The sequence below is a fragment of the Marinobacter sp. genome (assembly GCF_052091845.1).
Lineage (GTDB): Bacteria > Pseudomonadota > Gammaproteobacteria > Pseudomonadales > Oleiphilaceae > Marinobacter.
The window spans coordinates 1-48,115 of the sequence record NZ_JBQDCO010000028.1 but is presented as its reverse complement, the minus strand read 5'-3'; the positions used below and the strand labels follow the sequence as shown (position 1 = coordinate 48,115).

Annotated in this window: 42 protein-coding genes and 1 pseudogene; 22 read left to right on the top strand and 21 right to left on the bottom strand. The window is 54.0% G+C overall.

Annotation, left to right across the window (positions count from 1 at the left end; all coding sequences use genetic code 11):
* The first annotated feature begins 38 nt into the window (after positions 1-38).
* The gene (gene ccmI / locus ACTHYN_RS10510) at positions 39-1,328 is read left to right on the top strand and encodes a c-type cytochrome biogenesis protein CcmI (RefSeq protein WP_441812402.1); all 1,290 of its coding nucleotides are present in this window, start codon (positions 39-41) and stop codon (positions 1,326-1,328) included.
* A 26-nt stretch (positions 1,329-1,354) separates the two neighbouring features.
* Here ccmI and ACTHYN_RS10505 read toward each other — a convergent pair whose 3' ends face one another.
* From ACTHYN_RS10505 to ACTHYN_RS10480, 6 genes are read right to left on the bottom strand one after another with little or no spacing between them, the layout of a single operon-like run.
* Positions 1,355-3,148, bottom strand: coding sequence for a BatD family protein (locus ACTHYN_RS10505; protein WP_441812401.1), 1,794 nt, complete (start codon positions 3,146-3,148; stop codon positions 1,355-1,357).
* On the bottom strand, positions 3,142-4,842 hold the full coding sequence (locus ACTHYN_RS10500; protein ID WP_441812400.1) for a VWA domain-containing protein: 1,701 nt from the start codon (positions 4,840-4,842) through the stop codon (positions 3,142-3,144). Before ACTHYN_RS10500 ends, ACTHYN_RS10505 begins: the two co-directional genes overlap by 7 nt.
* Positions 4,835-5,863 carry a vWA domain-containing protein gene (locus ACTHYN_RS10495; protein WP_441812399.1) on the bottom strand — a complete coding sequence of 343 codons (1,029 nt, stop codon included), beginning with the start codon at positions 5,861-5,863 and terminating at the stop codon, positions 4,835-4,837. The genes ACTHYN_RS10500 and ACTHYN_RS10495 overlap by 8 nt, the downstream gene beginning before the upstream one ends.
* The gene (locus ACTHYN_RS10490) at positions 5,857-6,327 is read right to left on the bottom strand and encodes a DUF4381 domain-containing protein (protein ID WP_441812398.1); all 471 of its coding nucleotides are present in this window, start codon (positions 6,325-6,327) and stop codon (positions 5,857-5,859) included. Before ACTHYN_RS10490 ends, ACTHYN_RS10495 begins: the two co-directional genes overlap by 7 nt.
* The gene (locus tag ACTHYN_RS10485) at positions 6,324-7,256 is read right to left on the bottom strand and encodes a DUF58 domain-containing protein (RefSeq protein ID WP_441812397.1); all 933 of its coding nucleotides are present in this window, start codon (positions 7,254-7,256) and stop codon (positions 6,324-6,326) included. The genes ACTHYN_RS10490 and ACTHYN_RS10485 overlap by 4 nt, the downstream gene beginning before the upstream one ends.
* 8 nt (positions 7,257-7,264) lie before the next feature.
* Complete coding sequence (locus ACTHYN_RS10480) at positions 7,265-8,227, bottom strand: AAA family ATPase (protein WP_441812396.1); 963 nt, start codon at positions 8,225-8,227, stop codon at positions 7,265-7,267.
* Between the two features lie 130 nt (positions 8,228-8,357).
* Here ACTHYN_RS10480 and ACTHYN_RS10475 point away from each other — a divergent pair, with 130 nt between their 5' ends.
* The 4 genes from ACTHYN_RS10475 (at position 8,358) to ACTHYN_RS10460 (ending at position 16,301) form a co-directional block, all read left to right on the top strand.
* Positions 8,358-13,226, top strand: a complete 4,869-nt coding sequence (locus ACTHYN_RS10475; RefSeq protein WP_441812395.1) for an NAD-glutamate dehydrogenase — start codon at positions 8,358-8,360, stop codon at positions 13,224-13,226.
* Positions 13,227-13,342: 116 nt separating this feature from the next.
* On the top strand, positions 13,343-14,023 hold the full coding sequence (gene can, locus ACTHYN_RS10470; RefSeq protein WP_441812394.1) for a carbonate dehydratase: 681 nt from the start codon (positions 13,343-13,345) through the stop codon (positions 14,021-14,023).
* Between the two features lie 29 nt (positions 14,024-14,052).
* Positions 14,053-15,117 carry a methyltransferase gene (locus ACTHYN_RS10465; RefSeq protein ID WP_441812393.1) on the top strand — a complete coding sequence of 355 codons (1,065 nt, stop codon included), beginning with the start codon at positions 14,053-14,055 and terminating at the stop codon, positions 15,115-15,117.
* A gap of 41 nt (positions 15,118-15,158) precedes the next feature.
* Positions 15,159-16,301: a methyltransferase gene (locus tag ACTHYN_RS10460; RefSeq protein ID WP_441812392.1), complete on the top strand. Its 1,143-nt coding sequence runs from the start codon at positions 15,159-15,161 to the stop codon at positions 16,299-16,301.
* Positions 16,302-16,312: 11 nt separating this feature from the next.
* Here the strand turns inward: ACTHYN_RS10460 and ACTHYN_RS10455 are convergent, their stop codons facing one another.
* A complete protein-coding gene (locus ACTHYN_RS10455; RefSeq protein WP_441812391.1) occupies positions 16,313-16,942 on the bottom strand; it encodes a riboflavin synthase subunit alpha in 630 nt (209 codons plus the stop codon).
* 2 nt (positions 16,943-16,944) lie between these two features.
* On the bottom strand, positions 16,945-17,100 hold the full coding sequence (locus tag ACTHYN_RS10450; RefSeq protein ID WP_441812390.1) for a hypothetical protein: 156 nt from the start codon (positions 17,098-17,100) through the stop codon (positions 16,945-16,947).
* Positions 17,101-17,132: 32 nt separating this feature from the next.
* Between ACTHYN_RS10450 and ACTHYN_RS10445 the strand changes: the two genes are divergently transcribed.
* From ACTHYN_RS10445 to ACTHYN_RS10425, 5 genes and pseudogenes are all read left to right on the top strand, one after another.
* On the top strand, positions 17,133-18,023 hold the full coding sequence (locus ACTHYN_RS10445; protein WP_441812389.1) for a hypothetical protein: 891 nt from the start codon (positions 17,133-17,135) through the stop codon (positions 18,021-18,023).
* A gap of 60 nt (positions 18,024-18,083) precedes the next feature.
* Positions 18,084-18,761: a TetR/AcrR family transcriptional regulator gene (locus ACTHYN_RS10440; protein WP_441812388.1), complete on the top strand. Its 678-nt coding sequence runs from the start codon at positions 18,084-18,086 to the stop codon at positions 18,759-18,761.
* Positions 18,762-18,811: 50 nt separating this feature from the next.
* A complete protein-coding gene (locus ACTHYN_RS10435; protein WP_441812404.1) occupies positions 18,812-19,318 on the top strand; it encodes a L,D-transpeptidase family protein in 507 nt (168 codons plus the stop codon).
* A 33-nt stretch (positions 19,319-19,351) separates the two neighbouring features.
* Positions 19,352-20,637 (top strand): annotated as a pseudogene (locus ACTHYN_RS10430) (mechanosensitive ion channel family protein).
* Positions 20,634-21,410, top strand: a complete 777-nt coding sequence (locus ACTHYN_RS10425) for an S-methyl-5'-thioinosine phosphorylase (protein ID WP_441812387.1) — start codon at positions 20,634-20,636, stop codon at positions 21,408-21,410. Before ACTHYN_RS10430 ends, ACTHYN_RS10425 begins: the two are co-directional and overlap by 4 nt.
* On the opposite strand, the gene ACTHYN_RS10420 is transcribed toward ACTHYN_RS10425, so the two are convergent.
* Complete coding sequence (locus ACTHYN_RS10420; protein WP_441812386.1) at positions 21,394-22,128, bottom strand: CsiV family protein; 735 nt, start codon at positions 22,126-22,128, stop codon at positions 21,394-21,396. The two genes, ACTHYN_RS10425 and ACTHYN_RS10420, sit on opposite strands and share 17 nt — an antisense overlap.
* Before the next feature lie 44 nt (positions 22,129-22,172).
* Positions 22,173-25,703, bottom strand: a complete 3,531-nt coding sequence (mfd, locus tag ACTHYN_RS10415; RefSeq protein WP_441812385.1) for a transcription-repair coupling factor — start codon at positions 25,701-25,703, stop codon at positions 22,173-22,175.
* A gap of 204 nt (positions 25,704-25,907) precedes the next feature.
* Here mfd and ACTHYN_RS10410 point away from each other — a divergent pair, with 204 nt between their 5' ends.
* From ACTHYN_RS10410 to sthA, 10 genes are all read left to right on the top strand, one after another.
* Positions 25,908-27,362, top strand: a complete 1,455-nt coding sequence (locus ACTHYN_RS10410) for a glyceraldehyde-3-phosphate dehydrogenase (RefSeq protein ID WP_441812403.1) — start codon at positions 25,908-25,910, stop codon at positions 27,360-27,362.
* Between the two features lie 265 nt (positions 27,363-27,627).
* A complete protein-coding gene (locus ACTHYN_RS10405) occupies positions 27,628-28,974 on the top strand; it encodes a Na(+)-translocating NADH-quinone reductase subunit A (RefSeq protein WP_441812384.1) in 1,347 nt (448 codons plus the stop codon).
* A gap of 4 nt (positions 28,975-28,978) precedes the next feature.
* Positions 28,979-30,187 carry an NADH:ubiquinone reductase (Na(+)-transporting) subunit B gene (locus ACTHYN_RS10400; protein WP_441812383.1) on the top strand — a complete coding sequence of 403 codons (1,209 nt, stop codon included), beginning with the start codon at positions 28,979-28,981 and terminating at the stop codon, positions 30,185-30,187.
* Complete coding sequence (locus ACTHYN_RS10395) at positions 30,180-30,983, top strand: Na(+)-translocating NADH-quinone reductase subunit C (protein WP_441812382.1); 804 nt, start codon at positions 30,180-30,182, stop codon at positions 30,981-30,983. Before ACTHYN_RS10400 ends, ACTHYN_RS10395 begins: the two co-directional genes overlap by 8 nt.
* Positions 30,984-30,985: 2 nt before the next feature.
* Positions 30,986-31,651, top strand: a complete 666-nt coding sequence (locus ACTHYN_RS10390) for an NADH:ubiquinone reductase (Na(+)-transporting) subunit D (RefSeq protein ID WP_441812381.1) — start codon at positions 30,986-30,988, stop codon at positions 31,649-31,651.
* Positions 31,651-32,259 (top strand): NADH:ubiquinone reductase (Na(+)-transporting) subunit E, encoded by a 609-nt coding sequence (gene nqrE / locus ACTHYN_RS10385; protein ID WP_441812380.1) that lies wholly within the window; start codon positions 31,651-31,653, stop codon positions 32,257-32,259. The genes ACTHYN_RS10390 and nqrE overlap by 1 nt, the downstream gene beginning before the upstream one ends.
* Before the next feature lie 38 nt (positions 32,260-32,297).
* The gene (gene nqrF, locus ACTHYN_RS10380) at positions 32,298-33,524 is read left to right on the top strand and encodes an NADH:ubiquinone reductase (Na(+)-transporting) subunit F (protein ID WP_441812379.1); all 1,227 of its coding nucleotides are present in this window, start codon (positions 32,298-32,300) and stop codon (positions 33,522-33,524) included.
* A 9-nt stretch (positions 33,525-33,533) separates the two neighbouring features.
* Positions 33,534-34,586, top strand: a complete 1,053-nt coding sequence (locus tag ACTHYN_RS10375) for an FAD:protein FMN transferase (RefSeq protein WP_441812378.1) — start codon at positions 33,534-33,536, stop codon at positions 34,584-34,586.
* A 12-nt stretch (positions 34,587-34,598) separates the two neighbouring features.
* A complete protein-coding gene (gene nqrM, locus ACTHYN_RS10370; RefSeq protein WP_441812377.1) occupies positions 34,599-34,850 on the top strand; it encodes a (Na+)-NQR maturation NqrM in 252 nt (83 codons plus the stop codon).
* Between the two features lie 67 nt (positions 34,851-34,917).
* The gene (sthA, locus tag ACTHYN_RS10365) at positions 34,918-36,309 is read left to right on the top strand and encodes a Si-specific NAD(P)(+) transhydrogenase (RefSeq protein WP_441812376.1); all 1,392 of its coding nucleotides are present in this window, start codon (positions 34,918-34,920) and stop codon (positions 36,307-36,309) included.
* Between the two features lie 28 nt (positions 36,310-36,337).
* Here the strand turns inward: sthA and ACTHYN_RS10360 are convergent, their stop codons facing one another.
* The 8 genes from ACTHYN_RS10360 to dctP form a co-directional block, all read right to left on the bottom strand.
* Entirely contained in the window at positions 36,338-37,132 is a 795-nt protein-coding gene (locus tag ACTHYN_RS10360) for a glycerophosphodiester phosphodiesterase (RefSeq protein WP_441812375.1), read from the bottom strand.
* Between the two features lie 9 nt (positions 37,133-37,141).
* Entirely contained in the window at positions 37,142-38,257 is a 1,116-nt protein-coding gene (locus ACTHYN_RS10355; RefSeq protein ID WP_441812374.1) for a 3-deoxy-7-phosphoheptulonate synthase, read from the bottom strand.
* A 33-nt stretch (positions 38,258-38,290) separates the two neighbouring features.
* Positions 38,291-38,731, bottom strand: coding sequence for a TerB family tellurite resistance protein (locus ACTHYN_RS10350; RefSeq protein ID WP_441812373.1), 441 nt, complete (start codon positions 38,729-38,731; stop codon positions 38,291-38,293).
* Between the two features lie 43 nt (positions 38,732-38,774).
* Complete coding sequence (tal, locus tag ACTHYN_RS10345) at positions 38,775-39,743, bottom strand: transaldolase (RefSeq protein ID WP_441812372.1); 969 nt, start codon at positions 39,741-39,743, stop codon at positions 38,775-38,777.
* 157 nt (positions 39,744-39,900) lie between these two features.
* Complete coding sequence (gene dusA / locus ACTHYN_RS10340; protein ID WP_441812371.1) at positions 39,901-40,938, bottom strand: tRNA dihydrouridine(20/20a) synthase DusA; 1,038 nt, start codon at positions 40,936-40,938, stop codon at positions 39,901-39,903.
* A 76-nt stretch (positions 40,939-41,014) separates the two neighbouring features.
* Positions 41,015-42,289, bottom strand: a complete 1,275-nt coding sequence (locus ACTHYN_RS10335; protein ID WP_441812370.1) for a TRAP transporter large permease — start codon at positions 42,287-42,289, stop codon at positions 41,015-41,017.
* A complete protein-coding gene (locus tag ACTHYN_RS10330) occupies positions 42,286-42,831 on the bottom strand; it encodes a TRAP transporter small permease (protein ID WP_441812369.1) in 546 nt (181 codons plus the stop codon). The genes ACTHYN_RS10335 and ACTHYN_RS10330 overlap by 4 nt, the downstream gene beginning before the upstream one ends.
* Before the next feature lie 68 nt (positions 42,832-42,899).
* Positions 42,900-43,988, bottom strand: coding sequence for a TRAP transporter substrate-binding protein DctP (gene dctP / locus ACTHYN_RS10325; RefSeq protein WP_441812368.1), 1,089 nt, complete (start codon positions 43,986-43,988; stop codon positions 42,900-42,902).
* Positions 43,989-44,353: 365 nt separating this feature from the next.
* On the opposite strand from dctP, the gene ACTHYN_RS10320 reads away from it, so the two are divergent.
* Both ACTHYN_RS10320 and ACTHYN_RS10315 read left to right on the top strand, forming a co-directional pair.
* Entirely contained in the window at positions 44,354-44,905 is a 552-nt protein-coding gene (locus ACTHYN_RS10320; protein WP_441812367.1) for a hemerythrin domain-containing protein, read from the top strand.
* Between the two features lie 85 nt (positions 44,906-44,990).
* Positions 44,991-45,479, top strand: coding sequence for an acyl-CoA thioesterase (locus ACTHYN_RS10315; RefSeq protein WP_441812366.1), 489 nt, complete (start codon positions 44,991-44,993; stop codon positions 45,477-45,479).
* A gap of 42 nt (positions 45,480-45,521) precedes the next feature.
* Here ACTHYN_RS10315 and ACTHYN_RS10310 read toward each other — a convergent pair whose 3' ends face one another.
* The 3 genes from ACTHYN_RS10310 to ACTHYN_RS10300 all read right to left on the bottom strand — a co-directional run bounded on the left by ACTHYN_RS10310 (position 45,522) and on the right by ACTHYN_RS10300 (position 47,856).
* Complete coding sequence (locus tag ACTHYN_RS10310) at positions 45,522-45,989, bottom strand: hypothetical protein (RefSeq protein WP_441812365.1); 468 nt, start codon at positions 45,987-45,989, stop codon at positions 45,522-45,524.
* Positions 45,990-46,132: 143 nt separating this feature from the next.
* On the bottom strand, positions 46,133-46,900 hold the full coding sequence (gene hdhA / locus ACTHYN_RS10305) for a 7-alpha-hydroxysteroid dehydrogenase (RefSeq protein ID WP_441812364.1): 768 nt from the start codon (positions 46,898-46,900) through the stop codon (positions 46,133-46,135).
* Between the two features lie 92 nt (positions 46,901-46,992).
* Positions 46,993-47,856 (bottom strand): LysR substrate-binding domain-containing protein, encoded by an 864-nt coding sequence (locus tag ACTHYN_RS10300; protein WP_441812363.1) that lies wholly within the window; start codon positions 47,854-47,856, stop codon positions 46,993-46,995.
* Positions 47,857-48,115 lie beyond the last annotated feature (259 nt).

Genomic DNA, 48,115 nt, shown 5'->3' with positions numbered 1-48,115 from the left:
CACCGCTTTATTCATTTTGAATCTGTGACGATATCTCCATGACCGAAACCTTTTGGATTGCCGCAACGGTATTGATCATTCTTGCCTTGGCATTTGTACTCTACCCTGTAATGTTCCAGCGTCGGGATGCCCGACAGCAAGCAGATCTGCGAAACCAGAACCTGATGGCCTACCGCAGCCGCATGGCGGAGCTCGAAAAAGAACACCAGGCGGGCATTATTGACAAAGAAAGCTATCAGCAACTCAGGGATGAACTTGCCGGCGCCATGCTGGACGATGTTCCGGATAACGAAGCTCCGGCCAAAACTGTCCCGGGCCGCAAGGCCGCCATGGCGGTAGCTCTGTTATCAATACTTTTGATTCCTGCGGCCACGGTTCTGCTTTATGACAAGTGGGGCGCGATGGATAGAGTCGAGTCTTTTGTTGCCATGCAGGAGTTGGGGAATTCCGACGAGGCCCGCGCTGCGCAGATGAATGAGCTGGCGTCACAGTTGCGAGCCAGGCTCGAGTCAAGCCCGGACAATCCGGACGGCTGGGCTATGCTGGGGCAAACCTACATGCGGTTGGAACGCCATGAAGACGCTGCCTGGGCATTCCGTAAGTTGGCCGATAACGTTCGCTCTGATGATGCCTCCCGGGCGGTGGCTTTGGGGCTAGCTGCCCAGGCACAGTTTTTCCGCAGCCAGGGTGCCATGAATGAAAAGGTAACGACTGCCATTGAAGAAGCGAGAGCGTTGAACCCGGACGAAGTGAATTCACTTGGCCTGTTGGGTATCTACTCCTTCAGCGAGGGCAACTACCGTAATGCAATCAAGTACTGGGAGCGTATTCAGACCGTGGCGCCGGATCACCCGCAGTTGGCGTCTATTCAGGGCGGTATAAAAGAGGCCTATTCCCGACTTGGCGAACAACCGCCGGAAACCGGGCCTGCGCTTCAATCTTCTGCTGGTAGCCCGAATGCAAGCGGCGAGGGCGTGACCGTTAGGGTGGCTATTGATGAGGCTCTGCAAAACGATATTCCGGAAGACACCACGCTGTTTGTCTTTGCCCGGGCCGCCAATGCGCAGTCGGGACCGCCTCTGGCGGTTGTCAGGTTAACCGCCGGCGCTTTGCCTGCAGACATACGGCTGGATGACAGCCGGGCTATGGCACCGCAAGCAGTGATATCCGGCGTTGACAAGGTGTTGGTAACAGCCCGCCTGACACGCTCGGGCAATATCAGCGCCCAGCCGGGTGACTGGCAGGGCAGTACGGATTCACCCCTTGCGGTCTCGGAAGACCAGGATGAGCCGGTGGAGCTGGTGATCGATCAGCAGTTGATCGACTGAGCCGCTCCGGGTTCATCGCATTTGCTCTAGCCGGGCACCGAAAGGCCGCCAGGGTAGAGGGGTGGCAAGCCCTTTTCCGAAAACCCGCTTTCCAGCTTGCCCCGGGCTTGCCTGAGAGCCTTGGTTAGCGCTGTGCCGTTCCAGGCAGCCTTTGTACCCTGGGCTTCGTCCTCTGCACGCGTATTCCCGGTCACGGGGCTCGGGCTGAACAGATGCGCCTGCAGTTTGCGTAGCTCCACTTCCAGTTCAGGTTGCGGGAATACCCGGAAAACATCTCCTGCTGAGTGAAAGTTGTGGCCGGGCAAGCGCATATCCGCCCAGGTGACAAACAGGCCAGGCGTGGATGCGTGACCGTTGCTTGCAGCGACAAGCAGTTGCTCGAATACAGCCTGTTCGCCCCCGGTGCCTGATGAGTGCGTTTTGACCGGCGGTTGCAGGGCCATGCGGCGGGTTCGCCACCAGGCCAGCATGGTCAGTATCCAGACGCCGGCCAGCGCAAGGCTGACCCATTGCCAGAAGTGTCCATTGCCCGTGCTGTTTAAGGTATTGGCGCTGTTTTCTTTGCTGTCTGTTTCTGGCGGAGTGATCTGGTTATCTGCCGGCCCGGCCGGAGGCTCTGTCGCGTTGTTTTCACCCGCACGGGTGACGTTCAGGGTTTGTGCGGGGATCAAGGCTACTTTTTCACTGTTCGACTCAGTATCCCACCAGGGAATACGAATTGCCGGCAGCGTGAGGTTGCCCTGAGCTACGGGAACCAGCGCCCTGGTTTGGGTAAGGGTTGATGTTATGCCAGCTGGGCCAGCACTGCTGTCCCGCTGAGGGGCTTCAGGATAACTGCGAAGCCCGTCAGGCACAGAGTCTGGCAGGGGAGGCAAAGCCTCTGAAGGCAAACCGGTGGCCTGCAAACTGAGGGTGCGTGTGAGGTTTTCTCCGGTTTTCAGGTTCAGGGTCGGCGGCATGCCAGCCTCAGCCAGTGTAAGGTCGGATGCTGGCAGCCAGGTAGAGCCAGTGAACTCTGCGGGCACATCTTTTACCTGCACCTCAAAAAGCTCTGCGCTGTCCCGCAGAAACTTGAGTGAGCCATCGGCACCCCTTGCCTGGCCTTCAAACCGTATAGCTGGCAAGTTCAGTGTGCCAGGCTGTTGCGGAAATAACGCATAGCGTCTTTCTACCACCCGGTAACGCACGCCATCACGCACGCGCGAAGACTCTTTTTGCTTGCCCAGGGGTTCTATCACCGCATTGGGGTGTTCAGGGTCCGACAGCTCACCACGAATCAGGTTGCCCCGGAAGAACAACCGAACCGTAAGAATAAGTTGCTCCTGAACGTAAACGTCTGCCTTGTCGGCGGTGAGCTCAATAAAACTGTCCCGGTTCTCATTTTCCTGGTCTGGCGGGGCGCCGTCTGACACTTCTATGGTGACCGGGTCAGAGACCGCATCCTGAAAACTCAGTGCAGGGATGGTGAGTTCCCCGGTGGATTTAGGTGCGAGTTGATAGGTCCAGGTTATTTCCCCCACCATGTCGCCATTGATGGTGCGAATGCTGTAGCGCTGATTGCGGGCAAGTATGTCGAAGTCTGGGGATACCTTTTCAATATCCGGCGCAGGCAGGCTGGAGATATCAAAATCGAAAATATTACTCAGGCTAATGTCGATTTTTGTGCTGCCTTTAACGGTAAGCGTCAAAACATCGCCTTCGTACAGCCGCGTTTTGTCTGGCTCAGCGGTGAGCTCGCCGGCAAAGGCTGGTAGCCAGAGAATCATCAACGCCGCCAAAACCGTCAGCCGAATAGAGGAAATAATCAGCCTTTTTACCATGGTGTGTCGCCCTCATCGGGTGGTGTTTGGCGCTCCTGATATTGCTGCAGGAACTTCCGCTGTAAAAGACCGCCAGGGTTATCGGGAATCCGCCGCAGTGATTGTTCCTGGCTCTGCGACAGTGGGGTCTCGGATACTGGCGCTGGTGCCTGAGCTTCTTCTTTGCCAGGTTCTGGGTCCGAGGTATTTGATCTCTCGCTTTGCTGTGCCTTTGCGGGTGACTCTTCGCCCGGCTTTTCTTGAGCTTCACTTTGCCCCTGTTGCTGGGATTGGTCAGATTCATTTTCAGAAGACTCGGAGCTGTCACCCTGCTTTTGGCTAGATTCTTCTTTTTGTTTGTTAAGCAGGTCTTCAACCAATTGCCGGTTTACCCTGGCATCTTCCATATCCGGGTTGCGATCCAGGGCGCTGTTATAGGCCTTAAGAGCTTTTTCGAGCTTACCTGCTTTGGCCAGGGCGTTGCCGCGGTTATAGTCAGCCAAACTCGATTCTGTTGCGGCGAAGGCCTTGGCAGCTTGTTCGTATTGTTCAGCTTTGTAGAGCGCTGAGCCTCGCCAGTCGGGTGATTTAAGCACCTTCGCTGCATTGCTGGCATCCTGTTGAATCAGCTCTGGGGCTCTTTGATCTTCCCGCTGCCAGAGGCTATCCCAGTCCATGGCAGCCGCAGGCTGAGGGATCGCAGGCAATAAAATCAGTGCCATGGCTGTAAAAGCACCACGACGCCAGCCCAGTAACAACAACGGCAGAGCCAGCCATAACAGCCAGTAACCGTCATCTTTCCAGCGGTTTATGGTGAGCCCGCTGTCTGTATCCTGCCATTCATCAGATTCCTCGGGGCTGAGGTTCAGGCTGGCTATGTCGCTGTCATCCAGTGTTAGCTCGTGGCTTGTGCCGCCGGTATCGCGGGCAAGCTCTGCGAGCCTATCCGGGTCTGTTCGAGCGATCACAATGTTGCCGTTATCCCGAATAAAACCACGTTTGGCCAGCGGAATAGGTCCGCCATCCCGGGTGCCGGCAGCTAAAGTGCTCAGGGTGTGGTTGGTTCCCGCAAGTGAATCGAGGATGGGCCCAGTGTAGCGATCTGGCACGTCATCTGTAATCAGCAAAATGCGGCCCTCGCCCGGAGCACCCTGTTCCAGCAAGGTGCTGGCTTTGGCGATAGCCAGATCAGAACGATTGCCTTGAGCGGGCATGATCACCGGGTCAAGCACATTGAGCATGCCTGCCAGCGTGTTGCTGTCGTCGGTTAGGGGCGTCACGACATGGGCATCGCCTGAATACACCACTAACCCGGTTAGACTACCTTCACGCACGGTGAGTATATCGCGAATCTTGCGCTTTGCCCGGGTAAGACGATCTGGCTCCAGATCGGTTGCCAGCATGGAGAGCGACAGGTCGAGCACAATCACCAGGCTATCGCCCGGTTTTTTCAGAGGGGTGGGTGCTTCACGCCAAGCTGGGCCCGCAAGCGCTATAGCCAGGATAACAACCGCGCTGATTGCCGGGAAAAGCCTTGAGCCGGGCTTTTGTGAAACGCCGCCGTAACGCCGGATAACCGGCGATAAAAATGGTTCAGGAATCAGGCCAGACCAGCCGCTATTACCCGTCCCTTTGCTCCTCAGTACAAGGTAGAGCGCGGGTATAACCAAAAGCAGGAGTAACCACAGCGGGCGAAGAAAGTGGAAATCAGCCATGGTTCACGCTCCTGCCCGTGTGTTGGCGAACCCGATTAAGCCTGCTTGTATTGCGCCGGAAAACAAAAAGGCTAAGCCACAGCGCTGCGGCTATGCCTGCAGGCCAGAAAAACAGTTCGGTGACTGGCCGGTAGAATTTGCCATCCAGCTCAATGGGCTCAAGCTGGTTGATGGTTTCGTAAATCATCTCCAACTCTGGCAGGTTGCGGGCGCGAAAGTATTCGCCACCGGTTTGCTGGGCCATACGGGTTAGCAAGTCTTCATCCAGATCTCTGGAAGGGTTTACCCGGCGGGAGCCGAGCAGCCCGCGCTGGATCATGGAATCGGCGCCTATGCCGATGGTGTAAAGGCGAACTCCAGCAGCCGCTGCTATTTCGGTAGCTTTGTCTGGCGTAATTTCACCGGCCGTGTTGGCGCCATCTGTGAGCAGTACTACAACTCTCTGCTGTTGGGGTCTGTCGCGCAAGCGTTTGGTGGCCAGGCCTACGGCGTCGCCAATAGCGGTTGCACGCCCGGCCATGCCAATGCCTGATTCGTGCAACAGGGTTTCAAGAGTTTTGAGATCGAATGTCAGGGGCGCTTGAACGTAGGGTTCTGTGCCGAACAATATAAGGCCAAGCCGATCACCTTTTCGGCGATCAATGAACTCGTTCAATACTCTTTTAACCGCCTGTAAGCGATTAATGCTGCGCCCCTGAAGAACCATGTCCTGCTCTTCCATACTGGGTGAAATATCCACAACCAACATGAGATCGCGTCCGGACACCGGCATTTGGATCTGCTCACCCACGTGCTGCGGGCGCGCCAGTGCCAGCACCAGTAACACCCAAGCCAGTACTAACAACAGAGTTTGCCAGCGAGGCACGGCGTTGCCCTGACGAGAAACACCCGGCAAGTCCGAGAGCCAGTGGCCTATGGGAAAGACTGGGGCATCTACAGCGTGCGCCGTGGGTTTTTTCCACTGCAAAAGCACGGGCACCAAACTTAGCAGCAGTACCCAAGGGTAGGCGAGGCTTAACATTTTTGTGCCTCCAGCCAGGTATGGGCGAAATCCAGGGCTTGTGCGGGTTCGGCGGTTGGCGTTGGTTGCCAGGCACTGTTTACCAATGCTTCCACAACCGGTTGCTGTGCGGTCTGGCCGTCTGGGGCGCGGCGTAGCAAGTAGGCGGCCCATTGGTCGCCAGATTGCGCCTCAGGGTGTTCACTCGGGTAACGCTCGCGCGCCACTCGTTTGAGCAGCGTATTCAGTTGCGTAAACCATTGTGGTTCTTTTGCCGCCGTGCGTTCGAGGTTGGCCAATTCAGCCTTGGCAAGCTTCAGCCAAAGGTTACGGCGGTGGCGACGGCGTACCAGCCAAATCAATGCTGCGACGCCTGCAAGAAGCACAAATGCCAGAATCCACCAGCCGGGTGCGGGCGGCCAAAAGCCGCCGGTCTGTGGCAGGTGAATATCACGAAGCTGGCTAAGAGGGTCGTCGGGCATCATCCGATTCGTCCTCCCGGCCCGAGTATGGCTTTAAGGCTTACCGCCGGCGCTTCTTGCGTTGAAACGTCGGTTGCGCTGACGCCAGACAAACGAAAACATTCTTCAAGGGCAGCTTCGTGATGGGTGATTTTTTTACGCCAAGCCTGTTGGAAACTGCTGTTTGAAGCATCAAACCACACAGGGCCGCCTTCTCCTGCAATGGCAAAGCGGCCGCTTTGCGGTAGCGTCTGTTCTAACGGATCGACAACTCTGAGTGCACTGACACTGTTATGGCGGGCCAGCGCACCCAGTAACGACGTTGTTTTCTCCGATATGTTGAGGAAATCGCTGATCACAAAGATACGGCTGCCGGTATGAGCAACTCGCCGCGCTTCACCAAGGGCCGTATCAAGAGTGGTTTTTGACGCCGGGCTATCTATTGATGTGCGTTGCTGACTGGCCACTGTGTCGAGCAGTCGCAGTACAGATTTTTTGCGCCTTGCCGGGCGCTGGACTGTTAAAGTGTCGCCGTTAAAGACAATGCCGCCTACCTGATCGCCTGCCGATAGGGATAACCAGGCAAGAATGGCTGAAAGCTGAGCACAACGCACCTGCTTGAAGGCACCGGCACTGGCAAAGAAAAGTGTAGGGCCAAGATCGCACAGTAGCAGCACCGGGCGCTCCCGTTCTTCTTCGTAAAGTTTGGTGTGAGGCGCCTGGCGTCGGGCCGTTACCCGCCAGTCAATGCTGCGGATATCATCACCCGGTTGGTACAGCCGTACTTCGGCAAACGCCATTCCACGTCCACGCTGGGAAGAATGTTGGAGCCCTGCCTGTCGAGCTCGCGCCGGACGTGCCGATGGCAGTTTTAGCGCCCTGGCATCAGCCTGCAGGCGGATGAGTGCCTGCAGGCTGATGCGGGTTGTTGCATCGCTGTCGGTTGCTTTCATGTCCAGCCTCAAGCGCTTACTGGTACACGATCAATCAGGCGTTGGATGACTTTGTCGGCGGTTATGCCTTCAGCCTCGGCTTCAAACGTTAGCAGAATCCGGTGTCTGAGCACGTCGAATGCAACCGCACGAACATCGTCCGGGGTTACGTAATCCCGGCCATCTAGCCACGCCATTGCTCTGGCACAGCGATCCAGAGCAATGGTTCCTCTTGGGCTGGCGCCAAACGCTGTCCAGCGTGCCAACTCCGGGTCTAACGTGCCGGGGTCTCTTGTTGCTAGTACCAGAGCAAGCAGATACTGCTCAACCGATTCAGCCATAAACACGTCGGCTGCCTGGGCCCGGGCTTCAAATACCTGATCTGCGGTCAGGCGAATATCGGCAGCAGGCTGGCCTTGCCTGTAATCGCTTCTGGCCAGGTGCAGAATGGCCTGCTCTGCTTCTGCTGAGGGATAACCAATAACCACGTGCATCAAGAATCGGTCTAGTTGGGCCTCGGGCAGAGGGTAGGTGCCTTCTTGCTCAATGGGGTTTTGGGTAGCCATAACCATAAACAAGCGATCAAGGGGGAAGGTACGCATGCCCACGCTTACCTGGCGTTCGCCCATGGCCTCCAGCAAGGCAGACTGTACCTTCGCCGGTGCGCGGTTGATTTCATCGGCCAGCACAAGGTTATGGAAAATCGGTCCCCGCTGAAATTCAAAGAGCCCGGTTTCGGCACGGTAAATCTCACTGCCGGTGACATCGGATGGCAACAAATCTGGAGTGAACTGAATGCGGTGAAAGTCACCGGTGAGATGATCCGCCAAGGCTTTTATAGCAGTGGTTTTTGCCAGGCCGGGAGCACCTTCAACCAGAAGGTGGCCATCGGCAAGCAATGCAACCAGAAGGCGGTCTACCAGTTTGGCTTGCCCAATAATTCTTTTTGCTAACTGTGAACGTAGCTCACCGAACGTATGCTGTAACGACATTGGAAGTGATTGCTCTCGTGCGTAAGTAGTTGCCGCAGTTTTGGTGTCTGTGCAGCAAAAATCAAGGGTTTGACTATGCTTATCTCACGATATCCCGATTACGTTTATTTCACACTATCTGAGGTTGCCCATGAATGCGCTGACAGTGGCTAGCAAAGATCAGTTTTTTGAGCGTTTGGCTGATGAATTTTCCAAAAAAATTGCTAAGGCCGAAGCTAAAAAAATCAGCGAATTTGTTAAACAGCATTATGCCCATATTCCGTTAGAGGAGTTGCTCAGTCGGCGCCTTTCCGATACCTACGGCGCCGCATTGGCAGCCTGGCAATTTCTGCAAAAACGCAGCGATGAACAAACGCCCGTGTCGGTGTTCAATCCGGATCTGGAAAGTGATGGCTGGCAATCTACCCACACAGTTGTGTTTATTTTGCACCCGAACATTCCCTTCCTGATTGACTCGCTGCGCATAGCAATCAACCAGCAGGAAATTGGAACCCATTCTATCCAGCACTCCATTTTGCAGGTAGAACGTGATAATTCCGGAAAGTTAAAAGAGCTGATGCCAGCTAAAAAAGGGCATTCATCAGCTGACTATGAGGCGTTTATCGTTCTGGAAATAGACAGGCACAGCAACCCAGAAGACCTCAGAGATCTTGAGAAAACCTTGCAAACAGTATTGCACGAAGTGCGAATTGCCGTGTCTGACTTCCCGTTAGTCACCGACAAAGTAAACGAAATCATCAAAGAGCTGGATGCTGCCACATCGGGTATCAGCGGTGCACAAAAAGACGAGGCAAAGGCGTTTCTTAACTGGCTCTTGCGCGATCATTTTACCTTCCTTGGTTATGATGAATACGATTTCGTTAAAGACAAGTCGGGCTTAACTGCCAACCGGGTAGGAAAGTCTGAGCTGGGCATATTACGGGTGAACAATGAGCGGCCTGAGCGGGTTCGTCTCAATGATCTTCCCAAGCGCACTCGCAATGAGATGACTCGCGCCGATGACATTCTGATTTTTGCCAAATCTGCACAGCGCTCCAGAGTGCATCGCCCCGCGTATCCGGATTATATTGCGGTCAAAAAATTCAATAAAAAAGGTGAGGTTGTCGGTGAGCGCCGTTTTCTGGGCCTGTATACAGCCCGTGCCTACAACGAGCGGCCAGATGAAATTCCGCTGCTTAAGCGCAAGTTTCAGAATGTTATTAAGCGCTCCGGGTTTCTGCTTGACGATTACGCCGGCAAGGAGCTCGAGCAAATCCTGACGGTTTATCCTCGAGACGAGCTATTTCAGATTGAAGAAAGCGAACTGCTGAGTGTAGCCAAAAGCATCCTGTATATACAGGAGCGCCGCCGCATTGAGCTGTTTATGCGCGAAGACGTTTACGGTCAGTTTGTTACCTGCCTCGCGTTTTTTCCAAGAGATATCTATACCACTGAGCTCCGCCTGAGGGTTCAAAAAGTATTGATGGATAGTCTGCAAGCTGAAGACATTGAGTTTGTTACGCACTTTTCGGAGTCTGTATTAGCTCGGGTTCAGTTTACGATTCGGGTGGCTCAGGTTGATAACCGCACACTGCCGATTGCCGAAATTCGCGAAAAGGTTTTCGAAATTGCGCAGTCCTGGCGCGATGGGCTCTCAACAGCACTTACCGAGGCCTGCGGTGAAGAACAGGGTAACGAGCTTTACCGGTGTTGGGCTACGGGTTTTCCGGCGAGTTATATCGAAATGTTCTCGCCACGTCGTGCTGCTATCGATCTGGAACATATCTCTGCCGCGTCGTCTGAAAACGACCTGACCATGAGCTTTTACCGGGCGCAGGAAGAAGACGAAAGTACGCTGCACTTCAAACTGTTCTATCCAGACCAGCCCCTGCCACTGTCTGACGTAATGCCCATTTTCGACAACCTTGGCTTCAGAGTGCTGGGCGAGCATCCATTTGAGGTAACCGATCGCAACAATAAAAGCGTTTGGATTAACGATTTCACGCTATACGCCCAGGGCGGAACGGTAGTCGATATCCATAGGGTTCGGCCTATATTTGAAGAACTGTTCCACCGGGTATGGTACGGCGAGGCCGAAAACGATGCGTTCAACCGCATGCTCATTACTTCCTACATGAGCTGGCGAGAAATTGCTTTATTGCGCACCTTTGCCCGGTATATGCGGCAAATTCGCTTTTCCAACAGTCAAACCTTTATTTCCAACACCTTGGTGAACCATGTAGGGCTCACTCGAATTCTGCTTGAATACTTTGAAGTACGTTTCAATCCGGATCGCTTCCAAAGCGAAGGCAAGTGTCAGGCCGCACAGCAAAAGCTTGAAATCGAATTTAGCGCCGGGCTGGAAGAGGTGGCCAATCTCAGTGAAGATCGTGTTCTGAGGCTCTATTTAGAGCTAATGCAGGCCACGCTGCGCACCAACTACTATCAACACGACGAGGCGGGCGGGCCGAAATCATACATCAGCGTTAAGTTTGATCCTTCCCGGATTCCAGACATGCCGCTACCCCTGCCGGTTTACGAAATCTTCGTGTACTCGCCGCGAGTGGAAGGTGTTCATCTGCGGGGCGGTAAGGTTGCCCGTGGTGGCCTGCGTTGGTCTGATCGTTTTGAGGATTATCGAACCGAGGTGTTGGGCCTGGTGAAGGCGCAGCAGGTGAAAAACGCGGTGATTGTTCCAGTAGGCGCCAAGGGCGGTTTTGTAGCTAAACAGCTGCCAGACCCTTCTGATCGCGAAGCGTTTCAGGCAGAAGGCATTGTGGCCTACAAAACATTTATTCGTGGCCTGCTCGACATTACCGACAATCTGGTGGATGCCGGCATTCAGCCGCCAGAGCGCGTGGTTCGCCATGATTCTGACGATCACTACCTGGTTGTTGCGGCCGATAAGGGCACCGCGACATTCTCCGACATAGCCAATGGCTTGGCAGCGGAATACAGCTTCTGGATGGGTGATGCGTTTGCGTCTGGCGGCAGCAACGGTTACGACCATAAAAAAATGGGCATTACCGCTTCGGGTGCCTGGGTATCGGTAGAGCGGCATTTCCGTGAAGTGGGTATTAACCCGGCAGAGGACGAATTTACCGCTATTGGTATTGGCGATATGGCCGGTGACGTATTTGGTAACGGCTTGCTCAGTTCGGAGAAAACCAGGCTGGTAGCCGCATTTAACCATATCCACATTTTTGTGGACCCGAATCCAGATTCAGCCAAGAGCTACAAAGAGCGTAAACGTCTGTTTGAAAAGCCACGCTCGGCGTGGACAGACTATAACGAGAAGCTAATCTCCAAAGGCGGCGGCGTGTTTAACCGGAGCGCCAAGTCCATCGCAGTCAGCCCGGAAATCAAGAAGTTGCTAGGTATCAATTCTGATCGGGTGCCACCCAATATGTTGATTGCCCACATCCTGAAAGCTCAGGTTGATTTGCTATGGGTAGGTGGTATAGGCACATACGTGAAAGGCAGTGGCGAGTCCCACAGTGATGTAGGCGATAAAGCCAACGATGGCGTGCGCATCAATGGCGGCGATTTGCGCTGTAAGATTGTGGGCGAGGGCGGCAACCTGGGGATGACCCAACTTGGCCGCATCGATTATGCCCTGAAGGGCGGGCGACTTAATACCGACTTTATTGATAACTCCGGCGGCGTTGACTGTTCAGACCACGAAGTGAACATGAAAATCCTGCTCAACCGCTGCGTAGCCATGGGGGACCTCACGGCTAAAAAGCGCAACGTTATGCTCGAAGAGATGACCAGTGATGTGTCGGCGCTTGTGCTCAAGAACAACTACCGGCAAACCCAGGCCATCAGTATTGCCAACAAGGACGCCGCAGCGCGTCTTGAGGAATACCGCCGGTTAATGAACACCTTTGAAAGTGAAGGCAAACTGAACCGGGCGCTAGAGTTTCTGCCAGATGATGACGCACTGAGCGAGCGCAAACTGAATAAGCAAGGCCTCACCCGGCCTGAGCTGGCGGTTATGATTGCCTATGTGAAGGGCGATTTGAAGCAAACGCTGATAGACAGCAGCTTGCCAGACGACCCGGTACTTGCCCGGGAAATGTATAAAGTATTCCCCAGGGATCTGACCAAGAACTTCGCAAAAGAACTTGGTGAGCATCAGCTGCGACGGGAAATTATTGCCACGCAGATTGCTAACGACATGATCAACCACATGGGGATCACCTTTGTGGAAAGGATGAATCAGTCCACCGGTGCCGATGCGGCAACGATAGCGTTGGCCTGGCTGGTCACCAGGGATGTATTTCGAATAGACAACTGGTGGGACAAGGTTGAAGACCTGGACTTCCACATTCCGGCGGAACTGCAAATAGAGTTGATGGGGGATCTCATGCGCCTGATGCGCAGGTCTGTGCAGTGGCTATTACGTAACCGCCGGGCAGAGTTAAGCATTGAAGGACAAATGGAACGCTATGCCGACAGTGTGTGGGCTATAACGTCTGGCCTGTCAGACTATTTGGGTGGCCAGGCACGCATAGATTGGGAAAAACGCTACAAGGCACTGGAGAAGGTCGGATTACCTGCAGAATTGGCTTCGGTTTTGTCCGGCACCGGCTATCTGAATTCGTCACTTGGTATTATCGAAGCCCAGAAGGCTACGGGCATGCCATTGAAGACGGTTGCCAATCTTTATTACCAACTGGGCGACCTTCTCGATCTCAACTGGTTTGGTACCACAATTACCGGCCTCACACCTGCATCGCATTGGCAGGCACTGGCGCGGGAAAGCTTCCGCGAAGATCTGGGCTGGCAGCAGCGAGCACTAACCACAGGGGTACTGAACCTGGCGAGTAAACCGGAGGATGTACCGGCGTGTGTGGAAAACTGGATGCTGCGGCATGATCACATGATCGATCGCTGGAAAACCATGTTGGCAGAGCTTAAAAGTGTAAGAGAGCCTGAATACGCGATGTTCTCCGTTGCCCTGCGCGAATTGCTGGATTTAGCACAAAGCACTCTGCATCAGCCAGACGGTGACTGATACTGATTGCCAAGACAAAAACGCAGCCAGTGACTTGATCCAGATAAATTGAGTATTGCGTTGAAGCCGTGATTCCCGTTCAATTATGGGCGGGAATCACGAAATGGAGAGTGCACATGGGTCAACTTGACCACCTTCTTGAGAAAAACCAGGCTTGGGCTGATGGCATCAAGGCCGAGGATCCGGAGTTTTTTCATCGCTTGTCGAATCAGCAGGCACCGGAATACTTGTGGATTGGCTGTGCCGACAGCCGTGTACCTGCCAACCAGATTGTTGACCTGTTGCCAGGTGAGCTTTTTGTACACAGAAACGTGGCTAACGTGGTGGTACACACAGATTTTAATTGTCTTTCCGTGCTGCAGTTCGCGATAGAAGTGCTCAAGGTCAAGCACATTCTTGTGGTTGGCCATTATGGTTGTGGTGGCGTGAAGGCTGCTCTGCATAATGAAGGGGCTGGCTTGATCAGTAACTGGTTGAGGCATGTTCAGGATGTGCGCGACCTGCACCAGAATGTTCTGGACGCCAGTAGCAGCGACCAGGATCAGATTGACCGGCTGTGCGAGTTAAACGTGATTGAACAGGTGGGGCATGTGTGCCAGAACACCATTGTTCAGGAAGCCTGGAAGCGGGGCCAACGGCTGAATGTTCACGGTTTTGTGTACGATGTTGCTGACGGCTTATTACGGGATATGGGGCTGTGGGTCTCAGGCGCAGACAACTGGGAACAGGTCAAGCAGAACAGTCTTGATGAGCTTATACTGCGCCCAGTACGCTCAGGGCGTCAGAAAAAAATCTAGATTTCAACGCAACACGGTCTTCCCGATTCATGCAACGTTTGTCCCACTCCGGTTTGCCCAACTCCCATCAGGCGCTGCTTAAAAACCAGCACCTGTTATCCGGCCGGTTGGCTCTGTTGGGTGTTGCATCTGAACACCTGTTGACAAAACTCCCTTCCAGCGGTCTCGCCATGACTGAGCATGCCGGCGTGTTTCAAGCGCTTGAGCGTGACGGAACCTGGCAGGCAAGCTTTGGTTACGACGATCCGGCGGTTGCTCAAGGCAGCTACGACAGCATTGTTGTCTTTCTGCCCAAGGCCCGTGCGGAGCTGGAAATGCGCCTGGCACTTGCCCGCTCGCTTGCTACCAACAAGGCACAGTTAATACTGATTGGCGAGAAAAAAGAAGGCATTGCCGGCGCTGTCAAACAATTGAAGGCCGTCGCGCCCCAGGCATTCAAGGCCGACAGTGCCCGGCACTGCCAGGTATGGTGTGCAGAGAGCATCGAGCCGGCCGCGGGGTTTCGGGTTCAGGACTGGTTAACCTGGCGGGCAGTTGAGTGTGCAAGTGTATCGGTTGATATTGCCGGACTGCCGGGCATTTTCAGCCAGGACAGCCTGGATGATGGCACCCGGCTGCTGCTTGAGACCCTGGAAGAGCAGCCGGTAGAGGCTGACAGTTTGCTGGATTTTGCCTGTGGCTCGGGAGTTATAGGTGCCTGGATCCAGGCCTGGCAGGCTGCGCGTGAGGCGCCTGTCGCCAGTGTTGACGGTGTTGATGTTCAGTCTCAGGCGGTAATTTGCGCGCGGGAGACTTATCAGCGTAATCAGGCTGTCGGTACCCTGTATGCCTCAGACGGCCTCGCGGGCCTTGACGGCCTCTGGTCTGGAATCATCAGCAACCCGCCCTTTCACACGGGTGTGAGAACCGATACCTCCATGACAGAGCAGTTCCTTCAGGATGTGAAGCGACACTTGAAACCGGGTGGCGAGTTGCGGCTGGTGGCGAACAGCTTTCTACCTTATGAGCCATTAATCAAGCGTTACATTGGCAACGTTGAACGTCTGCAAGAAAACAGCCGATTTACGGTTTACCGTGCGTTTCGGAATAAATAGCGTGCGTTTCTGAATAAATAGAAAGCAACCTGGTGCCTGACATGACAACTGCTGTACTGGATTTTTCAGGTGGTAACCTGGCGTTGAGCCGGCCCGGCACCAATGATCCCAGCCTTCGCGCCTGGAGCGCCGCTGACGAATTGCTGTTACAGGAGGCTTACAGCTACCTGCACACGGACCCTGGAGCCCGGGTTCTGGTAATTGATGACCAGTACGGCGCGTTAACCCTGGGGCTATCCGGGTACGCACCAGATGTGGTGGCAGACAATGCTCAGTTAAAGGCTGCTCTGGCCCTGAACGTGCGCCAGAACCCTGATTGTGCCGTGCCGGAAAAAACCTGCAGTTGGCAGCAACCACCCTCCGGCCCGTACGACCTGATTCTGTTGAAAATTCCCCGTGAGAAGGATTATCTGGCTTGGTTGCTGCGCTGGGCCAATCAGGTCATTAAACCTGGCGGTACTATGCTGGCGGCCGGAATGATCAAACATCTGCCAGATAGCAGTGTGGACGTGTTTGCCGAAGCGGTAGACGTTAAAGGCGTGAGCCGGGCGGTAAAAAAGGCCCGTGTGATCACCTGTGGCCGCGGCGAAGCCACGTTAAACAACTGGCCCGGCACCTGGAGCGGGTATCAGTTGGAAAGCACGGGTGTGCGTATCGACGCCATGCCAGCGGTGTTTGCCCGGGAAAAGCTGGATATTGGCACGCGTTTGATGCTACCCCATCTGGCATCTGTTTTAAAACCCTGTCGGCCGGGTGCGCGCGTACTGGATCTGGCTTGCGGTAATGGCGTTCTTGGCTTGAGCGCGTTGGCGGCGAAACCGGATATCGACATAACGTTTAGCGACGTATCCAGCCAGGCTGTGCTGAGCGCCCGCAGAAACACCGAGGCCGCGTTTTCCTCGGCCGCGGCTTCGTTTGTTCACGCGGATGGCTTGGCGGGCCCTGTTGGGCCGTTTGAGCGAATCCTGCTGAACCCGCCGTTTCATGAAGGTGGTGTGGTGGGGGATCATATTGCTTTGAAGCTTTTCGAGCAGGCGTCCCGGAACCTGTCAGGAACAGGCCGCCTGCTCATGGTGGGCAACCGGCACCTTGGTTATCACAAATCGCTGCGGCGCTTTTTTTCGCAGGTACGCCAGTTAGACGCAAACCCTAAATTTGTTGTCTTTGAAGCCTGGCCCGGTTGATACCCCTGTTTTTACACTGAAGGAGCAGGGCGGCGCTGGCCGCTGTAACCCAGGCGCGCCAGTGTATCCACAATCGTCTGTGTTTGGCTGTCAATCTCGATGTTTACCGACATACCCTCTTCGATTGCCCCAAAGGTTGTGGCCCTTAAGGTCTCGGGAATCAGGTGAACATTGAATCGATTGCCAGTCACCTCGCCAATAGTGAGGCTGGCGCCATTGATCGCTATATAGCCTTTAGGGAAAATATAGTCAGCCCACTGATCGGGAATTTCAAACCAAATGGTAACGTTGTTTTCCGGCCGCATAATCTTAACCACGCTTGCGGTGGCATGAACATGGCCGGAAAGCAGGTGCCCGCCAATTTCATCACCAATGCGCGCTGCCCGCTCAAAATTGACCCTTTGGCCTGGTTTCAGCGTGCCCAGTGTTGTCAGTTTCAAGGTTTCTTGCATGGCATCAAAAAACAGCGTGTTATCGGTTTGGCTTGTTACCGTCAAACACGTGCCGTTAATAGCCACAGATGCACCGGTGGTGACGCCTTCTGCGCTATTGTCCGGCAAGCGGATTGCGAAGGTACTCAACCCGGTTGCAGAGGTAACCGCCTCAACATCAGCCAACCCTTGGACAATACCTGTGAACATAATCAAACCCCATCAAAGTGCAAGTGCATCGCGAGCCGGAAAGCATAACGAGCCATGCTGCCGTTGCCAAGTTTGGGTGTTGGCAGGTGCTTTTTGATGCCGCTTGATTCAAAATCTGGAAAGCGTAGCCGATAGCCAATCGGGAATGGCTTGAACAATAAAAGCTCTTTAACGGATTGGGTACAGTGTCATGGCTCAGAATCAGACAGCAACAGGCGCATTATCAGGCACAACACAGGGTGCAGTATTGCGGCCGGGGCGCGCGGCGGATCCTGTTCCTGCACCTGTGGAGGCTTTGCAAGGTGCGGATCAGGGTGGCCCGCTCGACCAGGCAGCCCAGCAAGAGGGCCAGGAACATGCTGGCACTCATTCGGCTGACAACTCCCGGGCGGATGGCGAGCCGCCGGGGCAGGGTAGTGGCGTTGAGGATAGCGGCCCGGAGAAAGCAAAGTCCCGTCAACGAAAGTTAAGGCTGATGCTGCGCCAGTGCGATCGGGTGCTGCTGATGGATTTTGATTTGCTGGCAATGTCTGATTGGCCAGATAACTACTATGTTGCAACCGCCCGCCGCAGTCGGGATTTGTGGTTGTTCAGTGCGCTCGTGGCGGCAACCGTATTTCTCAGTGGACTAACAGGCTTCGTGCCTGCCTGGATTGCCGGCGGTGGCTTTGGTGCCTTTGTCATTATATTGTTGCTTGGGATCCCTGTTGTCCGTGGTGTTTACACCACGAAACCTTCCTATTTGGACCTGTTGATCAAGCGCCAGAGAATGATGCGGGATGCGCGAAAACACGCAGCGCACCTTGAGGGCAATGACGGCTTGATTTGGCAGTGTGCCCGCATGGCCGAGTTTAATCCTGCACTGAAAAATACCCGGTTCAGCAATCTTCTGGGTTTGTCGGAACAAAAGTCCCTCCCTCGAGCGTTATCCCGGCGAGAGCATATTCGGCTTTATCTGATCTATCTTCTTGAGGCTGAAAAGGCTTATGGTCGGGTTCAGGCCGCTTTCTTCGAGGGCAATCAGGAGGCCATTGACCAGGGTTGGCAAACAGCAGCGGCCGAGCCAGAGAACAGAACTTGACATAAATGTGCGTCAAACGTATGTTTCAAACAGACGTTTGCTAGAGGCACCGAAACCAGAATGGCCCAGTCTGATACTGTTGACCGGATACTAGACGCCGCAGAAGAGCTGTTTGCCGATCGGGGCTTTTCAGAAACTTCCCTGCGCATGATTACCAGCAAGGCCAGAGTCAATCTGGCTGCTGTTAATTATCACTTTGGCTCTAAAAATGCGCTAATACAGGCGGTTTTTGGCCGTTTTCTTACACCCTTCTCAGCGACGCTCGAAAGCGCATTTGATGAGTTGGAGGCAAGTTGCGAAGGCGCGCCGCCCACTCTGAATCAAACCCTTTGGGCGCTTACAGAAAGTGCGGTTCGCATGCCACAGCGCAATGAAAGAGGTATATCCATTTTCATGCGGCTGCTGGGGTTGGCGTATACCCAGTCACAAGGGCATTTGCGCAAGTTTCTGGAGCAGGAATACAGCGAGTCTTTTAGCCGCTTTATGCGCCTTTTGAAAGGGGCGACACCGCAACTCTCAGCTGTAGATCGTTACTGGCGCATTCAGTTTATGCTGGGCGCTACCGCCTTTACCATGTCCAGCAGTGATGCACTGCAGGACATTCTGCGTAACAAGCTGGGTGTGGAGACCACGGTCCAGGAGATTGCTGCGCGCCTGGTGCCGTTCCTGGCGGCTGGCATGCAGGCTCAGGATACGATGCTGACTCCCCCTGCCGACAGTAATGCTCCGGTTGCCTGAGTTGCTCCCACTCGGGTAGGCTTCCCTCTTTTAACTTTGCGGGAGCTGCAATCGTTTTGAGTCATCAAAAGCATACTGCTCGTTCAATTGAGATCAGCCTTGAGCATCAAATGCTTACCCTGTTAGATGCGCAGGGTAGTGTGGTTGCAAAGTACCCTGTTTCTACTGCACTGAATGGCGCAGGTGAGAATAATGGAAGCGGGTGTACGCCAGTGGGCAAACACTATATACGCGCCAAAATTGGCAGCAAGCTTCCCGCTAATACGGTTTTCCGCGCCCGCCGTCCCACCGGTGAAATCTATAACCCCGAACTAGCCATCAACTACCCTGATCGAGACTGGATTCTCAGTCGCATTCTCTGGCTTTGCGGGCTGGAGTCGGGTAAAAACCGTGGTTTCGGAATTGATACCTTCCGTCGTTTTATATACATACATGGTACGCCCGATACGGAGCCCATGGGGTTGGCACTCTCTCATGGCTGTATTCGTATGCGTAACGATGATGTTATTGAGCTGTTCGACAGTATCCAGCCGGGCGCGCTGGTTACCATTCGCTGAGTTCTTATTGCCAGGACTGATTAGAGGAATCCCATGATCGGACAAATGATGGCCACCCTGAATGGCTGGGTCGCGAGCTTTGACGTGCTATCTGAGCCCTGGCGTGTGGGTATTGTGGTGCTTGCGCTCGTACTGGGGACCGCGGCCGCTGCGTACATTGCCGGCCATATTATTAGCGCGCTGGAACGAAAGTTTGCCAAAACCGACAATGTTTGGGACGACGCAGCCCTGCCCGTGCGCCTGTGGTGGCCTTTTTTTGGCTGCAGGGTGTGTACTGGTCTGCGGAGGTGGCACACCATTATTCGTCGGCAGAGATATTTAAAGCCAATGGCACCATGTTGCAGATTGGCTTCATTGTTATTGTTGTCTGGGCCCTGATGAGAATTATCAAGGCTATCGAGAGCATTCTCGTATCCCCCGTAAAAATGAAAAGTCCCATGGATTACACCACTATTAACGCCGTGAGTAAGGTTTCGCGGGCGGTGGTTATTATTACGGCTGTATTGATTGGCATGCAGTCTCTGGGCTACAGCATATCCGGGGTCATGGCTTTTGGTGGCGTGGGCGGCATTGCGGTGGGTTTTGCAGCCAAGGATTTGCTGGCCAACTTTTTTGGTGGCTTTATTATTCACCTCGACAGGCCATTCAAGGTGGGGGATTGGATCCGCTCGCCAGACAGGAGTATTGAAGGCACCGTGGAACAGATAGGTTGGCGCCTGACCACCATTCGAACGTTTGATAAGCGCCCTTTGTATGTTCCCAATGCGGTGTTCACGACCATTGCGGTTGAAAATCCATCGCGGATGAGCAACCGGCGAATTTACGAAACCATTGGTATCCGCCATGCGGATGTTAGCCAGATGACGACTGTGGTTTCCGATATTCGCTCAATGCTTGAAAACCACGAAGACATTGCCAGTGACCAGACCCTGATCGTGAACTTTTTGGCGTTCAGCCCATCATCCCTGGACATCATGGTTTATGCGTTCACCAAAACAACTCAGTGGGTACGTTTCCATGAGGTGAAGCAGGATGTTTTGTTGAAGATCAGTGATGTCATTACGGGGCATGGCGGCCATGTGGCGCTGCCAACGCAAACATTGCATCTTAGTGAAGATACCCGCCTTCCTGAGAGCGAGAACATACGGTTCGTTGAGCAGGATAGAGACGAGCCTGAAGACCGGGATGAGGATCAGGGCCAGGAGCCTCAGCGGGCTTCCCGTCGCAGCAATAGCATACACCAGCGTAGTCGCCGCCATGACACCCGGAAGGGTGACGTCGGCGAGCAATCCATGGATGGTGAGGGAGAGGGCGAGTGAATTCTACTGAAAATCAAACTGTTGGTATCATCGGTGGTACCGGCCTGACCACGCTGTCTGGCCTGAATGTCACCGGCACCCAAACTGTCAGCACACCTTGGGGGGCTCCTTCATCGGAACTGACGGAGGGCAGCCTGCATGGACAACCTGTTGTGTTTCTTTCCCGACATGGCAATCCCAGCAGGATTCCGCCCCACGAAGTAAATTACAAAGCGAATATGAAAGCGCTATACGACGCAGGTGTTCGCACCGTGATAGGTGTAAACGCAGTGGGTGGCATACACCCCGATATGACACCAGCCTGCGTGGTTATTCCGGACCAGATTATTGATTACACCTGGGGCCGGGCCAGCACTTTCTTTGAGGGCGATTTAGACGCAGTCACTCACATTGACTTTACCTGGCCATACGACAACACGGCCCGGGATATTCTGATACAAACGGCCAAAAAACGGGAGGTTTTACACGCTGGGTTTGGTGTTTACGGAGCAACTCAGGGCCCGAGGCTGGAAACCGCTGCCGAAATACGGCGCATGGAGCGGGATGGGTGTGACCTGGTGGGGATGACAGGCATGCCAGAAGCTGCTCTGGCCGCCGAGCTGGGTATGCGGTACGTGTGCCTGGGTTTAGTGGTGAACCGGGCAGCGGGAAAGTCAGACCACATTATTTCCATGGAAGAGATTGAAGCGGCCATCGCACAGGGAATGTCTGGTGTCAGACAGATTCTCGCAACGTCGATGGCCGATCTTGGTGCCCTTACTGCTTTGGCTTGATCTTTTTGAAGAATACGAGCACCCCAATGGTCGGGGAGTCCAGAAAATGGATTTCCTCACTTCGCATCCGGCGGGTTTCCCTGATCCAGGTGAGCAATTCCAGGGGGGGTTCTGACTGAAGGCTTAGCTCGTTGCCGGCTGCAAGGCCGGTATCTTGATCTTGTGTTTCGGTTTCGCCGCCTTCGATTTTAGCCGGGAGCGCAACGTTGCTTTCCTGCCAGTGGTTCAGGTGTACATTCACATGCAGGTAGCGTTGCCGGTCAATTGTGATGTTGCCTTCTATCTCTCTCTGGCCTGCCTGCTGCAGCCAGTCTCCCAGCTCTATGCGTAGCGGCTCGCCCTTATAATCGGGCGGAAAAGCTTCGTACCAGCCAGCCGCCATAAGCACTCGGTAATGGCCGCTGTTTTCAAGTCGGTTGGCAGCGTTGCCTAGATGTAGCTGGTTACGGTTTACCAGCTTTAAGGAGGAATGCGCAGACCCGCCCTGATCAATACGATAAAGGGATTTGTCCGTTGTCACAGGGGGCTCAACCTGATGGTTAACCATGCGTTCGCTGACGTTGCCTGGATCGACAATGCGCTCCAAAATAACGAACTCAGCACGGTAGTAGTCGTCGGGTGTTTGCTGCGCTTGGCTAACCATTGAGGTGGTCGCCAATAGAGCGGTCAGTAGTGTGTGTGCCAATAGCCGGCACAGGCGGTTACCATCATTCTGCAAGAGATTGCTCCAGTTTATTTAGGCCCTTGTTTTTCAGGCGATCGTCAGGCTGAGACGGCGCTCTGCGCGGGCATAAGTTCGCCCAGCATTCGGGAAATGCCGTCGAGTTTACCATTGGTTGATGTGTCCTTCAGCCGAAAACGAAAGCTGTTGGCACCCTCTAGCCGATAAGTGTCCGGGGCGGATTGCATTTTTTTAACCAAAACCAATGGATCTACTGGTGTTGAGTTGCCGAATTCAAAGCGGCCCCATTCCTTGCCCGCGTCTACTTTTATTATGCCCAGGGCTTCTGCCCGTAACCGGAGCTCGGTTTGTTGCATAAGGTTCTTGACCGGTTCTGGCAATAAACCGAAGCGATCAATCATCTCAACCTGAAGCTCTTTTAATGCGTTACGGTCACTGACACTGGCAATTCGCTTGTAAAGCATTAAGCGATTATGAACATCTGGCAGATAATCTTCCGGAATGAGCGCGGGTATGCGCAGATTCATTTCCGTACCATGGCTCAGGGGCAGTTCTGCATTGGGTGTTCGGCCGTCGCGGATGGCTTTTACCGCTTCGTCGAGCAGTTGCATGTATAGCGTGAAGCCAATGCTCTCGATTTGGCCACTTTGTTCGTCGCCCAGCAGTTCACCGGCACCGCGAATTTCCAGGTCGTGGGTGGCAAGCATAAAGCCGGCACCCAGATCCTGTGCCTCGGCAATGGCTTCCAGCCGCTTTTTGGCATCCGACGAGATAGCCTTGGGTGGCGGCGTGAGCAGGTACGCATAAGCCTGGTGGTGAGAGCGGCCAACACGGCCACGGAGTTGGTGTAGTTGGGCCAGGCCAAACTTATCCGCCCGCTCGATAATAATGGTGTTGGCGCTGGGAATGTCGATACCGGTTTCGATGATGGTGGTGCACACCAGCACGTTGAAGCGCTTATGGTAGAAATCCGACATGATTTGTTCTAGCTGCCGCTCCCGCATCTGGCCATGGGCCACGCCCACCCGGGCTTCCGGAACGAGTTCGCGCAAATCATTGGCGGTTTTCTCGATGCTCGCCACATCATTGTGCAGCACGTAAACCTGGCCACCACGCAGAACCTCGCGCAGAATAGCCTCTTTCACCATCGGGTTGTCCCGCTGGCGAACAAAGGTTTTCACCGAGAGTCGTCGTGCCGGCGGGGTGGCGATGATAGATAAATCTCTCAGATGCCCCATAGCCATATTGAGTGTTCTGGGAATGGGCGTTGCCGTGAGGTTCAGCATGTCCACTTCAGCGCGTAGCGCTTTCAGTTTTTCTTTCTGCCCCACGCCAAACCGATGTTCTTCGTCAATGATAACCAGCCCCAGATTTTTAAACTTGATGTCGCCTTGCAGAAGCTTGTGGGTACCGATAACAATATCTGCCTTGCCGTTTTCAATGGCTTCCATGGCTTTGTTGGTTTGGCTTGTGCTGCGAAAACGGCTCAGCAGTTCCACGTTCACCGGGGTGTCCGAGAAACGATCCCGGAAGGAGTCATAATGTTGCTGGGCCAGCAGGGTTGTTGGCACCAGTACCGCTACCTGCTTACCAGACCAGGTAGCCAGGAAAGCCGCGCGCATGGCCACTTCGGTTTTGCCAAAGCCAACATCGCCGCACACGAGTCTGTCCATGGGCTTTTCGTTGGTCATGTCCTCAAACACAGCTTCGATCGCAATTTGCTGGTCAGGTGTTTCCTCGAAAGGGAAGCTTGCGGCGAAGGCCCGGTAGGCTTCTTCAGGATCCTCAAACGCGAAACCTTTACGTGCTTCCCGACGGGCATATACATCCAGAAGCTCTGCGGCGGTATCGCGGATTTTTTCCAGGGCTTTTTGCTTGGCGGTGCTCCAGCGTTCTGTGCCAAGTTTATGCAGGGGAGCATGCTCGGTATCTGCGCCGGCGTACCGGGAGATCAGGTGCAGGCTGGATACCGGCACATACAGCTTTGAGCCGCCAGCGTACTCAAGCATCAGGAATTCGCTGGCTTCGCCTTCAACAGTAATGGTTTCCAACCCCAGGTACCGGCCGACGCCGTGGTCTATGTGTACAACAGGGGAGCCAGTGCGCAGTTCAGACAGGTCGCGGTAGCCGTCATCGTTGGTTTCTGTAGGTTTGTCGCGCCTGCGGCGCTGCAAGACACGCTCGCCGAACAGGGCGGTTTCGGTAATCAGGGCAATATGGTGCTCGGGCAAGGCGAGGCCCTGTTCCATAGGCGCAATCGTGATGCCTGGTGTGCTGTCTTTATCTGCCAGAAAACCCTGCCAGTTTTCAAAGCCCTGAAGGCTCAATTCATGCTCGCTCAGGTTCTCGATCAACGCCTCGCGACGACCTGACGATTCAGCGCAAATCAGCACCCGGCCAGAAAAGTCGTGAAGAAAGCGTTTTAAACGCCCGGCAGGGTCTGCGGCTCGTGCGTTCATGGCAATGTCGGGCAGGGCTTCACTGTTGCAGTTAACAGCGCCAGCGCCATCTGCCGGTTCCGACGACACGGTCACCCTGGGGAAGGCTTTTAAGTGGCCGAATAACTCGTTCTGTTCCAGAAACAGGCTGGCTGGCGGAAGAATGGGGCGGTGAAGGTCGTGGCGCCTGTCTTCGTATCGGTTCCGGGTGTCTGCTTCGAAGTGGCTGACTGCCTCGTTCAAGCCCTTGGCGGTAAAAACGTGGGTGCTGTCAGGCAAATAGTCGAAAAGAGTCGCTGTCTCATCGAAAAACATCGGCAAGTAGTATTCTATGCCAGGTGGCGTAATGCCGTGGCTGACGTCCTGGTATATGGGGGCGTCTTTATTGGCGTTTGGAAACTCTTCAAACCAGCGATTGCGAAAACCGGAGCGAGCTTCTTTGTGCCAGGGAAACTCATAGGCAGGGAGAAGTTCGATGCTTTCTATTCTGTCGATAGAGCGTTGGGTTTCCGGGTCGAACGTACGAAGGGTTTCCACCTCATTGTCGAACAGGTCAATCCGGTAGGGCAGGTTTGAGCCCATGGGGAATATATCGAGTATGGAGCCGCGAACCGCGTACTCACCATGCTCGTAAACGTTTTCTGTGTGCCTGTAGCCGGCCGTTGCCAGTTGCAGGCGCCAGTTGTCCATGTCCAGGTATTGGCCGGTTTTCAGCAGCAGGGTGTTGCCCTGAAGATAACTCACCGGCGGCAATCGGTGCATCAGGGTGCGGGCCGGCACTACTATAACGCCATGCTGAATGCCGGGCAGCCGGTGCAAGGTGCGAATGCGCCGAGAGGTAATGTCCTGGTGTGGGGAAAACAGGTCGTAAGGCAGGGTTTCCCAGTCTGGCAGTGATAGTAACTCCAGTCCGTCTCCTGTTACCGCGGCCCCATCTTCTTCTGCTGGCAGCCCCAGGAAAAACCGCATGGATTGCTCCAGGCGGATGGCTTCGGCGGTGCTGCGGGTAATCACCAGAGTTAGCCCCTTGTGTGCCCGCGCACTCTCACAAATGGCCAGTGCGTCACTGCTGCCATGTAGCTGACCCCAGGTGCGATGGTCGTTCGGTTTCGCAGGGAATGCCGGCGCGATCAGCGTTTGCAGTGAGGCGGAAGTTGGGGCACCTTGAGTCATGGGCAGTCATGTTCTCCTGCAGTAGTTATGGGGGAGCCAATGAAAGGCGGCTATTCTAACGCCGGCAGTTGGCGGTGTCATGGCAGCAAATTTACGATGTGCGTGCCAGTTCGTATTTGCCGTTGGCAGTTTTAAGTTGGATAATGCCCGACCTAAATTATTCCACGTGCGAAAACAGGGGACCCCACCGTGAGCCACGAACAGATGAACCAGTGCTTGTCCAACTGGATGGATAGAGAATCCACAGCGGAGGCTATGATTCCGCTGATCGGCCGCCTATACCGGAAAAACAACATTGTTACCTCCGTATACGGCCGTTCCATCATTAACCAATCGGTTATCGATATTATTCGCGCCCACAGGTTTGTGCGTCAGGTAGAGGACGGCGAGCTGTCCGTGCACGACACCCTGCCAATACTTCAGGCCATGGATACCATGGAGCTTGGGCGTGCGCACATAGATATCGGGAAGCTGGCTGTAAAGTTCAAGGAGACGGGCGGTGATCTGGCCGAGTTTCTTGGCAAGGAAATTGGCTCAGTGGTTGGTCAGTACCACGCCCAGTCGGAAGAAGACGCCAATAACGGCACTAAAGATGTTGTGCTTTACGGCTTTGGTCGTATCGGCCGCTTGCTCGCCCGCATTCTGATTGAAAAGGCCGGTGGCGGTAATAACCTGCGCTTGCGAGCGATTGTGGTGCGTCAGGGCGGCGCAGACAACGATCTGCAAAAGCGTGCCAGCCTGCTTCGCCGCGACTCGGTTCACGGGCCCTTTGACGGCACCATTCGTGTAGATGAAGAAGAATCGGCGCTGATCGCTAACGGTAACTTTATCAAGGTGATCTATTCAGATGGCCCGGATAAAGTGGATTACACCCAGTACGGCATTGATAACGCCATTGTTATTGATAACACAGGTAAGTGGCGCGATGAAGAAGGCCTGGGTCTGCACCTGAAATCCAAGGGTGTTAGCCGGGTTATGCTGACCGCGCCCGGTAAGGGCGATATCAAGAATATTGTTTACGGCATTAATAACGACTGGATTACCGAAGAAGACAAAATCCTGTCTGCGGCCTCTTGCACGACCAACGCGATTACCCCTGTACTGAAAGCGATTTACGACGAATACGGTATTGAAGACGGCCACGTCGAAACCGTTCACTCCTACACTAACGACCAAAACCTGATCGATAACTACCATAAGGGCAGTCGTCGCGGTCGCAGTGCCGCGCTGAACATGGTAATTACCGAGACAGGGGCAGCAAAAGCTGTTTCAAAAGCCCTGCCAGAACTGACCGGCAAGCTGACCGGTAACGCTATTCGGGTACCAACCCCGAACGTTTCTATGGCCATTCTGAACCTTAACCTCGAAAAAGAGGTGGATGTTGAAGGGGTAAATAACTACCTGCGCGAGATGGCTTTGCACTCTGAGCTGCAAAAACAGATCGATTTTGTGAGGTCTCCTGAGGTTGTGTCTTCAGACTTTGTAGGCTCGCGCCACGCCGGCATTGTGGATGCGCAGGCCACGATCGCTGATGGTAAGCGATTGATATTATACGTTTGGTACGACAATGAGTTTGGCTACAGCGCTCAGGTAGTCCGTGTTGTAAGTCAGATGGCGGGCATTAATTACCCTATCTTCCCGAAGCGCACGCGCGACTGAGGGATAGGCGTCTGAGTGGGCATTAATTGCTCCAAAAGCCCGGCGATGAAAGTCGCCGGGCTTTTTTGTTGGCTCTTGCTAACCATCGCCGGTTTACGATCCGGTACAAACCTGTTCTCGTTTCAGGTGGAAATAGCTTGCCTTAGACTCTATAATTGGCGCGATTTTGGGTATGTCTGGCTCCCCGTTTCTCAACGAACTTCTGGGCCGCTGGAGTTGGGCACTACTAATCCATAGAATAGTTTCTGATGATTGGATGAGGCTAATGATTAAGATCAAAAAAGGCCTGGATCTTCCCATCAGCGGCGCTCCCGAACAGACCATCACAGACGGAAAACCAGTTCGCCATGCAGCGTTAATTGGTTTTGACTACATCGGCATGAAGCCGACGATGGCTGTTAAAGAAGGAGATCGTGTTAAGCGCGGTACGCTGCTGTTCACGGACAAGAAGACCGAGGGCGTTCGTTATACATCACCCGGTGCCGGTGTGGTGAAAGAAATCAATCGCGGAGAGCGTCGGGTATTTCAGTCAATTGTCATCGAGCTTGACGGTGATGATGCTGAAACCTTTGCCCGCTTCAGTGACTCTGATCTCGCAGGTCTCGAACGTCAACAGGTGGTCGATAACCTGGTCGAGTCGGGCTTGTGGACGGCATTCAAAACCCGTCCCTATAGCAAAGTACCGGCTATCGATACAGCACCGCACTCCATATTTGTCTCTGTTATGGATACCAACCCGCTTGCTGCTGACCCCACGGTTGTGATTTCTGAGGCTGCGACAGCCTTTGAAAACGGCCTGACTATTCTGGGCCGGCTTACCATGGGCAAGGTATTTGTAACCGGTCGGCCCGGCTCCGATGTGTCTGTTCCCAAAGCCGACAACATTGAAGTGCAACAGTTTGACGGCCGGCACCCTGCCGGAAACGTAGGCACACATATCCACCATCTTGATCCGGTTTCTGCCAGCAAGAGCGTATGGACGATTAATTACCAGGATGTGATCGATATTGGTCAGTTGTTTGCTACGGGCGAACTGAACGTTGACCGCATTGTTGCACTTGGTGGCCCCAGGGCCCAGAAGCCTCGCCTGGTTCGTACTCGCCTGGGTGCCAGCCTGCCTGAACTTCTTGATGGCGAAGTCACGGCTGGCAGCGACGTTCGCGCAATCTCCGGTTCTGTATTCGGTGGCCGCCGCGGCGAAGGCCCCTGTGCTTACCTTGGTCGCTTTGCCAATCAGGTATCCTTGCTCGAAGAAGGCAATAAACGGCACTTTTTGGGCTGGCTGTCGCCGGGCACGGACAAGTTCTCTGTCCTGAATATCTATTTGTCGAAATTGTCTGGTAGCAAAAAGTTTAACTTCACAACCACCACCAACGGCAGCGAGCGTGCCATGGTACCGGTTGGTTCGTACGAGAAGGTGATGCCTCTGGATATCCTGCCCACTCAGTTGCTGCGTGCGCTGATTGTAGGGGATACCGAAATGGCTCAGAAGCTCGGCGCTCTGGAATTAGACGAAGAAGATCTGGCGCTGTGCACGTTTGTGTGCCCGGGTAAATATGAATACGGTCCGATTCTCCGTGAGAACCTGACCCGAATCGAGATCGAGGGCTAATACGATGGCTATCAGGCAGTTTCTCGATGGAATCGAGCACCATTTTGAACAAGGTGGCAAGTACGAGCGCTGGTATGCGCTGTACGAAGCCGCCGATACCATGTTTTACACACCAAGTTCGGTAACCTCTACAACCTCCCATGTGCGTGACGGCATTGACCTCAAACGCATCATGATTTCGGTATGGTTGTGTGCGTTTCCGGCAATGTTCTTTGGTATGTGGAACATTGGCTTTCAGGCCAACAGTTTTTTGGCGTCCAATCCGGATGCACTCATTGCAGACGGAGGCCTGCGCACAGCGTTTATTCAGGCGCTTGCCGTTACCGGTGCCGGAGCGGGTATCTGGGATAACTTCGTATACGGGATGGCGTACTTTGTTCCTGTTTACTTTGTGACCTTCGTAGTGGGTGGCTTTTGGGAAGTGTTGTTCGCAACTGTGCGTCGTCACGAAGTAAACGAAGGCTTCTTTGTCACCTCTATTCTGTTTGCACTGATTTGCCCGCCAACCATTCCTCTATGGCAGGTGGCTTTGGGCATTACATTCGGTGTGGTGATCGGTAAGGAAGTGTTTGGCGGAACCGGCAAAAACTTTCTTAACCCGGCACTGACTGGCCGTGCATTCCTGTACTTTGCGTATCCGGCGCAGATCTCCGGCGACGCTGTCTGGACAGCGGTTGACGGATTCAGTGGCGCAACCGCCCTGAGCCTTGCTGCGAGCGGTGGTCTTGAAGCACTGAACGATGGCATCGGCTGGATGAACGCATTTATGGGGTCTGTCCAGGGTTCCATAGGTGAAACTTCTACGCTGGCAGTAATGATAGGTGGTCTGATCCTGATTGCTATGGGGATAGCCAGTTACCGGATTGTGGGGGGCGTGCTGATCGGCATGATAGCCACAGCGGTGCTGATGAACGTTGTAGGCTCCGATACCAATCCGATGTTCTCCGTTCCGGCGCACTGGCATCTGGTTATGGGCGGTTTTGCCTTTGGCATGATGTTCATGGCAACCGACCCGGTTTCGGCTTCCATGACCAACACAGGTCGCTGGTGCTTCGGTATTCTCGTAGGTGTGATGACCATTCTGATCCGGGTTGTTAACCCGGCGTTCCCGGAAGGCATTATGCTGGCGATTCTGTTCGCTAACCTTTTTGCTCCGCTTATGGACCACTACGTGGTTCAGGCAAACGTTAAACGGAGGCTCGCTCGTGGCTAAGGGTAAAGAAACTGTCCCAAGAACGCTGCTTGTTGCTCTGGTGCTGAGCATCGTGTTCTCTGTTGTGGTATCAACCGCTGCGGTTGTGCTTCGCCCGGCCCAGGTCAAGAACCAGAACCTGGACATCAAGACCAACATCCTGGCGGCAGCAGGCATGCTGCCTGAGGGCGCGGGAGCCGAGGAGATTGAGAAAGTATTCTCGCAATTTGAGGTGCGCCTGGTGGACCTGGAAACCGGTGACTATGTAGAGCCGTCTTTCGTGGGTGTAAAAGATCCAATGAAGTACGACATGTACAAAGCCACCTCAGACCCTGAGATGTCCACCAATATCCTGTCTGCGGCAGATACCGCTGGCATCAAGCGTCGTCCCAATATTTCCAAGGTTTATACCCTGAGCGAAAATGGTACTGTCAAGCGGGTGGTACTACCTGTTCATGGTTATGGCCTCTGGTCTACGCTTTACGGGTTTATGTCTCTGGAAGGGGATTTGAACACTATTGAAGGTTTGGGTTTTTACGATCATGCTGAGACCCCGGGCCTGGGTGGCGAAGTGGATAATCCACGCTGGAAATCCCAGTGGGTTGGCAAAGAGCTGTACGATGAAGATAAAACCAAGCCGCAAATCCGCTTGGTAAAAGGTGGTGTTAGCTCCAATGCCGCTGATAAAGAGCACAAAGTTGATGCGCTCTCCGGTGCGACACTGACCAGTCGTGGCGTTCAAAACCTGGTGAATTACTGGATGGGTGACCGGGGTTACGCGCCGTTCCTCAAGAAACTTCGTGAAGGGGAGGTCTGATCATGGCCGAAGTAACAGCCAAGCAGGTTCTTTTCGAACCTATATTCAGTAACAACCCAATCGGGCTGCAAATCCTTGGTATTTGCTCGGCGCTTGCGGTAACCACAAGCATGAACGTGACCATCGTTATGTGCCTGTCGGTTATTGCAGTGACCGCATTTGCCAACCTGGCCGTATCGCTGGTTCGTACCCAAATACCGGGCAGCATACGGATCATCGTACAGATGACTATTATCGCCTCCCTGGTGATTGTGGTTGATCAGATACTCAAAGCCTATGCCTATGAGATCAGTAAGCAGCTCTCGGTATTCGTTGGTCTGATTATCACCAACTGTATTGTTATGGGCCGCGCCGAAGGCTTCGCCATGAAAAACGGCCCCTGGCTGAGTTTCCTGGACGGCATTGGTAACGGCATGGGCTACTCGATCATGCTGCTGTTCGTGGCATTCTTCCGCGAGTTTCTGGGCGCCGGCTCACTGTTTGGTGTAACCATTCTGCCCCCGGTTAACGAGGGTGGCTGGTACATTACTAACGGCTTGCTTCTGTTGCCTCCCAGCGCCTTCTTCATCATTGGTCTCGCAATCTGGGGCTTACGCACCTGGATGCCTGAGCAAGTAGAAGAAGAGGACTACAAAATGTCCCGTCATACCCATAAGGAGGCCTTCTGATGGAGCATTATATCAGCCTGCTTCTCAAAGCTATTTTCATTGAGAACATGGCGCTCGCGTTCTTCCTTGGTATGTGTACGTTCCTCGCCATTTCCAAGAAAATAGAGGCTGCCACGGGGCTTGGCATTGCCGTTGTTGTGGTTTTAACGCTGACTGTTCCGGTTAACAACCTGATCTATAACAACATCCTTCGTGATGGCGCCCTGGCCTGGGCCGGCTTGCCGGATGTAGACCTCAGCTTCCTCGGCCTGATTACCTACATTGGTGTTATTGCAGCCATTGTTCAGATTATGGAAATGATTCTGGACAAATATATCCCGGCGCTTTATTCCGCATTGGGTGTGTTCCTGCCGTTGATCACAGTGAACTGCGCCATTATGGGCGCCGCACTGTTTATGGTGGAGCGTGACTATACCTTCAGTGAAAGTGTGGTTTATGGCTTTGGCGCCGGTGTGGGCTGGGCCTTGGCTATTATTGCTTTGGCCGGTATCCGTGAAAAACTGAAGTACAGCGACGTTCCAGAAGGGCTGCGTGGCCTGGGTATCACCTTCATTACGGTTGGTTTGATGTCCCTGGGCTTTATGTCGTTCTCAGGGATTTCCCTGTAATTCACCCCGGTGATTCGGTTTAACAAAAAGGCGAGACCATGTTTACAGAAATAACACTTGGTGTGGTCATGTTCACCGTTATCGTTCTGGCGCTTGTGGCGATCATACTCGCGGCGAGATCCAAACTGGTAAGCACCGGTGACGTGACCATCGAGATCAATGACGACCCGGAACATACCGTAAAAACGGAAGCCGGTGGAAAACTTCTGGGCACCCTGGCAGGCAGCGGTATTTTCCTGTCATCTGCTTGTGGCGGCGGCGGCACCTGCGCCCAGTGCAAATGTAAGGTGTTTGACGGCGGCGGCGCCATGCTGGCCACAGAAAAAACGCACTTTACCAATCGCGAAGAGAAAGAAGGTTGGCGCTTGTCTTGCCAGGTTCCGGTTAAGCAGGACATGAAAATAGAGGTGCCCGAAGAATTCTTTGGCGTTAAGAAGTGGGAATGCGAAGTTGCTTCCAACCATAACGTGGCCACCTTTATCAAGGAGCTGGTACTGAAGCTGCCAGAAGGCGAGGAAGTGGATTTCCGCGCGGGTGGTTATGTGCAGCTTGAGTGTGATCCTTACGAAATCGACTTTAAAGATTTTGATATTGAAGATGAGTTCCACGGTGACTGGGACAAGCTTGATATCTGGCGCTTCAAGGCGATCAACAAGGAAGAGACCATTCGCGCCTACTCCATGGCGAACTATCCGGAAGAGAAGGGCGTTCTCAAGTTCAATATTCGTATTGCCACCCCGCCTCCGGGTACTGATCACATGCCGGGCATTATGTCCAGCTACACGTTCAGCCTGAAGCCGGGTGACAAGGTTACGGTGATGGGGCCGTTTGGTGAGTTCTTTGCCAAGAAAACCGAAGCCGAAATGGTGTTCATTGGTGGCGGTGCGGGTATGGCTCCCATGCGCTCACACATTTTTGATCAACTCAAGCGACTGAACTCAAAGCGCAAAATCAGCTTTTGGTACGGTGCCCGAAGTGTGCGCGAGATGTTCTACGTGGAAGACTTCGACATGCTTGCCGAAGAGAATGACAACTTCGAATGGCACGTGGCCTTGTCTGACGCGCAGCCTGAAGACAATTGGGAAGGCCCGACAGGCTTCATCCACAACGTGCTTTACGACAAGTATCTGAAGGATCACCCAGCTCCGGAAGATTGTGAGTACTATATGTGTGGCCCCCCTATCATGAACTCATCTGTTATCAAGATGCTGAAAGATATGGGCGTTGAAGACGAGAATATTATGCTGGATGACTTTGGAGGCTAAGCCGCTCAGATGACATCTCGTGTTTTACAGCCCGCCCGGGTGGCCTTTGCTGGCGTTATGATAACGCTTGTATTGGCGACCCTGGCGGGTTGCTCGTTTCAGCCGGATGAAAAAATCTGGGAAATCGCAGGGCCCGTGTTCGGGACCACTTATCACATCAGTGTGGTACTGCCAGAAGATCGCGAACGGTTAGAGGCACTGGCAGAAGGTATAGACAATGTCCTGGACGGTGTTGATGCGTCCATGTCAACCTGGCGGGACGATTCCGAGTTATCGAAATTGAACCGCCTTGAAGACCAGTCAGACTGGATTCCGGTTTCTGAGCCATTGTTTGAGGTGCTTGCCAGATCGGATGAGATTTCACGGCTCACCGACGGAGCGTTCGATATCACCATTGGACCGGTGGTTAATCTTTGGGGCTTTGGCCCGAATGCACGGCCCGAGCATATTCCCTCAGACGAAGCCCTCGCCAGCGCCCTGGCTGCAACGGGGTTTGAAAACCTGCAACTGCAGGCTGATCCACCAGCGGTGAAAGCCGTGAAGCCGCAGTATATTGATCTTTCGGCCATCGCCAAAGGCTATGGTGTGGATGTGGTGGCAAGGTACCTGGACAGCGAGGGCGTTAAGGCCTATCTCGTGGAAATAGGTGGCGAAGTGCGCACCCAGGGTAAGAAACCCGACGACAGTGTGTGGAAGCTTGCCATTGAGCAGCCTGCAGAGGGTGGAGAGCATACGGTAAACCGCATTGTGACCTTGCCTTCCATGGCCCTGGCCACTTCGGGCGACTATCGTAACTATTACGAATCACAAGGGCAGCGTTTCTCCCATACAATAGATCCGAGGACTGGAAAACCGATTGCCCATAACCTGGCTTCGGTCACCGTTATTGCCGACGACAGTATGAGCGCAGACGCACTGGCAACCGGTTTTACAGCCATGGGATATGAGCGGGCAATCACGCTTGCAACCCGGGAGAACATTCCGGCTTATTTTATTATCCGGACGGAGAGCGGGTTTGAGTCTCATCAAACACCGGCTTTTTCGTCTTACGTTAAGCAGTAAGGGGAGGGCAACATGGGTACTTTTCTTCTGGTTTTTGCCATTGTGGTTTTACTGGTAGCCGGCATGTCTGTTGGCGTCATTTTTAGTGGTAAACCGATCAGTGGCACCTGCGGTGGCATAGGGGCGCTGGGAATCAGCTCATCCTGTGATATTTGCGGTGGTAACACGCAAAAGTGCGAAGAGGAAAACCAACGCGCGGGCTCAGAGGCCGTTGCGCCCGAGGATCTGGCTTATGATGCCGGTGCCGTGGGCCGCAAACAGTAAGCGTTGGCACATATATAAAATAACCCTAGTGGTTTTTTCATGACGTAAATAAGGAGTCATTGCGCGCATGGCAGAACATCATTACGACGTGGTCGTTATTGGAGCCGGGCCTTCAGGCGAAGGTGCGGCCATGAATGCGACGAAAAGTGGCAAGCGTGTTGCGATCGTGGAAGACAAGCCAACCGTGGGCGGCAACTGCACCCATTGGGGAACAATTCCTTCCAAGGCTCTTCGGCACTCGGTCAAGCAGATTATCACCTTTAATACCAACCAGATGTTCCGGGACATCGGCGAACCTCGCTGGTTTTCATTTCCCCGGGTGTTGCAGAATGCACAGAAGGTTATTGGTAAACAGGTAAAACTGAGAACCCAGTTCTATTCCCGCAACCGTGTGGATCTGATTAACGGGCGTGCATCGTTTCTGGACAACAATCGGCTGGAAGTGCGCGGTAACAAGTCCGTCGAGACTCTGCACTTCAAGCAGGCCATCATTGCTACTGGTTCACGTCCCTATCTGCCGCCTGATGTGGATTTTCGTCATCACAGGGTTTATAACTCAGATACCATACTGAACCTGTCCCACACACCGCGCACGCTGATCATATATGGCGCCGGTGTTATCGGGTCGGAGTATGCCTCTATCTTTGCCGGCCTTGGTGTGAAGGTGGATCTGATCAACCCGGGCAGCCGCCTGCTCTCATTCCTCGACGACGAAATTTCCGATGCGCTCAGCTATCACCTGCGCAACAACGGTGTGTTGGTGCGCCATAATGAGCAGTACGAATCTGTTGATGGAGACGACCACGGCGTGGTTCTCTCTTTGCAATCAGGCAAAAAGATTCGCGCCGATGCGTTTCTTTGGTGTAATGGCCGGAGCGGTAACACGGATAGCCTGGGGCTTGAGAACATTGGCCTGACACCGAATGGCCGGGGCCAGCTAGCCATTGATGAGCAGTACCGCACCGAAGTAGAAAATATATACGCCGCAGGCGATGTCATCGGTTGGCCAAGCTTGGCGAGTGCTGCATATGATCAAGGGCGCTCGGCTTCTTCGGACATCGTTAACGATGATTACTTCCGGTTCGTATCCGATGTGCCGACAGGCATTTATACGATTCCTGAAATCAGCTCCGTAGGACAAACCGAGCGAGAGCTAACCGCCGCTAAAGTACCCTATGAAGTCGGCCAGGCCTTTTTCAAGGATCTGGCCAGGGCGCAAATTACCGGCGAGCCAGTGGGTATGTTGAAGATTCTGTTCCATCGTGAAACCAGACAGATTCTGGGCATTCACTGCTTTGGAGACCAGGCAGCAGAAATCGTTCACATCGGCCAGGCGATCATGAACCAGGAGGGTGAGGCTAACTCGCTCAACTACTTTATTAACACAACCTTCAACTATCCAACCATGGCGGAAGCCTACCGCGTAGCTGCGTTGAATGGCCTGAACCGGATTTTTTAATCGGTTCAGGTTTTCGGTTGGTTAAAACCTAGTTGGCGGGTAATGCCTCATTGCCCGCCGCTATGCAGTCCTGGCGATCAGGCAGTGACGGCGCTGAGCGGTCGCGGTTATCAAAGAACATGCGCGCACTTGTCGGGTAATCGGTAATGATGCTGTCTACGCCCATAGCTTCAAGTTGAAGCATGTCCTGAATGCCATTAACCGTCCAGCTGGAAACATGCATACCTTTTCTGTGGGCCGTTTCCACCAGCTCCTTCGAACACATCTTCCAATTGATACACAGATATTCACAACCCAGGCGCGCTGCCAGGCCGATGGGCCGTGGAAATCGTCGTTCTGATACCAACCCGGTACGAATATGCTTGTTTCTTCTGCGAATCTCTTTTAAAAACCACGTATCGGAGGAAGTGATCGCGGCCGATTGGTAAAGATTTCGGCTTTGAATCACTTCTGTAAGACGGTTACAGAGAATGTTGAGCCGCGCGCGGGAATCTTTTTTTACTTCAAGCTGAAAGTGCTCAACGTCGGCAAACTGATCCAGTATCTCTTCCAGCCCGGGGATGCCGGTCTTTTTCGGCCAGGGGCGAGTGTTTCGCCGAGCATCCATTTGGGAAAGTTCGGCGGCGGTGTACTGGCCCACTTCGCCCTTTTGGCCTGTGGTGCGCTCCGTTGTGAGATCGTGCACCACAACGAGCTTGCCGTCTTTAGACAACACCAGATCCAGCTCAAAATGACGAATACCCTGCTTGTAAGCAAACTTGAAGCCGGGCAGGGTGTTTTCAGGGGCTTCACCTTTGGCGCCCCGGTGTCCGTACACGATCATTCGGGTGTTTCACCTTTTCAAACGTTGGTAAATGGCTTGGCGCTTATTCCACGTGTCGTGGCATAGCTGTATATCTTCCAGGTAGGCTGGCAGTTCTTCCATAAGAAGTGCCTGAGGCCCATCGACCAGTGCTTTCTCCGGTTTCGGGTGGAAGTCTACCAGCACCATGTTCGCCCCTGAAACAACGCCCTGTGCGGTTGCGTGCATCACATCCAGAATACCATCGGGTGCTTTCGCGCGCGTACCCACGGAGTGAGACGGATCAATGCATACCGGCATGCGCGTTAGCCGCTTAACCGTGGGTACGTGGGCGAAATCCACCATGTTTCGGTGCGGTTGGCCGGCCTCGGTTTTCATGCCGCGCAGGCAAAAGATAACGTTTGCGTTGCCCTCGCTGGCCAGATACTCCGCCGCGTTCAGGGATTCGTTCAATGTAATGCCAAACCCGCGCTTTAGCAGTACCGGATAAGTGCTCTGACGGCCAATGGCTTTCAAAAGCTCAAAGTTCTGGGTGTTTCGGGTGCCCACCTGAAGCATAACGCCGGTGGGCCGGCCGAGCTTTTCCAGGCAGTTATCTATTTCTTCAATGTGGCTTTCATGGGTGATCTCCATGGCAACCACTTTAATGCCGTGTTTGCCTGCCTTCTCAAACACCCATGGCAGGCAGCCCTTGCCGTGGCCCTGAAATGAATAGGGGTTGGTGCGTGGTTTGTAAGCCCCCATGCGCGTACAAACCTGGCCGTTTTCTTCCAGAGCTTTCAGCATCATTTCAACATGTTCTGGCACATCCACAGCGCAAAGCCCGGCAAAAATATTCAGGTTCGACTGGTTAAAATCGACCCCATTGTAGCTGAAGCCCGTTTGCCGGTTGTCATCCTTGTGACGCCCCAGCACCCGGTAATCGTCGGATATTCGGATAGCACGCTCAACAGCGGGCAGGGCTTCTACCTCTTCCATGTCGAGCGGCTTGGTGTCGCCCAGCAGGTATATTTCGGTCAGTCGCTGTTTGGTACCCTGAATCTCGTGTACTCGCACCGTGACACCCGGCAAGTGTTCCAGGTAATGCATGGTTTGGCGATAGGCTTCGCTGTCCAGCGGAGTATCTGGGTGAAGAATGGCTAGCATGGTGGCTCCCTCGTTACATGCAGGCTAAAAGCTTCAGCTTTCGGCCCTGTGTCGCGCCTGCATAAATTCCCGGTGATTAAGGTGCATCAGGTCTGCAATCCGGCGAACAAGATGCTCTTCGTATTTGTCGATACGGTCGTCGGCAAGAGCCACGCGCCAGATGTCTTCCAGCAATGCCTGTTTGTCTTCCTGATCCAGAACCTCATTGATCTGCCCGGTAAATTCATACAGGGATGTGGCGCTTTGCGCCTGGGTCATCGCCTGATCAAGAATCTCTTTGGCTTCCTCCCGGGATAAATTATGCACTTTCACTGAGCAATCGATAATGGCCTGTAGCTCTCGCTCATCCTGATCACTATCGACCTGCGCAAGCTGCACCATCAAAGCGGTGGCAGCAACCGCGATGTGGTGCGCATCGGGTTTGTGATGCTCTGTTTCCGCTGTGCTGAACAGTTTTTTCAGGCTTTCGATCATAATCTGATACGGCTATTTTGGTGTGTTGAACGTGCGTTTAGAGTCAGGCTGCTTTCATGGCCAGTTGGCGAACCTGGTTCTCCAGTGCAATCTGATCTGCGGTAAAGCGACGGATACCATCGGCCAGTTTTTCTGTAGCCATGGCATCCTCGTTTGACTCCCAACGGAACAGTTTTTCATCCAGCGCCCCGAAGCCATCCGAAGAGGAAGCGCCGGTTGCTGAAAGTTGTTGCTTCAGAGGGCCTGTGTCATCTTTCAGCTCTTGCAGTAGCGCCGGGCTGATGGTCAGCCGGTCGCAGCCTGACAGCATCTCTATTTCGCCAAGGTTGCGGAAGCTTGCGCCCATAACAACCGTATTGAACCTGTTGGCTTTATAGTAATTGTAGATGCGAGCAACCGACAGCACGCCCGGATCTTCGGCTGCAGGGAACTGGTCGCGGCCACTGTTAGCCAGGTGCCAGTCAAGTATGCGCCCTACAAACGGCGAAACCAGGAATGCCCCGGCTTGTGCACAAGCGGCTGCCTGCACGAAGGAAAACAAAAGCGTGAGATTGCAGCGAATACCTTCCTGTTCAAGAATTTCAGCGGCACGAATACCTTCCCAGGTAGAGGCGATCTTGATCAGAACCCGGCTGGTATCTACCCCCTGTTGATCGTAGAGCGCTATCAAGCGCCGCGCCCGCTTGAGAGTGGCTTCTGTATCAAATGAGAGCCGCGCATCCACTTCGGTAGACACCACGCCCGGTATCAGGCTCAGTATTTCCTGCCCTGCCAAAACCGCCAACATGTCGGTTGCCATGGTTAACTGCTCGGCGCTTGAGCCGCCCTGCCTTTGGGCCAGGGCAACGGCTCTTTCAAGCATTGGTCTGTAGGCCTCGGATGCCGCTGCCTTCAGCAATAGCGACGGGTTGGTTGTCGCATCCTCGGGTCGCCATTGGGCAATCGCATCTAAATCGCCAGTATCTGCCACTACGGTGGTCATGGTTTTGAGTTGGTCAAGCTTGTTGGTCATTCGCACTGTCGTCCCGGTTGATAGTTTTGCGCACCCGGTCCCGGGCGCGTCCTGTACCTCTACAATAGCGGGCTGTAAAGGCAGGAACAAGACAGCAAAAAGTAAGGTTTTGGCAATACTGCGTTAATCCAGCGACCACGCAGTGGTAAAGCAGTGGCTAAACACTGGCAGACGCTTTGGCTAATGCGATCTGCTCCTGCTCCCGTACCTTTTGAAGAGCTGTTTGAATAACCTCAATGCCAGCCCCGGATTTGTGAGCATTTTCACTAATGTAGCGGCGGAAAAGCCGGCCGCCGGGCATGCCGTGGAACAGCCCAAGCAAGTGTCGGGACATGTGTGCAAGGTACACGCCGCGATCCAGTTCGCTCTGAATAAACGGATACATGGCTTCCAGCATCTCATGACGTGAAGCAAGAGCCGGCTCGCCGCCGAAAAATTCCTGATCTACATCGGTCAAAAGCCAGGGGTTGTGATAAGCCTCGCGGCCCAGCATCACGCCATCTGTGCGCGCCAGGTGCTCGTGACATTCGGCAAACGTTTTGATGCCGCCGTTAATAATAATCTCAAGGTGCGGATACCTCTGCTTAAGCTGGTATACCCAATCGTACTTTAACGGTGGCACGTCCCGGTTTTCCTTGGGGCTTAAGCCTTCAAGAACCGCAATGCGGGCATGCACAATAAACGTTTGGCAGCCGGCTTCGCTGACTTTGTCTATAAAGTCGCACAGATCTTCCCAGGACTCCCGGCCATTAATACCTATGCGATGTTTAACCGTAACCGGCAGACGGGTGGCCTCAATCATTGCCCGAACGCCCTCGGCTACCTTATCCGGGTGCTCCATCAAACAGGCACCGATCATATTGTTCTGTACCCGGTCGCTGGGGCAGCCAACGTTCAGGTTTACCTCGCTGAAACCAAATTGCTCAGCCAGCCGCGCGCATTTAGCCAGGTCATTCGCATCGCTGCCGCCAAGCTGCAATGCCAGCGGGTATTCGGCAGCGTTGTGGCGCAGAAACCGCTCTGTATCGCCGTGAATAAGCGCGCCAGTGGTAACCATTTCGGTGTAAAGCAGGGTGTGCTTGCTTAGCAGGCGGGCCAGATAACGGTAATGCGGCGTGGTCCAGTCCATCATCGGGGCCACGCTGAAACGGCGAGATGGGAACAAATTCAATTCTGAGGGGGCCTTGTTGGTCATGCATTGCTCGGTAGTGCCTGTTTGAACCGCAGATTCTATCAGGAAAGCGGATCCGCCCCAACGTGAGGGCCCCTCACTAGAGCAGCGAGGGTACCCAGGTTGAAAGTATCGGGAACGCTACCAGCAGCAGAATCACCGCTGCAAAGGCGAGGTAAAATGGCAGTGAGGCAATAATCGCCCGCTCGAAAGGCACGTTGGCGATCCGGGACGCTGTCATGAGCGTCATCCCCACTGGGGGCGTGACGTTGGCGATATTGAGCACCACGATCATCAGAATTGCAAAGTGCAGTGGGTCCACACCCAGCTGAACCATCGCTGGTACCAGCACCGGCGCCACCACAACAAGTGCTGGCAGCACATCCATTACGGTTCCTACCAGCAGCAACAGCGCGCATACCAACAGTAGCTGGATAAACATTGAGTTGCTGAAGGTGGTAATCAGCTCAGCCGCGTCACGGGCGATACCTGAGCGGGTCACAAACCAGCCAAGCACTGCTGAGGTTGCCAGCAGGAAGAACACCACGCCCGAGAAGCGTACAGTTACCATCAGTGCGTGCCAGATCTTTTTCCAGGTGAGGTTGCGATAGAGCACCAGGCCAATAACGATGGCATAAACCGCCGCAAAACCGGAAGCTTCGGTGATCGTCGTCAGCCCCGACAGAATCCCGCCAAGAATAATCAATGGCACGAACATCGCTGGCAAAGCCATCAGAAAAGCCATTCCTGCCACCTTGAGCGGCGTGGGTGCCTGCTTGGGATAGCCCCGCCTCCAGGCTAGGAAAAAGCTTACCGCGAGTAACGCCAAGGCCATCAAAAGGCCGGGAATGATGCCGCCGGCAAACAGGTCGATAACCGAAATGTCACGCAACAGGGTGGCATAAATCACCATCACGACGCTGGGTGGAATAATCGGGCCGATAATGGACGAACAGGCGGTAATCGCCGCGGCATACTCGGCGTCATAGCCTTGTTTTTGCATTTCGGGGATCATGATTTTACCGATCGCTACGGTATCGGTGATTGCTGCGCCGGTCAGGCCGGCAAAGAATACAGACACTGAAATATTGACGTGCGACAGCGCTCCGCGCACCCGGCCAAAAAGCGCATTATTGAAGTCGATCAGCTTCTGGGTCAGGCCGCCCTGGTTCATTAGTTCAGCGGTGAAGATAAAATAGGGCACCGCAATGAGCATGAAACCCGAGACGCCGGCAAACATGCGGTCAGCAATAATGCTGAGCATGTACTCGCCACCCATGGAAAAGCCACCGGCCAGACCGGAAAGTGCCATCACAATGGCCACCGGCATACCGATAAGCAGAAGCACCACAAACACAATAATCGCAGGTATCATGAGCGCTTCTCCGTGTTCCTGGCTCCAATATATTCATCAATCAGCGCGTCGTCATCGATGAAATGCTCGAGCAGGTCGAAGCCCTGTACCAGGTGCAGCAAAATGATAGCGCCACTGATTGGCACTACGATCGCGGTAAATTTGGCGGAAACCTGGATCTGGTCAGAAACCATGTAAATCTGGTTTGCGCTCGTGAAATAGTTCCATCCGTACCAAAGCAGCAGGATCCCAAACACCGCGATTATGACCAGACACAGGGCCGCGGAAAATGTCCGTAATATTCGGGGCAGGCTGCGAACCAACAACGTCATGGCCACATGTTCACCGTAGCGCAATGAGATTGTCATGGAGAGGAAGCCGATCCAGGGCAGGAAAAGTCGGGCCAGTGAATAGGTCCAGCTGAGGCTGCTGCCGGTGACCAGTTTATAAATAAAAGCCGTGAACGAGATGCCCAGCATGACAAGCACGCAGGTTACACAGGCCACAATCGCCGCCTGGTTTACCCGGTCACTCAGTTGGCGAAGAGGCTGAAGGAGTTGCATCAAGGCACCTTACAAGCAACATCGGCCGACCCGAAGCACGGGGCCGGCCGATGGATGGGCGAGCGATGTCAATTGTCACTGCCTGTGTGCTCTGCACCGTATTTGGCCATGTCCGACTCCTTCACTTCTTCCCCGACACGCTTGACCTCTGCAAGGAAAGCATCGACCTTTTCAGCGTCGATGCCAAAGTCGTTCACGATCCATTTTTTCCAGGCAGGGCGCGCGATCTCTGCCATGCGCTCGCGCTCTTCGGCGGGCATCAGGTAGCAGTCCTTAAAGGTCTCGCAGGATTCCAGCCAACCGGCTGTTGCCAGTGCTGCAGACATGCCGTGCCCTATAGCGATGGCTTCCCGCGCGGAGGTCACAATCACTTCTTGCTGCTCATCCGTCAGATTCTGGTACCAGTTCTCGCTGATCAGCCAGGCGGCGCTGTTGTAAACGTGGCCGGTCAGGGTGGTGTAATCCGTTACTTCGTGGAAGTTGAAGGTTGTATTGAGCACCGTTGCGTTGAACTGACCATCAGCCAGCCCGGTTTCAAGCGCGGTAATCACTTCACCCCAAGGCAGCGGCGTGGCAGAGGCGCCCAGCGCCTTCATGATCGCGACGTGCCCGGGATTCTCCTCGGTGCGAATGTTTAGCCCTTCAAGGTCTTCCACTGTTTTGATGAGGTGCTCGTTGTTGGTGAAGGCCACAAAGCCGCCGCCGTCATCGAAGGTGCCCAGATAACGCATATTGGTTTCTTCAACCGTGCCGGACATCAAATCGGCAAACCACTTACCATCGAGAAAAGCCCAGGCCTGGCGCCAGTTATCGAATATGAAGGGGGCTGTCATCAGCTGGTAATCGTCATAGTAGGACGACATGGCGCCCGTGGTGATAATCGTGGACTGAAGGGTGCGACCGCCCTGAACTTCCTTGGCGGTATCTACTTCAGAGCCCAGTTGGCTGTTACCAAAGATATTGACCGTAACCTCACCGTCGGTGCGCGACTCGACCAAATCCTTGAAACGTATTAACGCGGGGTAGATTGAGTTGTTACTCATGTTTTCAGGCAAAATAGTGGCAATTGCCATTTCATTGGCTTGTGCCGGTACAGCAGCCATTGCCAACGGCAAAGCAGCCAGCAAGGCGATACGTGAAAGCGTCTTGGTTATCATATGCGCAGGGTCTCTTGTTATTTTGTGTTTATTTTCTGACGCCAGCAAAGACAACGTTAAAGACCGCAAACTCATACACTCTACTCTGGCGTAGTCATTTCAACATAGGTCAGGCACTCTGAATGAGCAAGCGGGAGGCTGGCGTCGCCCCGGGAGGGTGTTGCGCCGTGCCTGTTTGGCTCGCCCAGGAAATTTTCACGACGCTTGCTGAATCTGGTATTACAATAGTGAACAATCCAGTATGGGACTCAGAGAATATCGTTCAACAGAAGTGGGCCATGGTGGCCTGTTGTCTACTGTTGAATCCGCTATTGTTGATAGTGTGAGATAACCACGACACGAACCACCAAAAAGGATGTTTTATCATGGCTACTCTTAACCAATTGCGTCGCGATCATGCCAACATGGCGCGGTTGCTGCACATACTCTTGCTCCGGCACAACACTCTAGAGCAGGGCGAGCGCCCGGATTTTCATCTGATACGTGAGGTTGTGGACTACATTCTGGACTACATGGACGGCTTTATCATGCCGCTGGAGCGCCTTTACACCGAGCATTTACTGGCTCGGGAACCTGAAGCCGAGGCATTGAGTCATAGGCTGGCTGAGGATTACCAGGCGCTGCGTGAGCGACTGAACGAACTTTCCGAGACCATAGACATGATTCTGTTAGACGCCGTGGTGCCCATGGAGCGTTTCATCGACGATCTGAAAACCTATCTTGATGCCCACCTGGCTTACCTGCATGCCGAGCGTGAACAGTTGTTTCCATTCCTTCGTGAGCATTTAACCGATGCACAACAAGAGGCTTTGCTGGACATGTTGCCAGACGGCGCACAAGAAAACCTGTCACGGCTCCGGGAGGATTATCCAGAGCTTTATGCGGAGTTTAAAGCAGCGCCTTCGCCGTTTTCCTGAGGGGCAGGGCGTTGTTTTCCTCGAGTGGGGCGCTCCGGGCTCTCTCTGAGGTTTTGTTAAAATGTTCGTTAACCAAGAGAGCGCTATGACACTCGGTTCCGCAACACTCACCATGACAGTGCTAATGACACCGGATAAGGCCAACTTTTCTGGCAACGTGCACGGTGGCACCCTGCTTAAATACCTTGATGAAGTGGCCTATGCCTGTGCCAGCCGCTATGCAGGCCATTATGTGGTTACCCTGTCGGTTGACCAGGTAACATTTCGGCAGCCTATCCATGTGGGAGAGTTGGTTACGTTTCTGGCCAGCGTTAATTACACCGGTAACACCTCAATGGAGGTGGGCATTAAAGTGATCACAGAAAACATCAGTGAAAAGCTGGTCAGGCACACCAATAGTTGTTTTTTTACGATGGTGGCGGTGGACGAGCGTGGGGCAGCGGTAAAAGTGCCCACACTTGAACCCTGTACTGAGGATGAAATCAGGCGCTTCACTAATGGCCAGCAGCGTCGTGAGATTCGTGCTGAGCTAGAGGAGCGTTACAAGGCGTTGAAACCCCGAAAGGCAGAGTGAGCCCTGCCTGGTTGTCTGGGCATGACAGGGCCTGTCTGGCTGCTACCTTGGTAGCAGGCTTGCACGAAGAGTCATGTAGTTAACCACGCTCGCCACAAGACCGGCAATTACGGCCAGCACCAACACCGCCATGGTGAGCGAGACGGGCACGGATCCCATAACCCTTTGCCATATCACTGCACCTGTCACGCACACACCAAAGGCAAACATGCCGTGCTTGAAAGTGAGCCACAGCACCGTGGGCACGAACCGGCGTTTGGGTACCTTCAATGTTATGTAAGTGACAACGGTGAGAATCATGGCCAGGGACACCGCCAGCGGCACAGCCGAGCCCAGCACCGTTTGACTGTCGTTTGTGATGCCATCCACCGAGATGGGGATCGGGGCGTTACCCCACAGTATGAAAATCTGGATGATGCCGTTAACAAGTGCGTTGATGAGACCGTTCAATGCAGCGCCCTGAATGATCTTTCCCTGGGGCATGGCGGGAATGACAGGGGAGTGAGTCATGCTGTTTCCTTCTGCAAGCGCTGCTGTGACAAGCGTAACTGCGAGCGTTTTGCAGCTACGCTTGTTTGGGCGTCACTTTTATCTTATGAGCCGGGCAGGCGCACGGTTGCGCCTGCCAATGGCAAGCTTTGAGTGTTTACCGATTAATCCAATTCCTGAACGCCACCGCCGGATACCGTAAGAATCTGCCCATCGACCCAGCTGGCAGCGGGTGAGCACAGAAACAGGGCGGCATTAGCCATGTCCTGGGGTTCGCCCAGCCGGTTAATGGGAGTGTGCTCCAACATCTTTTTCTCTATGTCGTCGTTCAACACGGATTTCAGAGCGTCGGTGCGCGTAGCCCCGGGAGCTATGGCGTTCACGCGAATGCCCTTGGGGCCCAGATCGAAGGCAATATTGCGAACGAGGTGGCTGGTCGCGGCCTTTGAAGAACCGTAAGAGGCCATACGCTTGTTCTTGTTCTCGGCAGACATGGATGTGATGGCCAGGATTGCGCCACCCCCGGCTTTCTCCATTTCGGGCACCGCTAGCTGGGCCAGGCGGAACAGCGAGAATACGTTCAGATCGTAGGCGCGGCGAAAGTTGTCCATGGGCATGTCGAAAGGCTGGGGTCCACCGCCGCCGGCATTACTGACAACAATGGTCAGTTTGCCGAAGGTCTCTGCGGTTTGGTTCACCAGCGCGACAAGGTCTTCTTCCTTGGTGACATCACAGGCGATTCCGGATGCCTTGCCACCTTGCGCTTCGATGACTCTGGCAACGGCGTTGGCCGTTTCGGCGTCAAGGTCGCTGACCATAACCGCTGCACCGGCCGCCGCGAAGGTTTCTGCAATGGCTCGGCCGATACCTGCGCCTGCGCCCGTAACAACAGCAACCTGGTCTTTGAGCGTGAAGTGCGTTGGATCATACATAGGATTCATTCCATGACTGGCTTGGTTGGGTTTTTAACGTAGCCTAGGGCCACGCTAATGGTTGTGCAACTTTCTAAAACTCTTGGCGTGGGCTAATCACTTGTCGATAAGTGGCTCCGAATCAGTTCTGCCAGTTGTTTTACCGGCTCTGATGGCCGGCCCGAGGGCCGGTGCAGGGCAATTTCTACTGACTGTAACGCGGGCATGCCGCTGCGTTCATCCAGCACCCGCAGTTGCGGAGTGAGCATGTTCCGGGTCACCACAACCACAGCCAGCCCAGCTGCAACCACAGGCATTAAACCGGTCATGGACTGGCTGGAATAGGCCATGCGCCAATCCCGGCCAGCGCCAGCCAAAGCTTCTTCGGCCACATCCCGGAATACGTCTGCACCGGGTGAGTACAGTGCCAGGGGAATTGGGTCGGTGAGTGAAGGCTGGGCATTGGCGCCGACGGCCCACATTAGTGGCTCGCGCAGGATAACTTCGCCTCCGGGCGACCGCACCTGCCGTGTCACCACGGCCAAATCCATGGTGCCGGCCTGGACCTGTTTCACCAGTTCTACACTGGATCTGCAGGTTACCTGTAGTTGTACCGCCGGAAACAGCCGGTTGAAGTGGGATAATACCGAGGTAAGCAAAAACGCGTAGTCTTCGGGAATGCCCAGATTCAGCTCCCCGGACACCTGTTGCTGCTGTACATCATCAACGGCTTCGTTATTCAGTTCCAGCATTTTTCTGGCGTAGCCGACGAGTTTTTGGCCCTCGGCTGTAAACCTTATACGCCGCCCATCCCGCTCGTGGAGCGGCACGCCAAGCGCCGCTTCCAGGCGATTTAACTGCATACTCACGGTGGACTGGGTGTAAGCCAGCCGTTCTGCGGCTGCGGTTACGGTGCCGGTGTCTGCAATGGTCACCAGAGTCAGCAGCATGTTCAAATCCAGTACCCGTTGTCTCAATATATCAATCCCGTTGATGTTATCTATCAAAAACCATTGATGTTGTGATGAATGTTAAGTGGTTAACCTATCACTGTCGAATCCATTCACCTACATCAACAGGAGTTACAACGGTGCAAGCAATCACACACACATCTCGCCCGCTTATTATCAGTATTATTGCCGCCCTTTTTGCCGTTGTGCTCTGGGCCGGTGCGCCTTTACTGGTGGATTTAGCCAGTTCGGTTCCGCCTTTTCAGCTTACGACCATTGCGTTGCT

Excerpts from the sequence above, each read along its gene's own strand:
- ACTHYN_RS10330 (WP_441812369.1), bottom strand. The coding sequence starts at position 42,831 with ATGCAACTCCTTCAGCCTCTTCGCCAACTGAGTGACCGGGTAAACCAG.
- ACTHYN_RS10400 (WP_441812383.1), top strand. The coding sequence starts at position 28,979 with ATGGCTATCAGGCAGTTTCTCGATGGAATCGAGCACCATTTTGAACAA.
- ACTHYN_RS10410 (WP_441812403.1), top strand. The coding sequence starts at position 25,908 with ATGAACCAGTGCTTGTCCAACTGGATGGATAGAGAATCCACAGCGGAG.
- ACTHYN_RS10320 (WP_441812367.1), top strand. The coding sequence starts at position 44,354 with ATGGCTACTCTTAACCAATTGCGTCGCGATCATGCCAACATGGCGCGG.
- ACTHYN_RS10475 (WP_441812395.1), top strand. The coding sequence starts at position 8,358 with ATGAATGCGCTGACAGTGGCTAGCAAAGATCAGTTTTTTGAGCGTTTG.
- ACTHYN_RS10485 (WP_441812397.1), bottom strand. The coding sequence starts at position 7,256 with ATGAAAGCAACCGACAGCGATGCAACAACCCGCATCAGCCTGCAGGCA.
- ACTHYN_RS10480 (WP_441812396.1), bottom strand. The coding sequence starts at position 8,227 with ATGTCGTTACAGCATACGTTCGGTGAGCTACGTTCACAGTTAGCAAAA.
- ACTHYN_RS10405 (WP_441812384.1), top strand. The coding sequence starts at position 27,628 with ATGATTAAGATCAAAAAAGGCCTGGATCTTCCCATCAGCGGCGCTCCC.
- nqrM (WP_441812377.1), top strand. The coding sequence starts at position 34,599 with ATGGGTACTTTTCTTCTGGTTTTTGCCATTGTGGTTTTACTGGTAGCC.
- dctP (WP_441812368.1), bottom strand. The coding sequence starts at position 43,988 with ATGATAACCAAGACGCTTTCACGTATCGCCTTGCTGGCTGCTTTGCCG.
- ACTHYN_RS10500 (WP_441812400.1), bottom strand. The coding sequence starts at position 4,842 with ATGGCTGATTTCCACTTTCTTCGCCCGCTGTGGTTACTCCTGCTTTTG.
- ACTHYN_RS10315 (WP_441812366.1), top strand. The coding sequence starts at position 44,991 with ATGACACTCGGTTCCGCAACACTCACCATGACAGTGCTAATGACACCG.
- ccmI (WP_441812402.1), top strand. The coding sequence starts at position 39 with ATGACCGAAACCTTTTGGATTGCCGCAACGGTATTGATCATTCTTGCC.
- ACTHYN_RS10375 (WP_441812378.1), top strand. The coding sequence starts at position 33,534 with ATGACATCTCGTGTTTTACAGCCCGCCCGGGTGGCCTTTGCTGGCGTT.
- nqrE (WP_441812380.1), top strand. The coding sequence starts at position 31,651 with ATGGAGCATTATATCAGCCTGCTTCTCAAAGCTATTTTCATTGAGAAC.
- tal (WP_441812372.1), bottom strand. The coding sequence starts at position 39,743 with ATGACCAACAAGCTTGACCAACTCAAAACCATGACCACCGTAGTGGCA.
- ACTHYN_RS10460 (WP_441812392.1), top strand. The coding sequence starts at position 15,159 with ATGACAACTGCTGTACTGGATTTTTCAGGTGGTAACCTGGCGTTGAGC.
- ACTHYN_RS10350 (WP_441812373.1), bottom strand. The coding sequence starts at position 38,731 with ATGATCGAAAGCCTGAAAAAACTGTTCAGCACAGCGGAAACAGAGCAT.
- ACTHYN_RS10465 (WP_441812393.1), top strand. The coding sequence starts at position 14,053 with ATGCAACGTTTGTCCCACTCCGGTTTGCCCAACTCCCATCAGGCGCTG.
- ACTHYN_RS10440 (WP_441812388.1), top strand. The coding sequence starts at position 18,084 with ATGGCCCAGTCTGATACTGTTGACCGGATACTAGACGCCGCAGAAGAG.
- ACTHYN_RS10335 (WP_441812370.1), bottom strand. The coding sequence starts at position 42,289 with ATGATACCTGCGATTATTGTGTTTGTGGTGCTTCTGCTTATCGGTATG.
- ACTHYN_RS10495 (WP_441812399.1), bottom strand. The coding sequence starts at position 5,863 with ATGTTAAGCCTCGCCTACCCTTGGGTACTGCTGCTAAGTTTGGTGCCC.
- ACTHYN_RS10445 (WP_441812389.1), top strand. The coding sequence starts at position 17,133 with ATGGCTCAGAATCAGACAGCAACAGGCGCATTATCAGGCACAACACAG.
- sthA (WP_441812376.1), top strand. The coding sequence starts at position 34,918 with ATGGCAGAACATCATTACGACGTGGTCGTTATTGGAGCCGGGCCTTCA.
- ACTHYN_RS10390 (WP_441812381.1), top strand. The coding sequence starts at position 30,986 with ATGGCCGAAGTAACAGCCAAGCAGGTTCTTTTCGAACCTATATTCAGT.
- ACTHYN_RS10455 (WP_441812391.1), bottom strand. The coding sequence starts at position 16,942 with ATGTTCACAGGTATTGTCCAAGGGTTGGCTGATGTTGAGGCGGTTACC.
- hdhA (WP_441812364.1), bottom strand. The coding sequence starts at position 46,900 with ATGTATGATCCAACGCACTTCACGCTCAAAGACCAGGTTGCTGTTGTT.
- ACTHYN_RS10490 (WP_441812398.1), bottom strand. The coding sequence starts at position 6,327 with ATGATGCCCGACGACCCTCTTAGCCAGCTTCGTGATATTCACCTGCCA.
- ACTHYN_RS10310 (WP_441812365.1), bottom strand. The coding sequence starts at position 45,989 with ATGACTCACTCCCCTGTCATTCCCGCCATGCCCCAGGGAAAGATCATT.
- ACTHYN_RS10360 (WP_441812375.1), bottom strand. The coding sequence starts at position 37,132 with ATGATCGTGTACGGACACCGGGGCGCCAAAGGTGAAGCCCCTGAAAAC.
- dusA (WP_441812371.1), bottom strand. The coding sequence starts at position 40,938 with ATGACCAACAAGGCCCCCTCAGAATTGAATTTGTTCCCATCTCGCCGT.
- ACTHYN_RS10505 (WP_441812401.1), bottom strand. The coding sequence starts at position 3,148 with ATGGTAAAAAGGCTGATTATTTCCTCTATTCGGCTGACGGTTTTGGCG.
- nqrF (WP_441812379.1), top strand. The coding sequence starts at position 32,298 with ATGTTTACAGAAATAACACTTGGTGTGGTCATGTTCACCGTTATCGTT.
- mfd (WP_441812385.1), bottom strand. The coding sequence starts at position 25,703 with ATGACTCAAGGTGCCCCAACTTCCGCCTCACTGCAAACGCTGATCGCG.
- can (WP_441812394.1), top strand. The coding sequence starts at position 13,343 with ATGGGTCAACTTGACCACCTTCTTGAGAAAAACCAGGCTTGGGCTGAT.
- ACTHYN_RS10355 (WP_441812374.1), bottom strand. The coding sequence starts at position 38,257 with ATGCTAGCCATTCTTCACCCAGATACTCCGCTGGACAGCGAAGCCTAT.